Consider the following 57671-nt stretch of genomic DNA (forward strand, 5'->3'; position numbering starts at 1 on the left):
TACTCTCGGTAGGTTACCAATCGGTAACCTACGCCACGCACTTGTTTCGTGGCGCAGCTGCAGGCCGAATCTCCTGTTAGCTGCGTCACATGGGGGGATCCTCGGCAGCAGCGCCGCTGTCGGGAAGTCATCGAGAGGAATTGCCCATGACACCGAACCCTGCGATTGCCACCAGAACACGAAGCCGTGCCCAGATAATCGCTATTGCCGTGCTCGCACTCCTGCTCATCGCGCTCCTTGGCTTCTATACCTTGGTCATTGGGAAGATCGCGGCCGGGTCGGCGCAGCTCAATGACGGCGCCGGCCAGGCGTCTGCCGGTGCCGGCCAACTGAAGGACGGCGCCGCAAGGCTCGCGGGTGGAGCTGCGGAAGCCGGGACAGGTGCGGCCAAGCTGGCGGATGGCGCGTCGAAAGTCCAGAACGGAATCCAGGCCAAGCTGGCTCCGGGAGCCCAGCAGTTGAAGGATGGAGCCGACAAACTCGCCACGGGGGCCGTGAAGATCCAGAATGACGTCAACGCCAAGCTTGCACCGGGAGTCTACAAGGTGGACGACGGCGCACAGCAGCTCGCGGCCGGTGCCGTACAGCTTTCCGCGGCGCTGACCCCGACGCCGGGCGGCAACGCTGAAAACAATCTCGGCGACGGCGCCACTCAACTAAACACCGGCGCGAACCAGCTCAACAACGGAGCCGCCCAGCTCAACGCCGGTGCTGCCCAACTCGACGCGGGCGCTTCGAGGCTCGCGGCGGGCACCGATCAGCTCAAAGGTTACCCGGGGGCAGGAGACGATCCCACCAAGGGAACGGGCTCCGCTGCGTTGGCCCAAGGACTCCAGCAGCTCGCCGATGCGGCCAACGGCATCCAGGGCGTGGTGCCCCTGGCAACGCTGAAGGCGCAGATCAACGCGCTCAACGACGGCGCGCATCGCCTCGATGCCGGAGCCTCGCAATTGCAGGCCGGAGCGGGACAGCTTTCGGCTGGGGCGGCGCAACTGCACGATGGCACCGGACGGCTCGCAGACGGCACCGGGAAGCTCGCGGCAGGGACCGGAAAGCTGACGGCCGGTTTCGCCACGCTCGCCCAGAAGCTCAACAGCCAGGATCCCGCGTCCCCCGGCGTGGTTCTGGGAACCCAGATGCTCGCCGATGGAACCGCAAAGATCCGCGTGGGCATGGACGGCGTACCTGGAGACCCTGAGCACCCGGGACTCCTCAAGGCCACCGCCAGCATGACGGACGGAACATCCCGCTTGGCTGCAGGCACGGACTCGTTGATGACGGGCATCAAGGGCAGCCCTGCAGATCCCTCCTCCCCCGGTCTCCTGGACGGTTCCACCGCATTGGCGGCCGGCGCCTCCAAGTTGTCCGATGGAAATGCCAAACTGGCCGCGGGCTCAGCCCAGTTGTCCACCGGTGCCGAAAAACTCGCGGACGGAAATGCGCGAATCGCGGCGGGCACAGCGGAACTGCATCAGGGAGCTGCGGCGGTATCGCCGTCGAGCATGTCCGAAAAGTCGGATACCGGCACCGCGCTCGGACTTGTGGGCGTCCTGGGGGCGGGTTCCGTCGGAACGTTCGTTTTCCTGCGGAAGTTCCGGCTGGGCGCGTAGCTGCAGAAGCCTCAGGCGAGCAGTCGCGTCAAGGCGTCTATTTCCCGGCCGGAAAAGTCGGACGCGAGCTCACCTGTGCGGTTCAACCAGATGCCCAGCAATCCGGCGGAAGTGGCGCCTTCGGCGTCGAGAAGGCGGTTGTCGCCCACAAAGAGGGTCTCACCCGGGTTGGTGCCCAAGCGCCGGACCCCTTCCAGGTAAATGGCGGGGTCCGGCTTGGGCACACCTACGGTGTCCGTTCCGACAAGGACCGAGACCCGGGCAAGCCCCGCACTGTCGAGCTTGACCCGCTGGTAGTCGTGGACGTTGTTGCTCACTGCGCCATAGGGGATGCCCGCGGCGTCGAGGGCGTCGAGGACGGGCAGGACATCGCTGAAGGCCCTGACATAACTGGGCTGCAGGCGGGAATAGTCATTGAGCCACGTATGGGAGTCCTCGCCGCCGAGTTCCACCCCGAAATGCCCCAGGGCCGCACGGCCCCGCAGGAGGCGCTGCTCGTTGAACGTCAACTCGCCGGCGAGGTACCGGTCATAGAAGTGCGTGGTTTCGTGCGTGAAGATCCGTCCGAACTTCTCCCACCCGGCCTGGTCCAGGCCGGGCAGGAGGTGTTCGCTCACGTCACGTAGGGCCGTGGTCATGGCGTACTCAAGGTCCACCAAGGTGTCGTCGATGTCGAACAGGACACCCCGGACCGTGCCGAATGACTCATGAAGTGCGCTGATCACGGAGTGCCTGAACTAGCCGCGGAACGCGCGCAAGCGGGTGAGCGAGGAATCCTTGCCCAGGATGACCATCGATTCGAACAGCGGCGGCGAGATGCGGCGGCCGGAGATTGCCGTGCGCACCGGGCCGAACGCGAGGCGCGGCTTGATCCCAAGATCCTCCACCAAGGCTTGCTTGAGTGCTGCCTGGATGCTTTCTGCTGTCCAGTCGGCGAGGGGTTCGAGCGCAGCCAACGCGGCGTCGAGCACCTCGCCCAGGTTCTCGGGGAGTCCCTTGCGGGCGTCGTCGGCGACGTCGATCGCGTCGTCGTTCTTGAACAGGAAGGCAAGCATCTCGGGAGCCTCGCCCAGCAGGGTGATCCGCTCCTGGATCAGCGGCGCGGACTCGGCAAGAATCTCTTCCTGGCGCGGAGTCAGGATCTCCCCCACGAAGCCTGCGGCACGCAGGTACGGAACGAGCCGCTGACGGAAGTCCTCCGGAGTGAGCATGCGCACGTGCGTTCCGTTGATGGCTTCGGCCTTCTTGATGTCGAAGCGCGCCGGGTTGCCAAGGACGTCGTGGATGTCGAAGTTGGCCACGAGCTGCTCCACGGTGAAGATATCCTCGTCGGCGCTCAAGGACCAGCCCAGGAGGGACAAGTAGTTGAGCAGTCCTTCGCGGATGAAGCCACGTTCACGGTGCAGGAAGAGGCTGGATTCCGGATCGCGTTTGGAAAGCTTCTTGTTGCCCTGGCCCATGACGTAGGGAAGGTGGCCGAACTCGGGCATGTACTCGGCCACACCGATGGCGTAGAGGGCCCGGTAGAGGGCGATCTGCCGCGGAGTGGAGCTGAGCAGGTCTTCGCCGCGGAGGACGTGCGTGATACCCATGAGTGCGTCGTCAACGGGGTTCACGAGCGTGTACAGCGGGGCGCCGTTGGCGCGCACCACGGCGAAGTCGGGCACGGATCCGGCCTTGAACGTGATCTCCCCGCGCACAAGGTCGTTGAAGGTCAGGTCTTCGTCCGGCATGCGCAGGCGCAACACAGCATTGCGGCCCTCGGCCTTGTACTGGGCGAGCTGTTCCTCGGTGACGTGGCGGTCAAAGCCGTCGTACCCGAGCTTCGGATCCCGGCCCGCAGCCCGGTGCCGTGCCTCGATCTCCTCGGGAGTGGAGTACGACTCATAGATGTGACCGCCGGCTTTGAGCTTGGCGATGACGTCCTGGTACATGTCGCTGCGCTGCGACTGCCGGTACGGTTCGTGCGGGCCGCCAACCTCGACGCCCTCGTCCCAGTCGATGCCGAGCCACTTCAACGCGTCAAGCAGTTGGTGGTAGCTCTCCTCGCTGTCGCGGGCCGAGTCCGTGTCCTCGATCCGGAAAACCAGTTTGCCACCGGTGTGCCGTGCGTAGGCCCAGTTGAAGAGGGCCGTACGGATCAACCCAACGTGCGGAGTTCCCGTGGGTGAGGGGCAGAACCGGACGCGGACCGGGGTTTCAGCGTTCACGGCAGGAATGGCGGCAGAGTTCGACGCAGCAACAGTAGTCATAATGGTTCCAACTTTACCCCGTGCCGCAGGACGGAAAGCCCAGTGCCCGTGGGTGCAAAGCGGTTGACGCGGCGGACCGCCAAACCTCTACCGGCGGACCACCGGATTGGACAAGCGGCCTATGCCTTCGATCTCGATCTCATAGCGGTCGCCCTCCTGGACCAGGCCGACGCCGGCCGGAGTCCCGGTCATGATGACATCACCCGGAAGCAGGGTGAAAGCCTGCGAAACGATGGACACCAGCTCCCGAACGCTGCGAATCATCTGGTTCGTGCTGCCGTCCTGGCGGAGCTCACCATTGAGCCACCCCTTGATGGCCAGGTCCTCGGGGTCGAGTTCCGTCTCGATCCACGGGCCGAGCGGCGCGGAGGTATCAAAGCCCTTGGCACGCGCCCACTGCAGGTCCGTCTTCTGGACGTCGCGGGCCGTGAGGTCGTTTCCGCAGGTGTAACCGAAAATGACATCGTCCACGCGATCTTCGGGCACATCCTTGCAGATGCGGCCGATGACAACGCAGAGTTCAGCCTCAAAGGAGACTTCCTCCGAGAACTCAGGCAACACGATCGGATCGTTAGGGCCAACGACGGCGGTATTCGGCTTCAGGAACAACAAGGGGTGCTGCGGAACTTCGTTACCGAGTTCCCGGGCGTGCTCTGCGAAGTTCCGTCCGACGCCAATGACCTTGCTGCGCGGAATGATCGGTGCCAGCAGGCGCACGTCCTCCAGCTTGTGGCGGACCGAGGTCCGCTCAACGCCGTTGAAGAAGGGGTCGCCGTGGATGACAGTGATGACTTCACTGCCGGGCTCACCTTCGACGACGCCGTAGACGGGATCAGAATCAACAACAAACCGGGCGATACGCATGGTTTCTAGCGTACCGCCCGCCGGCGGCCACCACGCGCGCACTGTGGTGGACGCCCGCTAGCCTCGCAGATAGTCCAGTTGCGCCGCCACCGACGTTTCAGCGGCCCACCGCACGGAAGGATCGACGTCGGGATACACCGCGTCGGTGACGGCCTGGACCCCGGCTTGGGGCCCGAGCCGCGCGAGTGCTTCGCGGATCTGGTCCAGTCGCATCTCCCTGTGAGCCCGGTACTCGCGGCATACGACGTCGACGGCCGGCAGCACGGGACCGTGAGCGGGCAACAGTGTTGCGGGGCCGAGGCTTTCGAGTATGTCGAGGCTGGGGAGGTAATCCCCCAGCCGTCCATCGGGATAGTCCAGGACCGTGGTTCCGCGTCCCAGGATGGTGTCGCCCGTGAGCACAGAGCCATCGGGTCCGTCGCCGGGAAGGTGGAAGCAGACTGAGTCCGAAGTATGGCCCGGCGTGGCAAGCACGCGGATCTCGACACCTGCAGCCTCGATGACCTCGCCACCCCGCAACGGTTCGCCTCCGTGGCAGTGCGCCGGATCCGCCGCGCGGACAGGTGCGCCGGTGATTTCGTGGAAGCGCGCAGAGGCCTCGGTATGGTCCTTGTGGCGATGGGTGATGAGAACGAGCTCCACGGATCCCGCGGCGGCCAGGGCCGCTAGGTGCGATTCGTCGAGCGGCCCGGGATCGACGACGACGACTCCGGGAGCGTCCGGCGCGGCAATGACGTACGAGTTGGTGCCGTCGAGGCTCATCGGACCCGGATTGGGAGCGAGCAACGATCGGGTGAGGGGACTGCTGTTCTGGAAAGTGGCGTCATTGACCGGATTCACTTCTCCATCTTGGCACACGCCAATGAGCCGGACCCGGCAACGGGAAACCCGGTTCCAAGAGGCAGGAACGGCACACGACGTAGCATGGTGCCAAGGAACCGGGACGGATACATGTGGACAGTTGCGGAGGAGGAGTCGGTTTGTTGCGGAATCACACCCGACGAAATCCTCTCTTGACGACGATGGCGATCGCCGCCGTCTGCCTCTCCGTCCTCGCGGTCCTCAGCGCCTGTTTCTCCGCCACCGGACCCCGATCCGCCGTGGGCCCGCCCACCATAGTGATCATCGGAGACTCCCTCAGCACGGGTCGCGGCACTTCCCCTGACGAGGCCTGGCCCAACCTGGTGAGGAACGATCCCGGTTTCCAACGGTTCCAGGCGACCATCGTCAATGCCGCGCATGATGGCAGCGGCTATGTCAGCGTTGGCGAAGACGGATCGACCTTCGGTTCCCAAGTGGACGCGGCGGTAACCGACGGGACCCGCGTGGTGCTGTTCTTTGGGTCCGAAAATGACATGGGCACCTCCCCCGGAGAAACCGAGGCTGCGGCTGCACGGGCGTTCGCCTCAGTCAAGGCCCGCGCTCCGCAAGCCGACATCCTGGTGATAGGGCCGCCTTCGTATACGCGCACCCCCGAGGCGGAAAGGCTCGACATCCGCGACCAGGACAAAGCCGCTGCCCTGAAAGCCGGGGCCGATTTCATCGATCCGATCGACCTCGGCTGGATCATGGACGATGCCTCGGACCTCATTGGTCCCGACGGCGATCACCCGTCCGTGGCCGGCCAGCAGTATCTGCAGGCCAAAATGGAAGCGCTCATCGGACCGAGGATCCAGCAAGCCAGCCCCGGGAGCACCCCGGTCGCTGGTTAAACGGCGACGGCGACCCGCCCACCAAAGTGGGAGGCCGCCGTCGGGCATTTTCCAAGACAGGGCCCACGCCGGCGAGGGACCCGAGCCGAGCTTGGGAGGCTTGGGAGCCGGTAGGGCCCACGCCGGCGAGGGACCCGAGCCGAGCTTGCGAGGCTTGGGAGCCGGTGGGGACTTAGGCCAGGCGGGTGAGCCAGCCGTGCTTGTCCTCGACCGTTCCGGTCTGAATGCCGAGCAACTGCTCGCGGATGGCCATGGTGGTTTCGCCCGCCTTGGCATCCTCGGAGCCGATGAACTCGGTCTTGTCCTTGAGCACGCCGATGGGCGTGATGACGGCCGCGGTTCCGCAAGCGAAGACCTCGGCGATTTCGCCGGAGGCCACACCGTCGCGCCATTCAGCGAGGGTGATCTTGCGCTCGGAAACCTCGCGGCCCATGTCCTTCGCCACCTGGATGACGGAAGAACGGGTCACACCTTCGAGGATGGTTCCGGTGAGTGCCGGGGTGACGAGTGAGCCGTCCTTCATGACGAAGAAGACGTTCATGCCCCCGAGTTCCTCGACGGCGTCGTCGTTGAAGTGGTCCAGGAAGAGGACCTGCTTGCAGCCGTTCTCCTCGGCTTCCATCTGGGCAATCAGGGATGCGGCGTAGTTTCCACCACACTTGGCTGCACCGGTTCCGCCACGGCCGGCACGCGCGTATTCACGGGAGATCCAGATGGATACCGGCTTGAGCTCGCCGCCGAAGTAGTTGCCGGCCGGAGACGCGATGACCCGGAAGGACACCTCGCGGGCGGCGCGGACACCGAGGAACGCTTCCGTCGCGATCATGAACGGGCGCAAGTACAGGGCTTCGCCGTCGCCGGACGGAACCCATTCCTTGTCCGCTTGCACGAGTTCGCGGATGGCACCGAGGAAGTATTCCTCGGGCAGTTCCGGGAGGGCCAAGCGACGGGCCGACTTGTTCAACCGGGCGGCATTGGCCTCGGGACGGAACGTCCAAACGGAACCGTCTGCATGGCGGTATGCCTTCAGCCCTTCAAAGATCTCCTGGCCGTAGTGCAGCACTGCCGCCGAAGGATCAAGCGAAATCGGTCCGTAGGCCTCGACGCGGGCACTGTGCCAGCCGCCCTTGCCCTCGGTGTCAACGCTGTAGTCGACAATGACGGTGTTGTCGGTGAAGTAGTCGCCAAATCCCGGGTTTGCCAGGATAGCTGCACGCTCCTCAGCAGACTTCGGGGTCTCCGAGAGCTGCTGGCTGAATTCGACGCCGTGGGCAGTCTGAGTCATGTTTCCTCCAGTCGGCTACCAGGCAGAGCGAACCATCTCTTGGAGGATATGGTTCAGCGACGGACCACGGCAGCAGTAAATAATTCAAGTAAAGCTTACGCCCGGGTACAGACCCTAAAGTGCCAGTACAGACCCTAAAGTGCGGCGGTGATGGCGTCGCCGATGGCCGCGGTACTGCGGCTCTCGCCATTGCGGCTTTCGATGTCAGCGACGACGGCGGCCTCGATCCTGCGGGCGGCGGTCGTGTAGCCGAGGTGGTCCAGCAACAGGGCCGCGGACAAGATGGCGGCGGTCGGATCCGCTTTTTGCTGTCCGGCGATATCCGGCGCGGAGCCGTGGACGGGTTCGAACATGGAGGGCGCGGTGCGGTCCATGTTGATGTTGCCCGAGGCTGCCAGACCGATGCCGCCGGTGATGGCCGCGGCGAGGTCAGTGATGATGTCGCCGAAGAGGTTGTCGGTGACGATCACGTCGAAACGAGAGGGGTCGGTGACCATGAAGATCGTCGCGGCGTCGATGTGCAGGTAGTCGTGGGTGACCTCGGGGAATTCCTTGGCCACGGCCTCGACGGTGCGCTTCCACAAGTGGCCTGCGAAGACCAGGACATTGTGCTTGTGCACGAGGGTGACGTGCTTGCGGGGACGCTCACTGGCGCGGCGGAAGGCGTCCCGGACGACGCGCTCGACGCCGTGGGCCGTGTTGAGCGACACTTCGGTGGCAACCTCGTGGGGGGTGCCACCGCGCAACGTACCGCCGTTGCCGACGTACGGACCCTCGGTGCCTTCGCGGACAACGATGAAATCGATGTTGCCAGGGTTGGCCAGCGGGCTGCCCACCGTGCCGTAGAGCCGCGAGGGGCGCAGGTTCACAAAGTGGTCCAGACTGAAGCGGAGCTTCAGCAGCATCTCGCGTTCAATGATCCCGGAAGGAATGCGGGTGTCCCCCGGGGCCGCACCGACAGCGCCGAAGAGGATGGCATCGCGGGTGCGCAGATCGGCCAGGACCTCATCCGGGAGCGTTTCGCCGGTCTCAAGCCAGTGCTGGGCTCCGAGCTTGTATTCAGTCTGTTCCAAGGTGACGCCTTCTTCGGCGACGACTTTTTCCAGGACCTTGAGGGCTTCGGCAATAACTTCGGGGCCAATGCCGTCGCCGGGAATGACAGCCAGGTTGATCGTTGCGGCGGGTTGCGTTGCGCTCATGTTTTCAGACTGCCAACGCATCCACATATTGGTCAAAATCGTCTCACCATTTGAACGCTCTCCCCTCCGACGCTCGCTCACATATATGGCATTTTCGTCGATCCCCGCTCACATATGAGCGGGCAAAACAATCGCTCCTTTAGATCTGCCCGGCTGACGGGTCAGATCTAAAGGAGCGTTTGCGTCCCGCACCATATATGTGAGCGGGCGTCTATGACTCGGCGGGCTCCTCGTAACGCGGGAACACCGGGGCCGGGGCCGGGAGTTCCGTGCCGGGGACGATCGGCGTCGCGATGGCCGCGAACTGGCGGGCCTCCCCTTCCGGCTGTCCCAGGACCTCAAGCAGCTTGGCCGCCGACGTCGGCATGACCGGCTGGACGAGGATCGCCACGATGCGGACAACCTCCAGGGTGACGTACAGGACGGTGTTCATGCGCTCGACGTCGGTCTTGCGCAGAACCCACGGGGCCTGCTCGGCGAAGTACGCGTTGGTGTCACCCAGCACGGCCCAGATTGCCTCGAGGGCACGGCTGAACTCTTGCTTCTCGAAAGCGGTGCGGGCCACGTCCAGCAGTCCGGTGGCCTGGGCCAGCAGCGCGGTGTCCTCCGCCGAGAAATCGCCCGGAACCGGAACCTTGCCTTCGCAGTTCTTCGCCACCATGGACAGCGAACGCTGTGCCAGGTTGCCGAAGTTGTTGGCGAGGTCTGCGTTCATGCGGCCCACGATCGCCTCGTGGTTGTAGCTGCCGTCGGCACCGAAGGGCACTTCGCGGAGGAAGAAGAAGCGCACCTGGTCCAGGCCGTACTGCTCCACGAAGTCCTTAGGGGCCACCACGTTGCCGAGGGACTTGGACATCTTGACGCCATTGTTGGTCAGGAAGCCATGGATCATGACGCGCTTCGGCAGTTCCAGGCCGGCGCTCATCAGGAAGGCCGGCCAGAAGATCGCATGGAACCGTGAGATGTCCTTGCCGATGACGTGGACGTCCGCGGGCCAGAACTTCCGGAACGCCTCCGATTCGGCGTCCGGGTAGCCGACCCCCGTCAAGTAATTGGTCAGGGCATCGACCCACACGTACATGACGTGTTTGTCGTTCCCCGGGACCGGGACGCCCCAGTCGAAAGTCGTGCGGCTGATGGACAAGTCCTGAAGGCCCTGCTTGACGAAGCTGATGACCTCGTTGAAGCGGTACTGGGGAGCGCCGAATTCCGGTTGCCCCTCGTACAAGGCCAGCAACTTGTCCTGGTAGGAGGACAAGCGGAAGAAGTAGCTCTCCTCCGCGGTCCACGTCACTTCGGTGTCAGTACCGCGCGAGTAGCGGACGCCGTCGTCCTTCAGGACGGTCTCGTCCTCGGTGTAGTAAGCCTCGTCGCGGACGGAGTACCAGCCCTCGTACTTGGACAGGTAAATGTCCCCCTTGGCTTCCATCTTCTTCCAGATGGCTTGCGAAGCGGCGTAGTGATCGGCGTCCGTCGTGCGGATGAAGCGGTCGTAGGAGATGCCCAAGGCAGCGTGGGCGGCCTTGTAGATTTCGGCATTCCGGTCCACGAGTTCCTTGGGCGAGATGCCTTCCTTCTCCGCCGCCTGGGCAATCTTCATGCCGTGCTCGTCCGTACCGGTCAGGAACATCACGTCATAGCCGTCGAGGCGCTTGAACCGGGCCATCGCATCGGTGGCAATGTACTCGTAGGCATGCCCGATATGCGGCTCGCCGTTCGGGTACGTAATGGCGGTGGTGATGTAGAACGGGGGTTTATGTGGAGACGTCACTCTACGAAGTTACCTTCTCTTGGAGATGGAAAGACCGGACCGGCGGCATGTGACGGCCGGTCCGGAAGCACCGGGGGGCCCACGCCGCCAGGGTTCCCTGGCCGTGGGCCCACAGCCGCCGGGTTCCCTGGCTGAGCTTGCGAAGCTAGGGGGCGGCTGGGGACTTGCGAGGCGAGGGTGGCGGTGGGGACTAGTTCAATTCAGTCAGCGTATCGCTGAGCCTGACAAGCTCGTGGTCGTGCGACGCCACCAGCACGGCGATGCCGTCGCTGGTGGTGTCCTTCAGGATGCTGATGATGCGGTTTGCCGAAGTGCGGTCCAGGCTGGCCGTTGGCTCGTCCACCACCAGGACACGGGTTCCCAGGATCAGGGCCCGCGCAATCGCGACACGCTGGCGCTCACCGCCAGACAGCTGCGCCGGACGGTGGCGCATGCGCCGGCCCAGCCCCACCAGGTCCAGCAGGTCCTTGGCCATTTCGGTGCGCTGCTCCACTTCGCCGTCGGGAACGGCCGGCAACAGCACGTTCTCCAAAGCACTCATGCCGTCGATCAAGGCGCCGCCCTGATCCACGTACCCGATCAGGGCGCGGCGACGGTCGGCGATTTCGTCGTCGCCCATCTTCTCGAGGGAATCGCCCTCCCAGAGGACACGGCCCGACGTCGGAAGCGTGAGTCCCGCTCCCACCGTCAGGATGCTGGTCTTGCCTGAGCCGCTTCGCCCGGCGACGCAGTGCATCTCACCGGCGTGCAGCGTCAGGTTGAAGTCCTCGACGACGGTGACTGGCTCCGCGCCACCCTTGTCACCGCCGTAGCGGATGGTGATGTTGCTCAACTGCAGCGGCATACCATGGTCAGCGGCCCGCACGATGGTGTTGGCGCGGGTCTGGAACGACTCGTCGGTGGATTCCGTGGTCGCGGTCAGATCGGGTTCGAGGTTGTCAGTCATTTGACCACTTTCGTTGCAATGGGAATCCAGCAAATTACGGCCACCACTCCGGCCAAAGCGGCCCAAAGTGCGGCATAAGGAGCGAGCAACAGGCCCAGACCCAGCGCCCCCACGACGCCCAGGATCAGTGCCACTGCTCCGACCAAGGCATTTTCGAAGAACCGGACCTGCCCCAGCATGTCCGGGTTCCAGCCCATGGCCCGGAGAGTGCCGAGCTGCTCCCGCCTGGCCTGGAGTTCGAACCGACCCGTGACCAAGGTCAGTACGAGGCCCACGAGCACTCCGCAGACTGCCAGGATGACGCTCGGCAGGGCTACGGTAGCTGAGGCGAGCCCGCTGAGGGCGCTGGCTCCAGCTGCGCGCGGGATGTCAATGAGCAAGGCGATCAGGGCACCGACGGCCGCCCCGAACACTCCCACAGCCACAGCCAGCGCTACTGAGCTGAAGCGGTGTGTGACCAGTTGGCGGTACGCAAACGTCAGCGGCGAATCCACCGGGATCAGGCGTTCATCGTGTTGGGGTTCCTGGTCAACGATGTCGCGGTGCCGCAATTGCTGGGCCGCGATGTATGCGGCGGCGCAGTAAATGAGCAACACGGACGCGGAAACAATGACCGTGGCCAGGTTCCAGCTCAGAAGGCTGAGCGCAATGCCTGCCACAGCGACGATCCCCGCACCGATGCCGAACTCCTCGAGGACCCAACTTCGGATTTTCCTCTGGGTCCAGCCCATGGCGCGGAGGATCCCCGCCTCGCTGCGTCGCTGGCGGATATAGCTGACTGTGGAAGCGCCGGTCAGGAGAGTGGCCCCGCACAGCGTCAGGAAGAGAAGGGTGATGTTGGTGCCCGTCAGGGAACCGGACACGGCGTCGGCGGCATCCTGCCGAACCCACGATTGCTGGACGGTGCCCAGGGCGGATTCCTTGCCGGCGTCGTCCTTGGAATACCCCGGGACGAAGATGTTGGCGTCTTCACGCGCGGAGCCGGCCACCACTGTGGCTTGTAGACCCATGTCGCGGATCTGGGCTGCGAGCTTGTCGACCTCCGGTTGGGCCTGCTTCCAGTTGCCCGGTGCGCTGGCGCGGACCCGGACGGCATCGATAACGTTGGCGTTGGAATCGTAACCGCGCGCTGCGGCAAGGCCGTAGTAGTCGGTAATGGCACCGGCAGACTGGCTGACGAGGCCAGTATCGCTCAGCGAGGGTTTGAGGCCCTTGGCGGCGGTGTCATTGCCCGAAGCGTCCTTCTGGAGCGTCATCGGGGCCGGGTCGTAGCCACCCAAGGGCAGCTTGTTGACGTCGCCGGCCGCTTTCTGGATCTGGGCAGGATCAAACGTCCCGTAGACCATCGGCAGCGGGGTAGCGGGCTTCGATCCCGTGGCAAGGTTCTCCCGGTAGGAGCGCTCGTCGACCGGCTTGCGTTGGCTCTGGTCCACGATCGCGCCGAAGGCCGACTTCTCAGGCAGCTTGTTGACGGTAACCCAGTCCCCCGGTGTGGCGGACTTGGCGACGGCTCCATTCGCAGAGGTTTCGCCGTCCTTGTACTTGGGTGCGGCTGCGAAGTCCGTGCTCCACTGGGCCGGCTGGTACAGGCCTTGGCTGAAGTTGCCCATGTTACCGAGCAACTGACTGTGGTCGGTGGACCCGGGCCATGACAGGGCGAACGGCGACTTTGACACGAACGGCAGGTAGTCCTTGTCCAAGGAACGTGAGACAGTGCCGACGTCGTTGACGACCTTGCCCGAATCATCGATTTCCTGGATTTTGACCGAGTACTTCAGGTCCAGCGAGGTTCCCTGCCGGACGATCAAAGGAATGGCCTGCGAGGCATCTGTGATCTGGCCGGACAGTTTTGCCTGCTGGTACTGGGTCATGAGGGGCGCCCAGTATTTGAGCTTGACGCCCATGAAATCCGGGCCCTGTTCGAGTTCCTGCTGCGTGGGGCTCTTGGCGAAGAGTTGTTCGAAGTAGCGGCCGATGGCTCCCGCGTTGCGGGTGTCGGCCGGGGGCGCCTTTTGCAGCGGGGCGAGGAAGTCTCCGGCCGAGCCCAGGAGGGCGCGTTCAGCTGTCGGATCGACGGCGACGACAGACTCGGTGACCTGTGGAGCCATGGGCAGCGCCACCGACAGGTTGAAGAGGTTGTGCTCCGAGCCACCGGCAGGAGCGGGGAACTTGATGCCGGTCTCTCCCGCGGGACCGGCGATGCGGATGCTCTTGCCTCCGGCAGTCTGCTGCTCCTTGACCTGCCCCTTGCCGAGCGTGCCTTCAGCGCTGGTCTGGAAGAGGGTTTGCTGGGACACTCCGTCGGAGCTCACGGCAGTGGCGGTGAGGCGGTACTTCTTCGGCTGCGCGGGGAGGACGGACTCCGGCGCGGGCCAGCTCTTGGAGTCCGTTCCGGTTGGATCTCCCGCGGTGGCTCCACCAGCCAGCCCCGCGTTGTAGCCAAGGTAATCCATAGCATCAAGCCGCGGAGTTTCCAGGTTCTGCGTCACCCGGGACACGAGGCTGATGGGTGCCGCTACCGACGCACCGCTCAGCCCGCGGATCTTCTCGAGTTGCGGGAAGCTGATGCCGCCCTGGCCGTTCGCGATGTCCGGCTGGAGGAGTGCCCCGCCGTCCTTGGTATTCGCGGACTTGGCCTGGACCAGGATGTCGTACAGGCCGCGTGAGTTCTCATCCACTGTCCGGTTCAGCGCGGCCTGCGACTGGCTCTGGATGAATACGGACAAACACATGGCGACGATCAAAATGGCCGCGGTCAACAGAAGCACACGGCTTCTGATGAACCTCTGGACGGCGTTCATAGGGCTCCCTGAGTCCTGGATTGCGGGTGTGCACACTGCTGTCCCTGGAACCATGCCGAGGCAATAGGAATCCACCGGGTGCGTGCAAAAGTTATTGGCCGGCCTGCCGCCGGTTCCGAATTTCGGACCAAGCCATTGTAGGCAGACCGGCCAATGATATGTGGCCGATGTGAAGTGCGGCACACTATTCTAGCTCAAACGGTGAGGATGCTAGTCCTCCAGATCCACTTCGCGAACCATGTCGGCGCCGATGCCGGCCTTGATTGCTTCAAGGACCTGCTGCGGCACCGAAGTGTCGATCGTCAGCAGCGCCAAGACCTGGCCGCCTTCGCTCTGGCGTGCCACCTGCATGCCACCGATATTGATGTTGTTCATGCCCAGGATGTGGCCGATGGTGCCGATGACACCGGGACGGTCCGCGTAGGAAACAACCACCAAGTGTTCGCTGATCGGGATTTCGACGTCGTAGCCATTGACGCCCACGAGCTTCTGGACCTGCTTGGGTCCGGTGAGCGTGCCGGCCACGGAAATCTGTGAGCCGTCACTGAGTGCCCCGCGGATGGTCAGGACGTTGCGATAGTCCTCGGCTTCCGGCGTCGTGATCAGGCGAGTGTTGATGCCGCGCTGCTCTGCGATGACGGGCGCGTTGACGTAGGAGACCTGCTCGGTCACGACGTCGGCGAACACGCCCTTGAGCGCCGCCAGTTCGAGGACCTTCACGTCCAGGCTCGCGATTTCGCCCGCGACCTCGACGTCGATCTGCGTCAGGGATGCGTGGGTCAGGGCCGTGAAGATCCGGCCGAGCTTTTCGATCAGCGGGATTCCGGGGCGGACGTCGGAAGCGATCACGCCACCAGCAACGTTGACGGCATCCGGCACGAGTTCGCCGGCGAGGGCGAGGCGCACGGACTTCGCCACGGACACGCCGGCCTTTTCCTGGGCTTCGTCAGTGGAGGCACCCAAGTGGGGCGTCACGATGACGTTGTCCATGCCGAAGAAGGGAAGGTCGGTGCTCGGCTCCTTGACGAAGACGTCGATGCCTGCGCCCGCGATCTGTCCGTCTTCCAAGGCCTCGTGGAGGGCCTCTTCGTCGATCAGGCCGCCACGGGCGACATTGACAACGTAGGCCGTTTCCTTCATCTTCTTGAAGGCGTCGGCGCCCAGCATGCCCACTGTTTCCGGGGTTTTGGGCATGTGGATGGTGATGAAGTCCGACTTCTCGAGCAGCTCGTCGAGGGTGACGAGCTTGACACCGAGCTGGGCCGCACGGGCCGAGGTGATGTAGGGGTCGTAGGCGAGGATCTCGGTCTCGAAGCCTTGCAGCCGGGCAGCGACGAGCGCTCCGATGCGTCCGAGGCCGATGATGCCGATCTTCTTCTCGAAGAGTTCGATGCCTGTGTACTTGGAGCGCTTCCACTCGCCGCCCTTCAAGGCGGAGCTGGCCTGCGGGATGTGGCGGGCGAGGCTGAGGATGTGGCCGACCGTCAGCTCGGCAGCGGACACAATGTTCGACGTCGGGGCGTTGACGACCATGACGCCTGCCTGGGTGGCGGCCTTGATGTCCACGTTGTCCAGGCCGACACCGGCACGCGCGATGATCTTGAGGTTCTTGGCTGCGGCAATTGCCTCGGCGTCCACCTGGGTGGCTGAACGCACGAGGATGGCGTCGACGTCGACGATTGCGGAGAGCAGCTGGGAGCGGTCCGCGCCGTCGGTTTGGCGGATCTCGAAGTCCGGACCAAGGGCCTCGATCGTGGCGGGCGAAAGTTCCTCAGCGAGGAGTACTACTGGCTTGGTGCTAGTCACCGGTGACCTCTTTAGCTCTCTTTTTCAGGTGGGGTTTTGGTGAAACGATTCTTTGACGACGAAGGCCGGACCCGGTATACCGGGTCCGGCCTCCATGCCGGGCGGCTTCATTTCGAGCCTATCCCGAACGGCGTTCTGTGTTGAATTGCTACGGCTCCTGCCGCGGCTTCAACGTGTGCCTTGACTAGCGGGCTGCGGAGCCTTCGACGTAGTCCTCGTCCTGCTGCTGCCAGGAGAACAGGGAACGCAGCTCGCGGCCGACACCCTCGATGGGGTGCTGCTCAGCCTTGGCACGCAGTTCCTTGAACTCGACGGCGCCGTTGTCCTGGTCGTCGATGAAACGCTTGGCAAAGGCACCGGACTGGATGTCGGCGAGGACGCCGGCCATGTTTTCCTTGACCCGGGGGTCGATGACGCGCGGGCCGGAGACGTAGTCGCCGTACTCTGCGGTGTCGGAAACGCTCCAGCGCTGCTTGGCGATGCCGCCCTCCCACATGAGGTCAACGATGAGCTTGAGCTCGTGAAGAACCTCGAAGTAGGCGATCTGCGGCTGGTAGCCGGCTTCGGTCAGGGTCTCGAAGCCGTACTGGATCAGCTGGGAGACACCGCCGCACAGGACAGCCTGCTCGCCGAAGAGGTCGGTTTCGGTCTCTTCGGTGAAGGTGGTCTTGATGACGCCGGCGCGCGTGCCGCCGATTGCCTTCGCGTAGGACTTGGCCAGTTCCCAAGCGGAACCGGAAGCGTCCTGCTCGACGGCGATGATGTCCGGGATACCGCGGCCGGCTTCGAACTCGCGGCGGACGGTGTGTCCGGGAGCCTTCGGGGCGATCAGGATAACGTCAACGCCCTCGGGCGCCTCGATGTATCCGAAGCGGATGTTGAAGCCGTGGGCGAAGGCAAGGGCCTTGCCGGCGGTCAGCTTGTCCTTGATGGAGTCGTTGTAGATCGCGCGCTGGTGCTGGTCCGGTGCCAGGATCATGATGACGTCGGCCCATTCGGCGGCGTCGGCAACGTTCTTGACCGTGAAGCCCGCGTCTTCGGCCTTGGCGATCGACTTCGAGCCTTCCTTGAGCGCGATGACAACCTCGACGCCCGAGTCGCGCAGGTTCAGCGCGTGGGCGTGGCCCTGGGAACCGTAGCCGACAATGGCAACCTTGCGACCCTGGATGATCGACAGGTCTGCGTCGTCGTCGTAGAACATTTCAGTCACTTGCGTAACTCCTCTTGAGTGGTTTTGTAGATATTGTCTGTGGTTCGGTATCGGGCTACTACGCAGTACATAGGACAATGCCTAAGCGCTGCGCAACGCCCTGTCACTCATGGAGCGGGATCCCCGCCCAACGGCCAAGGTGCCGGACTGCACTATTTCGCGGATGCCGAACGGCTCGAGCACTGAAAGCAGCGCTGCGAGCTTTTCCGGGGTACCGGTTGCCTCAATGACCACCGAGTCTGTGGAAACGTCAACCACTGAGGCACGGAACAAGTCTGCAGCTTGGGTGACCTGCAGGCGTGTCGCGGCATCCGCACGTACCTTGACCAGGATGTGGTCACGCTGCACGGAAGATTCTGGAGTCAGCTCGACAATCTTGATCACGTTGATCAGTTTGTTGAGCTGTTTGGTGACCTGCTCGATGAGGTCGCCATCGGCGTCGACGACGACGGTCATCCGGGAAATCCCGGAGACCTCGGTGGGGCCGACGGCCAGGGAGTTGATGTTGAAGGCCCGCCGGGCGAAGAGGCTGGCCACGCGGGTCAGCACACCGGGCTTGTCTTCGACCAGAACGGACAGTGTGTGGCGGCTCATGGCTAGTCCTCCTCTTCCCATTCCGGGGTCATGTTGCGGGCAACCTGGATCTGGTCATTCGAGACTCCGGAGGGGACCATCGGCCACACCATGGAGTTCGGGCTGACCACGAAGTCGATGACCACGGGACGGTCATTGATTTCCAGGGCCTTCTGGATGGTTGCGTCGATATCCTCGTCCCGCTCGCAGCGGAAGGCTGCGCAGCCGTAGGCGTCTGCCAGCTTGACGAAGTCGGGAATACGGACGGTGTCGTGGCCGGTGTTCAGGTCCGTGTTGGAGTAGCGGCCTTCATAGAAGAGGGTCTGCCACTGGCGCACCATGCCCAGCGAGGAGTTGTTGATGATGGCCACCTTGATGGGAATCTTGTTGATGGCGCAGGTGGCCAGTTCCTGGTTGGTCATCTGGAAGCAGCCGTCGCCGTCGATCGCCCAGACCACGCGGTCGGGTTCGCCGACCTTGGCGCCCATGGCTGCCGGCACGGCATAACCCATGGTGCCGGCACCGCCGGAGTTCAGCCAGGCGTGGGGACGCTCGTACTTGATGAACTGCGCGGCCCACATCTGGTGCTGGCCAACGCCTGCAACGTAGATGCCTTCCGGGCCCGTGAGCGCACCAATGCGTTCGATGACCCGCTGGGGGGCACTGAGTCCGTCTTCCGGCTCGGTCCAACCCAGAGGGTAGGTATCGCGGAGGTTGTTGAGGAACGCCCACCATCCGTCGAGGTCCGGAGTGCCGGATTGCTCGAACGCGTTGCGGACAGCCTCGCTCAGTTCCGGAATGATCTCCTTGACGGAGCCCACGATCGGAACGTCGGCCGTGCGGTTCTTGGAGATCTCCGCGGGGTCGATGTCCGCGTGGATGATCTTTGCGTGCGGAGCGAAGGTGCTGAGGACACCCGTCACGCGGTCATCGAAGCGCGCACCGAGGGTGATCAACAGATCGGACTGCTGCAGTGCGGTAACCGCAGAAACCGTGCCGTGCATGCCGGGCATGCCGACGTGCTGGGGGTGGGAATCCGGGAATGCGCCACGGGCCATGAGTGTGGTCACCACGGGAGCGCCGGTGAGTTCCGCGAGCTCGCGCAGTTCGGCCGATGCGTGGGCCTTGACCACACCGCCGCCGACATACAGGACGGGCTTGCTCGCCGCAGCGATCAGCCGGGCAGCCTCGCGCACCTGCTTGTTGTGGCCGCGGACCACCGGACGATAGCCCGGCAAATCGATCTTGGGCGGCCAGGAGAAGGTCATGGTGCCCTGCTGGGCGTTCTTGGCGATGTCCACCAATACGGGACCGGGACGCCCCGTGCTCGCAAGGTAGAAAGCCTCGGCCATGACATGCGGAATGTCGTTGGGATCCGTCACCAGGAAGGAATGCTTGGTGATCGGCATCGTGATGCCGACGATGTCTGCTTCCTGGAAGGCATCAGTGCCGATGACAGAAGCCGATACCTGGCCGGTAATCGCAACGAGGGGCACGGAGTCCATATGGGCATCCATGATGGCGGTAACGAGGTTGGTGGCACCGGGGCCCGAGGTGGCGATGCAGACGCCAACCCGTCCGGTAACCATGGCGTAGCCTTGCGCTGCGTGGCCGGCTCCCTGTTCGTGACGGACCAGGACGTGATTCATCTTGGAGGCCATCAAAGGGTCGTAGGTGGGGAGGATCGCGCCACCGGGCAAACCAAAAATATCGTCCACGCCGAGTTCTTCGAGCGAGCGGACAATAGCTTCCGAGCCGGTCATCACCGTTGGGGGTACAACGTTGTTCGGCCCGAGTACAGGAGAGAGAGTTGCAGCATTGTCGACGACGGCGTCAGCCGTACGGTCGACCTTTTCCGGAGCCTTGGGGGCTCCAGCGGACTTTGCAGCCATCAGCGAGGGGCTGATCGGCGATCCTTTGCTCATCGGACTCTTCCTTTGGGGATCTTCAATTAGTGAAAGTTACTACTTGGGTACTGCGTTCATGCGGGTTCTTGCTCAATGCGCCGTCCCCTGCGGGAAATAAAAAAACCCCTCAGCCTTGCGGCTCTTCGAGGGGTTGCGCGTGACGGTTCGTTACCAGTCGGGCTAGGAGGCCACGCGCTTGGTAAGTACGACAGTGCCCACGGTGGCGCCGACAGTAACGAATGCGATCATGCGTTCAGTGTTCCCTCTTAGTGAGATAGGTGTCAAACGATAAAGATGTCATCTCACTATGTGGACCCCATTGTCCACGGGTTGGTCCTACCCCGGCCACCCAACTGACTAGCAGTTGTTGTCGTTATGAGGCGTCAAAACGACAACAACTGCGAGTCAGTTGGGCCGGAACCGGGAACTAGCCGCAGTAGGCTCCCGTGGAGGCGCTGTGCACCAGCTTGGCGTACTTCGCGAGGACGCCCTTGGTGAACTTGGCCGGGAGGGGCTCCCAGCCGACCTTGCGGGACTCGAGTTCGGCTTCTTCCACCAGGAGGTCGAACGAACGGGCAGCAATATCCACGCGGATCTTGTCGCCGTCCTTGACGAAGGCGATAGGACCGCCGTCGACGGCTTCAGGCGCAACGTGCCCGATGCAGAGACCCGTGGTTCCGCCCGAGAAGCGGCCGTCGGTCAGCAGGAGCACGTCCTTGCCGAGGCCCGCGCCCTTGATGGCGCCGGTGATGGCGAGCATCTCACGCATGCCCGGGCCGCCCTTGGGTCCTTCGTAACGGATCACGACGACGTCCCCGGCCTTGATCTCGCCCTTGTCCAAGGCGTCAAGGGCACCCTGCTCGCGTTCGAACACGCGGGCGGTTCCTTCGAAGACATCGGCATCGAAGCCGGCGCTCTTCACGACGGCACCTTCCGGGGCCATCGAACCGTGCAGGATGGTGATGCCGCCGGTCTTGTGGATCGGGTTGTCCAGGGCACGCAGGATCTTGCCGTCGAGGTCCGGCGGGTTGATGGAAGCCAGGTTCTCGGCAAGGGTCTTGCCCGTGACCGTCAGGCAGTCGCCGTGCAGCAGGCCGGCGTCGAGCAGCGCCTTCATGATGACCGGCACGCCGCCGATCTTGTCGACGTCGGTCATGACGTAGCGGCCGAAGGGCTTGAGGTCGCCCAGGTGCGGAATCTTGTCGCCGATGCGGTTGAAGTCGTCCAGGGTCAGTTCGACCTCGGCTTCCCGGGCGATTGCGAGCAGGTGCAGGACGGCGTTGGTGGAACCGCCGAACGCCATGGTGACGGCGATGGCGTTCTCGAACGCCTTCTTGGTCATGATGTCCCGGGCGGTGATGCCGAGGCGCAGCAGGTTGACCACTGCCTCGCCGGACTTGCGGGCAAAGTCATCACGACGGCGGTCTGCCGAGGGAGGGGCAGCCGAGCCCGGCAGGGACATGCCGAGGGCTTCGCCGATGCAGGCCATGGTGTTGGCCGTGTACATACCGCCGCAGGCACCTTCACCGGGACAGATCGCACGTTCGATGCGGTCCAGGTCGCCCCTGCTCATCTTTCCGGCAGCACACGCGCCCACGGCTTCGAAGGCGTCAATGAGGGTGACTTCCTTCTCCGAGCCATCTTCGAGCTTGACCCAGCCCGGCATGATGGAGCCGGCGTAAAGGAAGACGCTGGCGAGATCCAGGCGGGCGGCCGCCATCAGCATGCCCGGGAGGGACTTGTCGCAACCGGCCAGCAAGACGGAGCCGTCAATGCGCTCGGCCTGCATGACGGTTTCAACGGAGTCTGCAATGACTTCGCGCGAAACAAGCGAAAAGTGCATGCCCTCGTGGCCCATGGAAATACCGTCCGAAACGGAAATGGTGCCGAACTGCATGGGGAAACCACCGCCGGCGTGAACGCCTTCCTTGGCACCCTGGGCGAGTCGGTTCAGCGAAAGGTTGCACGGCGTAATTTCGTTCCACGAGCTCGCGACGCCGATTTGGGGCTTGGCGAAGTCGTCATCGCCCATGCCTACGGCCCGGAACATGCCTCGCGCGGGGGCGGCATGGATGCCGTCCGTTACGACCCGGCTGCGTGGCTTGATGTCCGGCTGGTTGTCTGTCGCAATTGGGGTGTGGTCACTCATGGGCACGAGTCTATGACTTTTGGGCTGTGGCCAACGAACATGTTTGGCGGGTTAAGGCGAATTTAGCGCTATTTCATTCAATATTTCATTCAAATAATGGACAGTCGTCTCGATATGTGAGACATCAGTCTCATCGTCGACCGCAGTTCCATCCGACAGGACCACGGGAGCGCTGAAGGGCGCGAATCGATTGACTAACCTAGACAGCCCCGTGACACGGACGTAACGTCAAATCACGACCACTGCGCCACTCGAACAGACCTGCGCCACTTGAACAGACAGAAGGGCTCCTCCCATGGAATGGTTGATCGCTGTCATCGTCATCGTGTTGATCGTCGCGATTGTTTGGTGGCTCCTGAGCCGCAATAGCGCGAAGTCTTCCCCGGGCGCCATGGCCCCGGCATCACCGTCGCCGACCGCCTCGTCCCCACAGATGGACGTCACAGCCGCCGCCCTGACAGGCTCCGCCCCTTTGGTCGCCGCAACTGCGACCGCCCATCAAGACGTGGCCGGGTCGCAGGCGGCCGCACCCGAAGCCGAGCCGGAGCCGGAAACGGAACCTGAGGCGGGGGGCCTCGACGTCGACGATTGGGAGCGACCTTCCCCTCCCCTCGACACCGGAATGGCCGCCCCGGAAGAGCCGCCCTCGGCCGGAACCTCGGCGCAGGAGCCCATGTTCGAGGAGCCCACGCTCTCAGAACCCGTACTGTCCGCGGATGCGCTTTCAGAGGATGCGCTTTCAGAGGCCACCGGGCCGGTTGCTGCCGAGCCCGAATTTGAAGAGGGCGTGACGGCCGACGACGTTACGGCGGCCGACGCCGGACCCTCCGTTCCCGCGGCTGCCGGCGTTCCGGCCTCGTCGACTACGGAACCAGCAACCCCCGAACAATTGGCCGACAGCGCCGAGTGGGAAGCTACCTGGAGCGAAGGCGGCGCACCCGTAACCCCCGCTCCGATCCACCACCGCGAATACACGGACGCCCACGCACCGACGCTTCCCGGTGCGGAATCCGCCGCGGCGGAGGCAGTCGACCCTGCTGCGGAAATGCAAGAAGACCGGGCCGAGGCTCCCGACGCGGCTCCGGCGCCTTTTGAGTCAACCACCCAGGCCGGGGATTCCACCGGCGCGCCGCCGCTTGGCGGGCATCTTGCCGCTGACCAGCCTTACGGTGAAGGATCGGCTGCGGCCGGCGCCGACGGGAGCGGCCCCGCTGGCTACACGGTCAAAGGCAACGCGGACACCATGACCTACCACGATGAAGACAGCCCGTCGTACGACGAGGTCAAGGCCGAGGTCTGGTTTATTTCGAGCGCCCACGCCGAGGCAGCCGGTTTCCGTCCGCCTCGCAGGAACCGCCGCTGAGGGCCCCACGGACCTGAGGATCCACGGCGGCAAGGGGCCCTGCAACCAGGACGAGCAATGAACCACGCAAAGGCGGGATCGGGGAGCGTTTTCCGGTCCCGCCTTGCGCTTGCCCGGGCCCTGATAGCGGTGGCCTGCCTCGTGGCTTTGCTGGTAGGCGCCTGCACAGGGAGTACTCCCGGTCCGGTGCCCACCCAAGGCAACGGACCGGAGCTGCTTCGGAAGCTTGACCTGAATCTGACACTCCCGTGGTCCATCGTTTTCCTCAGCGACGGAACTGCCATCATCTCCGAACGCGACAGCAAGCTGATCAAATCGGTCCGGAACGACCGGTCCACGACGGTTGGCGAGTTTCCCGGCGTCGTACCCGGCGGCGAAGGCGGACTGCTGGGGCTGGCCCTATCCCCCGCGTTCGCCAGCGACCGCCTGCTTTACGCCTATTTCACCGCCGAATCGGACAACAGAATTTCGCGCACCCGCCTGGAGCAGGCCGCGGACGGGCGGCTGAGCCTCGGCACACCGGAAGTCATCTTCTCAGGCATCCCCAAAGCCTCGACCCACAACGGCGGCCGCATCCGCTTCGGCCCCGACGGGTTCCTCTACGTCGGCACGGGAGATGCGCAGCACCCCGAGCGGGCGCAGGACCGCAATGCGCTCGGCGGGAAGATCCTGCGGCTTACCCCCGAGGGCAAAGCCGCGCCGGGCAACCCGTTTGGCAACCCCGTTTACAGCTACGGGCACCGCAATGTGCAAGGGCTCGCCTGGGACAGCTCCGGCAGGCTGTGGGCGAGCGAATTCGGCCCTGACGTCAACGACGAACTCAACCTCATCGAGGCGGGCGGCAACTACGGCTGGCCGGTAGTGACCGGGGCGCCCGGCCGCGCCGGCTACATCGACGCCAAAGTGGTCTGGCCGTCGACGGCGGATGCCTCGCCGAGCGGGCTGGAGATCGTGAACGGAACGGCGTTCACGTGCGCGCTGCGCGGGCAGCGTTTGTGGACGGTACCGCTCAACGGAGAAACGGCGGGGAATCCCGTGGCATACCTCACTGCGGACTACGGGCGACTCAGGGACATTTCGCTTGCGCCGGACGGCACGCTTTGGGTCCTTAGCAACAACCAAAACCCTGACTTTGCGCTGGTCCTGAAGCCTTCCCGCCAGTGACGCGCAGGAGGGCCGGGCCGATTTCACACTTCGGCAACTGTCGTGTAGAGTTACATGTCGTTGCGGAGATCAACGAGGGAAGAAAAGCCCTCCGTTGATCGAAATCGACAAATGCACCTCTAGCTCAATTGGCAGAGCAATTGACTCTTAATCAATGGGTTCCGGGTTCAAGTCCCGGGGGGTGCACCAAAGGGAAGGACCCTTGAGCGGCAGCAGCCGCTCAAGGGTTATTTCTTTGCGTTGCGAGCAACAAACAATTGCACCTCTAGCTCAATTGGCAGAGCAATTGACTCTTAATCAATGGGTTCCGGGTTCAAGTCCCGGGGGGTGCACCAAAGGGAAGATCCCTGGATGGCTGAATGGCCGTCCAGGGATCTTTTTGCTTTTCCGCCGGCTCCGCCGCGGGCCGGACTTTACCGGACCAGCTTCACCGGACCAGGCCCCAGAAGCTTAGTTGGAGGCTTCGCCCGGCGCCGCGCCTGAATCCGCTGCGGCCACAATGTCGTTTACGACTGCCGAGGAATGATTGTTCGCCAGTTCGCGTACCAGCGACTGGAGCTCCCGCCGCAGTTTGGCAGTGTCCACGGGCACAGGTGCAAGCACTTCGCGTTCCAATTGCGTGGCGAGCCCGAGGGTGTGCTCCCCCGCCTCGGTCAAACTGACTACTTGGCTCCGGCGGTCGGACACGCTGCGCGCGCGGCTGACGTGGCCGTGGGCTTCCAGCCTGGTGAGCGTCTTCCCCATTGTCTGAGCCTGAACCCGGACGATCTGTGCGAGCGTCGACTGCGTGGTCGGTCCGTTGACGGCAAGTACTTCCATGACAATGACCCCGGCATGGGTCAGGTCCATACCGCGCAGTTTCTCGTTCCAGGCATGCTCCACGAGTCGCGCGGCCGTGGAGAGCAGGCGCCCGGTGGGCCACCGTTCCATATCAGGCATAAGGGCCAGTATATAGACCGCAGCGCGCAGATCAGGACCGACGTTCAATTCGTGAAGCGGCCAGCCCGTCACTAAGCTAAGTGATCGCGAACGCTAGCAAGGAGCACAAATGGCCGAACGACTCATTCCAGGCGGCACTGCCCCGGACTTCACCCTCAAGGATCACACGGGTCGCGAGGTCAGCCTGGCCTCGTACCGCGGCCGCAATACCGTTATTTATTTCTACCCCGCGGCTTCCACGCCGGCATGTGCCAAGCAAGCCTGCGACTTCCGCGATTCCCTCGCAACCCTTCAGGCTGCCGGTTACGAGGTCCTTGGCATCTCTCCGGACACGGTGAAGGACCTGGAAAAGTTTGTGGCCGAAGAAGCACTGACTTTCCCCCTGCTGTCCGACGAAGGGCACCACGTGGCTGAGGCCTATGCGACTTGGGGCGAAAAGAAGAACTACGGGCGCACCTACCAAGGGCTCATCCGCTCGACGATCGTGGTGGACCCCGACGGCAAGGTGGCCGTGGCACAGTACAACGTGCGGGCCACCGGCCATGTCGCCAAACTCCGCAGGGACCTCAAACTCGACAAGTAGCCACGGCATCGCCGCATAGGCGCGGCTGGAATAGGTGGCGCGAAACCGCGGGTACAATGGAGGCCGGTATATGACCGGAGCGGGAATCCCTGGATCCCGGTCCGGATACCAACACCAGCGCGAGTGGTGAAATTGGCAGACACGCAGGATTTAGGTTCCTGTGCCTTCGGGCGTGGGGGTTCAAGTCCCCCCTTGCGCACATTCAGGAAGTGCCCCGGTCCTTGGCCGGGGCACTTCCGGTTTCCAGCCGGGACTCAGGGCCCTGAACTAGACTGGACTGCGGTCCGGCTGCCGCGGGCCTCAGCCCGTCCAACTGCCTTGAGGGGACAAGAGTGGTAAGCAGCAAGCTTCGCCGAGTCACGCTACAAATCGGCGCAGGCCTTCTGGCCGTGGCCTTGACCTCGTGCACTGTAAGTCCCGGACCGGCACCGTCGACATCGGCCGCGGGCGGCGCCTCGGCAGAGCCGAGCAAGACCTTCAACTTTGGCACCCCGTCGATGCCGCTTGGGCTCGATCCCGCCGTGACGAACGACTCCGAGTCGTATCGCGTCACCCGGCAAGTGATGGAAGGCCTCGTAGGGGTCGACGCGTCCACCGGCCAGCCAACTCCCCTGCTGGCCACCTCTTGGTCGCAAGGGAATGACGGACTTAGCTACGACTTCAAGTTGCGGTCAAAGGTGACCTTCCACGATGGAACCGTCTTTGACGCCGCAGCCGTCTGCAGCAATTTCAACCGTTGGTTCAACTTCCCGGTGGCCGTGCGTCAGCAGGCACCGGGCATCGCATTCAAGAGCGTCTTCAAATCCTTCTCGGACGAACCTTCCCTTTCGCTCTTCAAGAACTGCAAGGTTGTCTCTCCCGACCACGTCCAAATCAATCTGGCCAAGCCTTTCACGGGCTTCCTTCAGGCCTTGACGCTGCCGGCGTTCGCGATGTCGTCCCCGAAAGCGATGACGGACGGCAAGGCCGACGCCCTGGACAAGAAACTGTCCGGTCAGCCGGCATCGGCCTACGCCTCCCACCCCGTGGGCACGGGCCCGTACGTTTTCTCCTCATGGACCCAGAACCGCATCACGCTCAACAGCTACAAGGGCTACTGGGGCGACCGCGGAGAGATAGCCACAGTCAACTTCATTCCGTTTGACTATCCGCAGGCCCGGCTCTCGGCCTTGCTCGCAGGAACCATCGACGGATATGACCTTGTCACCGCCGGCACCTTCGACCAATTGGTCAAGAAGGGCATGCAAATCGTCCAACGGGATCCGTTTTCCGTGATGTACCTGGGGATGAACGAGTCCGTGGCGCCCCTCCAGAACCTTGGCGTGCGCCAGGCAATCGAGATGGCCATCGACAAAGACACCCTCATCCACAAGTTCTTCATCGACAACACCTCGCCGGCGACCCAGTTCGTTCCCCCCAAGCTGAGCGGCTTCAACAACAACGCACCGTCCCTGGGATACGACCCGGACAAAGCCAAGCAACTGCTCGCCAAGTCCGGCTACAAAGGCGAGGAACTCAAGTTCTACTACCCGCTCAATGTCACGCGCGCCTACCTTCCCACTCCGGAGAAGATCTACGCGGAGATCAGTGCGGAGCTCACCGCCATCGGGCTGAACATCAAGCCGGTACCCGTGAACTGGGACGACGGCTACCTCCAGAAGGTCCAGTCCCCCGGTGACCATGCGCTCCATTTGCTCGGCTGGAATGGCGCCTACTCAGACCCGGACAACTTCGTGGGCACGCTGTTCGGCGAAAACAACGGCGAGTTCGGCTACAGCGATCCACAGGTGTTCTCAAAGATCGACCGGGCCCGGGGTCTGCCCGACGGCGCTGACCGCAACTCCCAGTACCAGACCATCAATGCCCAGATCGCTGCCACGGTCCCTGCGGTACCCATCGCCTTCCCGATCTCGGCGTTGGCCCTTTCCGACCGCGTCGAGAAGTACCCGGCGTCGCCTGTCTTAAACGAAGTTTTTACAAACGTTCGCCTGAAGTCTTGACGTCCCGCCGCAATTTCAGTTATGCGCCTACGCGGGGATATTCTGTGACAGCCAGTGCCGCCGCTATCGGAGATTGATCGTGACCTTCATTTCCAAGACAAACCACGCTGACGTCGTCCTTATTGGGGGCGGGATCATGAGCGCAACCTTGGGTGCGTTCATCAAGCAACTCGAACCCAGCTGGACCATCTCCCTCTTTGAGCGACTCGACGAAGCCGGCCTGGAAAGCTCCGGACCGTGGAACAACGCGGGAACCGGGCACGCAGCGCTGTGTGAGCTTAATTACTCACCTGCAGCGAAGGACGGCTCCGTTGACCCGTCCAAGGCCCTCCACATCAACGAGCAATTCCAGCTCTCCCGGCAGTTCTGGTCCCACCTCGTGGACAACAAGTTGATCGGCTCCCCCAAGGGCTTCATCAACACCGTCCCGCATATGAGCTTCGTCATCGGAGACAAGCACGCAGACTTCCTCAAGACCCGCTACGAGGCACTCAAGCCCAACACGCTCTTCCGCAGCATGGAATACACGGAAGACCAGGCACAGATCGCCAAGTGGGCTCCGCTCATCGTCAGGGGCCGCGACGCCAAGCAGCGCGTTGCCGCCACCCGCGCGGCGGAAGGCACCGACGTCGACTTCGGCGCCTTGACCCGCGAACTGACCGGCTACCTCGCTGCCAACGGCGTTGAAGTCAACTACGGCCACGACGTCACCAATGTGAGCAAAGCCTCCGACGGCGGCTGGGACCTTTCGCTCAAGCACCCCGCTTCCGGCGAACACGGCCAGATCCACGCCAAGTTCGTCTTTGTCGGCGCCGGCGGCGGAGCGCTCCACTTGCTCCAGGCATCAGGCATCCCGGAAAGCAAGGGCTACGGCGGTTTCCCGGTTTCCGGGCAGTTCTTCCGCTGCACTGACGAGGCTATCGCCGGCCAGCACAGCGCCAAGGTATACGGCCAGGCCTCCGTGGGTGCCCCGCCCATGTCCGTGCCGCACCTGGATACTCGCTACGTTGGCGGCAAGCGTTCCCTGCTTTTCGGCCCGTACGCCGGCTTCTCCACCAACTTCCTCAAGACGAGCAGCTACCTTGACCTGCCGCTGTCCATCCGCCCGAGCAACATCATCCCGATGCTGGCCGTGGCCAAGGACAACATGGACCTGACTGCGTACCTCATCAAGGAAGTCGCCAAGCGCCACGACGCCAAGGTGGAGTCCCTCCGCGAGTACTACCCCCAGGCCGACGGCGGCAATTGGGAGCTCATCACCGCGGGCCAGCGGGTGCAGATCATCAAGAAGGACTCCAAGAAGGGCGGCGTGCTGCAGTTCGGCACCGAAGTCATCACGGCTCGTGACGGCTCCATCGGGGCACTGCTCGGCGCCTCCCCCGGAGCCTCAACCGCGGTCCCGATCATGATCGAGATGCTCCAGCGGTCCTTCCCGAAGAACTTCAAGGGCTGGCAGTCCAAGCTCAAGGAAATGATGCCAGGCTACGGCGTCAAACTGAACGACAATCCGGACCTTGCCGCCGAGCTGGAATCGAGCACTGCCCGTTCGCTCCAGCTTGAGCCCGCCGACGCCGTTCAGCACTAGCAACCGTCCGGGCTGCGGCCGGTTCGAGACAAGAAACAGACCGTAGATCCCAGGAGACAGTGCAATGTTCCGTCTGGCAAAGCTTTCACTGGCGAACAGGGCATTGATTGCGCTGATCACCGTCTTCGCGGCGGTGTTCGGCGTGATCACCATGTCTTCCCTCAAGCAGGAGCTCATCCCCTCGATCGAGTTCCCGCAGATCTCGGTGATCACGGCGATGCCGGGCGCGTCCCCGGAAGTTGTCGACAAGCAACTCAGCCGTCCCCTCGAAGCGGCACTGAACAGCGTCGAGGGCCTGGAATCGACCACGTCGACGTCGCGGAACGGTGTTTCGCAGATCTCCATGGTGTTTACCTACGGTTCGAACCTGGACCGCGCACGCAACCAGATCGATCGCGCCATCTCCAACGCCAAGCGCGTTCTGCCTGCCGACGTCGAGCCCCGGTCTTTTGCCGGCAGCATCAGCGACTTCCCGATCGTGTACCTGGCGGTCTCTTCGGACAAGTCCCTCAGCGAGCTGAACACGGACCTGCAGCGCTTGAGCGTCCCCCGGCTCCAGAAACTGGACGGGGTCCGGAGCGCCGACGTGACGGGCGGGGCTACCCAGCACATCCTGATCCAACCCAAAGCCCAGGCCATGGCCGCCAGCGGCGCCACGGTTCAGTCCCTTACGAACGCCCTCAAGAACAACGGGACTCTCGTCCCGGCCGGAACCATCGAGGATCAGGGCAAGACCCTCTCCCTGCAGATCGGCAGCCCGGTGGACTCCCTCGACGTCATCAAGGGCTTGCCGCTCACCGGAGCGAAGGCCGGAACCACGATCGGCTCGGTTGCCGACGTTGGCATCAAGGACGACGCCGCAACCTCGATTACCCGGACTAACGGGAAACCCACGCTGGCCCTGTCCATCACGAAGAAGCCCGACGGCGATACCGTCGCCATTTCGCACGCTGTCAAGGATTCCATTCCCCAGATGGAAGCCGAACTCGGCTCCAATGCGCACTTCACGCCAGTGTTCGACCAGGCCCCGTACATCGAAAAGTCCATCAAGGACCTCACCACGGAAGGCCTTCTTGGACTTAGCTTCGCGGTGGCAATCATCCTCGTGTTCCTGATGTCCGTACGCTCCACGCTCGTGACGGCGGTATCCATTCCGCTGTCGCTCCTAATCACGTTCATCGGCATATCGGCAACCCACTACTCGCTCAACATCCTCACGCTTGGCGCACTGACCATCGCAATCGGCCGTGTTGTGGACGACTCGATCGTGGTGATCGAGAACATCAAACGGCACCTCAGCTACGGCGAGCACAAGCTCGCGGCCATCCTCAATTCGATCCGGGAAGTCGCCGGCGCCATCACGGCGTCCACCCTCACCACGGTTGCCGTCTTCCTGCCGATCGCCTTTGTGGGCAACCTGGCGGGCGAACTATTCCGGCCGTTCGCCCTGACGGTGACCATCGCCCTGTTGTCCTCGTTGCTCGTGTCCCTCACCATCGTTCCGGTGCTGGCGTACTGGTTCCTCAAATCGCCGTCGCCGGCCACGGCCGCGGAGGACGTCCGTGCCGCGGAGGATGCCCGAACCAAGGCGCACGAGGCAGAGCAACGCAGCCGGCTGCAGCGCGGCTATTTGCCCATCCTGTCCAAGACCCAGAAGCACCCGGTCATGACGATCGTCGCCGCGGTCCTGGTATTGGGTGGAACAGCTGCCATGTCCCCTCTGCTCGCCACGGACCTGCTCGGCAACTCCGGCCAGAACAGCACGACCGTGCGCCAGGTCCTTCCTGCCGGCACCAGCCTGGAGCAGACCGGCGCCGCCGCCGCGCAGCTGGAATCGGTCCTCCGCGGGATCGACGGAATCAAGGACGTCCAGGTCACCTCGGGCAACGCCCAAACGGGATTCGCCGCCCTCACCTCAAGTGGCGCTTCCAACTCGACTTTCACGGTGGTGACGGACGATAAGGCTGACCAGCAGAAACTGCAGGACACAGTCCGGTCCCGCCTCGCCAGCGCCTCGGCTCCCGGGAAGGTCACTGTTGGTGCGCAGCAAGGCGGCCTCGGCACGTCCTCCAGCGTCGACATCACCATCAACGCTGCCAACTCGGCGGATCTCAAGACGGCAAGCGACGCGGTGGCCAAGGCCATGGACGGCGTGCCCGGGAGTGCCGAGGTAGCCACAAACCTGGATGCCAGCCAGTCGGTAGTGCAGGTGAAGGTTGATCGCGCCAAGGCCGTCGCCGCCGGGCTGAACGAAGAACAAGTTGCCGGCGTCCTGGCGTCCACCGTCAGTCCCGTCCCCGCAGGCACTGTCCGTATCGACACCACGGACTTCCCGGTACAGATCGGCGAAGGCACGCACTTCAGCAGCATCGCCGATGTCAGGGCCATCAATCTCCCGACGCCGGCGGGGCCGGTTCCGCTCTCGAGCATCGCGTCCGTAGACCAAGTGGACACTCCGGTCTCCATCACCAGCAGCAACGGCCAGCGGAGCGCGAAGGTGACCGTGACGCCGTCGGGCTCCAATCTTGGCGCCGTCAGCACGGCCGTCAGCGACCGGCTGGCCTCGGTGCAGCTGCCTGCGGGCGTTACCGCCACCATCGGCGGCGCCACGACTCAGCAGGCGGACTCCTTCCGCCAGCTCGGCCTCGCGCTCCTGGCCGCCGTCGCCATTGTCTATGTCATCATGGTGGCCGCGTTCAAGTCCCTCATCCAGCCCCTCATCCTGTTGGTCTCCGTGCCTTTCGCGGCGACCGGCGCCATCGCTTTGCTCCTGGTCACGGGTGTTCCTCTCGGACTGCCTTCCCTGATCGGCATGCTGATGTTGGTGGGAATCGTCGTGACCAATGCGATCGTGCTGATCGACCTCATCAACCAGTACCGCAAACCACACGATGGCAGCCCCGGAATGACCGTGGCGGATGCCATCACGCACGGCGCCAGGCAGCGGCTACGTCCTATCCTCATGACGGCGCTTGCTACAGTATTCGCCCTGACGCCCATGGCTTTGGGCCTCACGGGAGGCGGCGGGTTCATTTCCCGGCCGCTCGCGATCGTGGTTATCGGCGGCCTTGTTTCGTCCACGGCTTTGACGCTCGTCCTTGTGCCCGTCCTCTACAAACTGGTCGAAGGCCGGCGGGAGAAGAAGGCGCTGCTCAAGGCACTCATGCAACGCCCCGACGTCGCGAAGGACGGTATCGCCGGACACGGCGAGGACGAACACGCGGACTGGACTACCGGAATGATTCCGAAACTCACCGGCCGCCGGTCTGCCTCCAGTCCCGCCGAGTAGGGCGATACACCGGGAACAAAATGATGCCGTACCCTGTTGCAGGCAGTGATACATGCAAATGCATCTATTTTGGGATAGACTGTTGGCAGAGCCCGCACACCAATCGGGCAGGCAGAAAGGCACATCATGGAGATCGGCGTATTCAGCGTCAGCGACATCACCACTGACCCCACCACGGGCCACACCCCCACGGAGAACGAACGCATCAAGGCCGCCGTGGCGATCGCAAAGAAGGTCGAAGAGATCGGCATGGACGTCTATGCGATCGGCGAGCACCACAACCGCCCCTTCTTCTCTTCCTCCCCCACCACCACACTGGCGTACATCGCAGCGCAGACTGAACGCATCACGCTGTCAACGTCCACCACGCTGATCACCACGAACGATCCCGTCAAGATCGCCGAAGATTTCGCGATGCTCCAGCACCTCGCGGATGGCCGCGTGGACCTCATCATGGGCCGCGGCAACACCGCCCCCGTCTACCCCTGGTTCGGCAAGAACATCCAGGACGGGATCGAACTCGCTGTGGAGAACTATTCCCTGCTCCGCCGGCTCTGGGATGAGGACACCGTCAATTGGAGCGGCAAGTACCGCACGCCGCTGCAGAACTTCACCTCCACGCCCCGCCCGCTTGACGGCGTCGCGCCCTTCGTCTGGCACGGCTCCATCCGCAGCCCGCAGATCGCGGAACTCGCCGCGTACTACGGCGACGGCTTCTTCGCCAATAACATCTTCTGGCCCAAAGAGCACTACCAGCAGCTGATCGGACTCTACCGCGAACGCTATGAGCACTACGGGCACGGCAACGCTGACCAAGCCATTGTGGGACTCGGCGGGCAGTTCTTCATGCGCAAGAACTCCCAGGACGCCGTGAAGGAATTCCGCCCCTACTTCGACAATGCACCGGTGTACGGCCACGGACCCTCGCTCGAGGACTTCACGTCCCAGACGCCCCTGACCGTTGGCAGTCCGCAGGAAGTCATCGAAAAGACCCTGACTTTCCGCGAATACTTTGGCGACTACCAGCGCCAACTGTTCCTTGTGGACCACGCGGGCCTACCGCTCAAGACCGTCCTGGAGCAACTGGACCTCTTTGGCGAAGAAGTCCTGCCGGTCCTGCGCAAGGAATTCGAGGACCGCAAGCCGGCCCACGTACCTGATGCACCCACCCATGCATCCCGGGTGGCAGCGTCCGTGATCGCCTCGGCCAGCGAGGCGGTTTCCAATTCCGCCGGGCGGACCCCATGACCACCGCAGCACCCACCTCGTCCGCCGTGCGCCTCGCCGCCGAAACCTGGGAGTCCTTGTTCCGCTCCCAGGTGGCGGTGATGCGCCGGCTCCAGGCCGGGCAGGCGTTCAAGAAGCTGCCCATCAAGGAGTATGACGTCCTGTTCACTCTTTCCCGTTGCCCCACGGGCAAGCTGCGGCTGAACGAGATCAACGATCACGTCCTGCTCAGCCAATCCAGCCTGAGCAGGCTGGTTGACAGGTTGGAGAAGCGCGGTCTCGTGGAGCGCAGCATCGCTCCCGACGACGGACGCGGGATCCTGCTGGGGCTTACGGCGGCCGGGCAGGAACTACAGAAGGAGATCGGCCGCGAGCACATCCGCGACATCGCCGAACTTGTGGCCCCGGCCCTGACAGCCGAAGAGCAGCGTGAGCTGCTTCGCCTGACGGAAAAGCTGCAAGTGTTCGTCGCACACAAGCAGCCGCGCGAAGGCTAGCGAAAACTAGCGGAGGACGACCAGCTTTGCCGGATCCTCATCCGGCAAAGCGTCGGCCACTATCGCGGTGACCTTCAAGCTCTTCAACGACAAGCTGCCGCCCACCGTGGACAGGAACGCCGTGTCCGAGGAATCGCGTCCGGCCGTAATACGCAGCATGGACTCGCGCGGAGCCAGGCCGGTGGGATCGATCACGTACCAGGTTCCGTCGATGTGGGCCTCAGCCACGGCATGGAAGTCCATGGGGCTCAACCCGGGCGCATACACCGCGGCGAGACGGGCGGGGATGTCCTTGGAGCGCAGGAGGGCAATGGCAAGGTGGGCGAAGTCCCGGCAAACACCTTTGCGGTGCAGGAGCGTTTCCACTGCGCCGTCCGTCCCCCGCGAGGAACCACTGACGTAACGGAGCTCGTTGTGGACCCAGTTCCGGACTGCCTGCAACAGCTCCTCGCCGTGCAGCCCGCCGAACTCGGCGTACGACGTCGGAAGAAGCCGATCGGACTCGGCATAGCGGCTGGGACGGACATAGCGGATGAGCTCCATCCGGGAGGACTCATCGGGGACACCCAAGCCCTCCACCGAGGCGCGGTAATCAACAGTTACCTCGCTGGGTTCCTCGAACTCCATGTACTGGAAACGTCCACCGTGATGGTCCGTCAGCTCGGTGAGCGGAACAGCTTCGCCTTCCACCGTGACTGACAGCTCTTCGGTCAACGATTCATAGCCAGGATTGCTGGCCACGGCTATTGCCATGGCCACCTTGGTGTTGGCTACGGTCTTGAAAACGAGCTGGGCAGCAACGTTGCGTTCCATGGATCTCCGGAGTGTTGCGGCTGGACAACCCACAAATTATGCAGGGTTGGCGCCGACGAGTTTCTGTCAATCCCGGGTTCTACAGATTGACCTTCAGAGACAATAGCATCCGCTGGACGTTGGCGAATTCCGAACTCTGGTCGACGTACTTGGCCGCTTGGTCCAAGGTGTCAAAGGACTTCGCGGGAGCAACAACTTCGTCCGTGGCGAAGGCATGCACGGCTTGCATGTCCCCGAAGTAGTAGTTGCCCTTTCCGGCGGGTCCCACCACAAGGTTCCGCAACTGGCAGGCCTGGCCATCAGTGCCGGCCACCAAGTTGGTGATTCCGTATGAGCCGAAGAATTTGTAGCCTTGGATGACCCGGAACACCACGTGCGGGGGGATCATGGAATCACCGTCGGCTTGGGGCAGGTCTATGGGCACGCTGCTGACCACCGTGTAGGGGCGCTTGGCGGCCGGATTGCAGTCTGCCGGACTCGCCGAGGGCAGTCCCGTGTGCAGGGTCGCAAGATAGCCGCCCTTGGCGTCTTTGACCTCGATCTTCAGTGCGCCCGGCATGGAACCGGCGTCGGGCGTCACCGATTGCGCAATCCAGTCACTCGGAAGATCAAAGCTGACCTTCTTGGCCGGATCCGAGTATGTCTTCCACGCCGAGGCGGTCGCCCCCGCCGTCGCGGTACTGGCGGCAGAGGGGCTCCCAGTGGAACTGCCCGACGGCGGTGCCGTACCCGAGCCCGACGGCGTCGCGCTCCCTGGTGCCGCACTGTTGGACCCGGCCGTCCATACAGGCCCGCCCTTGCCCTCGGAACTACAGCCAGCCGTGGCGACCACGATGAGGGCACCGAGGACGGCGACTGAAAACTTCAACGGGATCCGCTTTGCTCTCATGCGCACCAGCCTAGCGGCGCCGAGCCACCGCCTGCCTGTCTCGATCGGCGTTTCGCACGTGAAACCCAACCGATGCACTTGCGGCGCCGCTTCGGCCCGCATCGTAGGGCTAGGCTGGACGCATGGCCCCCGATCAGCTTGATGAGGACGAAAACAATGTGGCGGACATCTCCGCGATGGACATCGCGGACTGGCGTTTGCGGACGTTTGCCCTGTATGACGACGTGCGTAAAATCGCGATGGACGACCCCTTCCAAGCCCATGTCTACTGGCGCCAGGAACGGGACCGCATGTTCGGAACCCACCCGGCCTCGGCACTGACTCCCGCCAGCAAGCGGTCTTTCTCGGGCCTGCGCACGGCGGACTACGATTCCCGGTTTCGCCGTTACGCTTCCCTTTCTCCGGAAGGCGCGGGCCAGGAGATGAACGTCCAGACCGGAACCGACGGCGTGGTGCCGTTTGTCCGCCTCGGCACCTTCGACCTCGACGAGCTCGGCTCGCTGGCCGTGTGGCGCCTGCGCAGCTACGGCGGCGGCATCTTCGTGCCCTTCCGCGACGCCACGGCCGGCAAACCCGGAGGAAGTTACGGCGCCGGCCGCTACTTGCTGGACACCATCAAGGGAGCCTTCCACGGTCTTCGCGGATCCGGGCAACAAGAGTTCGTGCTCGACTTCAATTTCGCCTACAACCCGTCCTGCGCATACAACGAGGCCTGGGCCTGCCCCTTGGCCGGTCCGGCGAATCGCCTGGCCGCGGACATCCCCGTGGGGGAACTCTACCTTCCCGTCTAATGAGGCCGAAGGACGTAGGATGTCTTCATGACTTCCACACGTGCTCACCGGATCGCCCGGGTCCGCCCGCTCTCCCCCGCCTCGCCGGACGAACACTTCTTCGTCGCGAACGACGCCGACGACTTCGCCTCCGCACAAGGCCGGAACTGGACTGTAGTGGACAGCCCGTTCCCCGGCTCGTCGGCAAACAGCAGCAGTGCCGGGCGACCGGGATGGATGAGGGGCACCGAGGTTTCCGAGGAAGCGTTCACGTTCCTTGCGCCGTCTGTGCCCGCCAATGTGTTCGGTATGGCACACAACACCGGGCAGCCGGGCCGGGATCTGCCCGCGCAGGCGTTCCACAAAGCCGCCACAAGTGTCATCGGACCGGGCGACGCCATCGAACTGGCCTCGGATGTCGGTTACGTGGACCCCGAAGCGGAACTGACCGTCGTCGTCGGGCGAAAGGTCCGCGGGCTCACGCTCGACAATGCGCGCGACGCGATCCTCGGTTTCACGATCGGCAACGACGTCTCGGCGCGGGACCTGCAAAAGACCGACGAACTATGGATCAGCGCGAAAAGCCAGGACACCTTCACTCCTGCGGGACCGTGGATCGTCACCGACCTCGCTGAGGGCGACCTTTCAATCGGTATCGTGCACAACGGCAAGGAATTGCGGACGGCCAGCACGGCCGACCTCGGATGGAAAGTGGACGAGATCCTCGTCTACCTCACTTCGTTCATGACATTGCACCCCGGAGACCTGGTCCTCACAGGCTTCCCGGCTGAGTGCGCCAGGATCGAGCCCGGAGACCTTGTGACCTGCCGGGTTGAGGGCATTGGAGAGCTCAGCAACCCCGTCGTCGCAGCATCTTGGGAGAAATTTCCCAGCTAGATATGAAAGGCTTGAGCCATGGAGCCTCCTGCCGTGCCGGCAATTGAGACGCGGCAGACGTCCCCTTCCAGGCCAAATACAAGCAAGCGCCGCAAAGGCGTGCTGCGCTATCCGGCGGTCAGGCAACTCATCCGTTTCACCGGCGTCGGGATCATCTGCACCGTCACGTCGCTGGCGCTGTACGCTCTGTTCCGGCCGTGGATGGGACCCCAACCTGCCAACGCCGCAGCGCTGATCATCACCTCGCTCATGAACACGGCCCTGAACCGGCGGCTGACCTTCAAGATCAGCGGCAACCGGAAGAGAGCCCAGGACCACCTCAACGGGCTGATCGTGATCGCTGTGGCACTGGTCATCACCGGCGGGAGCCTGGGCGTGCTGCACGCGTTGCGGCCCGAAGCCACCCTCGAGGAGGACCTCTGGACCACCACGCTGTCCGGATTCGTCGCGACGGCGGTGCGGTTCACGATGCTGCGGCACTGGATTTTCCGCCGGGCCCGCCACGTTTGATTCCCTGTCGGATTCCCAACTGGCTAGCAGTAGATGTCGTTTTGAGCCCTCAAAACGACATTAAATGCGAGTCAGTTGGGTCGGGGACGTCAGCGGCGACCGAGCCCCTGAACGCTCCCGACGGCGGCGGCCACTGCTTCCGCGGCTTGCTCCAGTTCCGCTGGCGTCACCGTGGAGTCGAAGCTGAAACGGACAGCAGTGTGGGCCACCTCGGCCTCGATTCCCAAGGCCAGCAGGACCGGCGAGGGAGCGTCGGATCCCGCAGCGCAGGCCGATCCGCTCGAGCACACCACGCCAAGCCGCTCAAGCTCAAGCAAGACCGACTCGCCGCTCGTCCCCGGGAAGCAGAAGGACGCGACAGATGGCAAGCGCTGCGAGGGGTGGCCGGTCAGCACAGCAACGGGCACGGCGTCAAGGACAGCGCGGATGAAGGCATCCCGCAATTCCGAGACACGCCCCGCCAGTTCCGACTGCCCTGCATGGGCAAGAGTCAGTGCCGTGGCTAGCGCAACGGCACCCGCAACGTTTTCGGTCCCGGAGCGCCTGCCGCGCTCCTGGCCGCCGCCATGGACCAGCGGTTCAATGCGCAGCCTTCCCTTGGCGTAGAGCACGCCGCTGCCCTTCGGCGCGCCAAGCTTGTGGCCCGAGATACTCAGCGCGTCTACTCCCAGTTCCTTGACGCCAATCGGTAGCCAGCCGGCAGCCTGGACGGCGTCCGTGTGGAACGGCACGCCATGTTCCGCAGCCACCTCCGCGAGTTGCCGCACGGGCTGCACTGTCCCGATCTCGTTATTCGCATACATGATGCTGACGAGGGCTGTCTCCGGACCCAGCACAGCCCGGAGCGCCTCGGGCGTCACCACGCCGTGCCGGTCCACGGGGACCACGTCCACCTCGAACCCATGGACGCGTTGCAGGTAGAGCGCGGATTCTTCGACGGCGGGGTGCTCGATGGCGCTGATGACAACGCGGTTCAGCGCAGCGTCCGCCGCACGTCTCGCGAGGGCGATTCCTTTCACTGCCAGGTTGTCCGCCTCGGTGCCGCCGGAAGTGAAGGTGATCTCGCCGGGCCGGCAACCCAAGGCTTTCGCTACCGACGCCCGTGCACCCGACAACGCGTTCGCAGCAGCTTCGCCGAGGCTGTGATGGCTTGAGGGATTGCCGAACTCCCCCGTCAGGTACGGCCACATCGCTTCGAGGACTTCCCTGCGGACGGGTGTGGTCGCCGCGGCGTCGAGGAAGATCATGGCCTCAGCCGAAAGCCAGGGATGGGTCCGGTGTCACGTCGAGCGTCACGTCCAGGCCGAGGTCCAGCGCGTTGACGCTGTGCGTGAGTCCGCCGATGGAAATGACATCGACTCCCGCGGCGGCGATGTCCGCCACAGTGTTCACGTTGACGTTGCCGCTCGCCTCGACGACGGCGCGGCCGGCCACCTGCTTCACACCGGCACGGAGCTCCTCAAGGGAAAAGTTGTCCAGCATGATCGTGTCGACACCGGCCGCTAGCACAGGTTCGATCTGCTCGGCATTGTCCACTTCCACTTCGAAGTGCGTGGTGTGGCCCAGCTGGGCTTTGGCGGCCTTGAGCAGCGCGGTGAGCTTGGCGGAGTCCCCACCGGTCATCACGGCCAGGTGGTTGTCCTTGGCCAGAACGGCATCGGACAGACTGTAGCGGTGGTTGGCTCCCCCGCCGCAGCGTACGGCGTAGCGTTCCAATACCCGCAGCCCGGGGGTTGTCTTCCTCGTGTCTGTAATACGGGCTTTGGTGCCGTCGACCAGCTTGACGAACTCGGCGGTCTTGGTGGCAATGGCACTCATGCGCTGGGCAAGGTTGAGCCCGACGCGTTCGGCGAGCAGCACCGAGCGGGCGCGGCCGCTGACCCGCGCTAGGTGGGTTCCGGCGTCGAATGCTTCACCGTCCGCGAGCAGCAGCTCCACTTCGGTGTCCGGGTCGACGAGCAGCATGGCGTCGCGGAACACCGTGCCGCCGCTGAAGACCCCCGGAACCCGGGCATTGAGCACGGCAGTGGCCCGGGCTTCTGCGGGAATGAGCAACTGCGAGGTGATGTCGCCACTCGGCGCGTCCTCCGCGAAAGCCCGCTCCAAAATGTCCCGGACGGGTGCTGCGGGGAGGGTCAGGCTAGTCATTGACGAGGCTCGCTTTCCGGCCGATCGTGTATCTCTGAACAATTTCGTCGCGATGGGTTTCGGCGGCGTCACTCCGATAATGCGCCCCGAGGGACCCCCGCCGCGCCCCCGCCGCCTGCACCAACAACTGCGCGGCAAGGAGCAAATTAGCATCCTCGTGCACGCTCGGATCCGCAGAATCCGGCACATTCTCAGGAAGCACGACGTCGGCCCAAGCGTCGAGCGACTCTGCGGCCTCCCGCAGCAACCCCCCGGTCCGAAGCACCCCCGCCTTGGCAGTCATCAACCGCCGAAGGGCGGCACGGGAGAAGGGCTCGGGGACCAGCTCAGGCTGCCACGCGGTGAGGCGACTTTCGTCTGACGGTGTCCCGGCAGCGTTGGTGCGCCGAGCGCCGTCGTGCGGTATCCCGGAAGCGTGCGTAAAAGCGAGGCCGCCCGCGGCCGCGGGCCCACGCGATCCGGGTTCCCTGGCCGAGCTTGCGAAGTTAGGGAGATCGTGGGGAGCACGCGGAGGGGTGCCGTTCGGCGGCGCCCACCCAGGGAACACCTCGCCAAGGAACCCTTCAACAGCCCGCCGCCCGAACACCAGCCCTTCGAGCAAGGAGTTGCTGGCCAAACGGTTCGCGCCCTGGACTCCGGTACACGCTACTTCGCCCGCCGCGAGCAACCCGGGAACGGAAGTACGGCCGAACAGGTCTGTGACTACGCCACCCATCCAGTAGTGGGCCGCAGGGGCAACCGGAACGGGTTCGATGGTCCAGTCGATGCCGGCTTCGCGGGTCCGGGCGCTAAGCGTGGGGAAGCGCTTCTCAAGGAAGCCGTCCCCCTTGTTCGCTTCCACGACCCGGGCGTCAAGGAAGACGTGGCCATTCGGATCACCAAGCGAAGCCAGGTGGAGGGCGATGCTGCGGGAGACGACGTCGCGCGGCGCCAGTTCGGCGTCCGGGTGGTAGCCCGGCATGAATCGCTGGCCATTCGTGTCCAGCAGGATGGCGCCTTCGCCGCGGACCGCTTCGGAAATGAGGAGCGGATCGGCGCCGAGGGGAGCTGGTCCATCGGCAGCTGCGAGGACCATGCTCGTGGGGTGGAATTGGAAGAACTCCAGGTCTGCGAGCTCGGCGCCTGCCCGCCATGCGAGCGCGAGCCCGTCAGCCGTTGCCACCGAAGGATTGGTGGTCTGGGCAAACAGTTGCCCAGCCCCACCGGTGGCCAGCAGTACGGCATCGCCGATTACGTTCTCAAGGCGGCCGTTGCGCAGGAATTCAACGCCTGTCACACGCCCCTCGGACTGGAGCAGGGAAGTCGCCTGGGCATGTCCCAGCACCTGGATCTTCCCGGCATCCTGCGCGTCAAGGACGGCCAGGATGAGCGCGTTCGCGACCCCGGCACCGGTGGCGTCTCCGCCGGTGTGCAGGATCCTTGGCGCGGAGTGGGCGGCTTCGAGCCCCAAGGCGGGATCGCCGTCGTCGTCCGCGTCGAACCGGACGCCAAAACGCTCGAGCCCCATGATGTCGAGGCGCGCTTCGGTGCACAGCACCCGCACGGCCTCCACATTGCAGTGGCCCGCGCCGGCGTTGAGGGTGTCCGCGATGTGCGCGGCGACGGTATCCCCGGGGGCGGGCTCGTCCAGCACTGCCGAAATCCCGCCCTGGGCGAAGAAGGTGTTGCTGTCCGCCAGCGCGCCTTTGCTGAGCATGACGACCTCCGCACCGGCATCGGCGGCCAGAAGCGCGGAGTAGAGGCCGGCGATGCCGCTTCCGACGACGACGAGCCGCCGCCGCGCCGGAGCACCGGGAATGCGTTCTGCAGTCATGTGAGGCTCGATTCGACTGGTTGGTACAGGGTGTGGCCTAGAGCGGCCGTGCTGCGAGCATGCGTTCGAGGGCGATCTTGGCGTTGTCCTTGACCGAGTCGTCCACCGTGATGCGGTTGACCACGCGGCCTTCCACCAGTTCCTCGAGTACCCAGGCGAGGTAGCCGGGGTGGATGCGGTACATCGTGGAGCAAGGGCAGATCACCGGGTCGAGGCAGAAGATGGTGTGCTGAGGGTTCTCGGCGGCCAAGCGGTTGACCATGTTGATCTCGGTGCCGATCGCGAAAGTGGTGGGCTCGGTTGCGGCGGCGATGGCCTTCTTGATGAAGTCGGTGGAACCCGCGCCGTCCGCCGCGTCAACGACTTCCATGGGGCACTCGGGGTGCACGATGACGTTCACGCCAGGGAATTCGGCGCGCGCCTTCTCGATCTGGCCTACGTTGAAGCGCTTGTGCACGGAGCAGAAGCCGTGCCAGAGGATGACGCGGGAATCCAGCAGGGTCTGTTCGTCGCTTCCGCCGAGTTCCTTGCGCGGGTTCCACATGGGCATCTGCTCCAGCGGCACGCCGAGGGCCTTGGCTGTGTTGCGGCCCAGGTGCTGGTCAGGGAAGAAGAGAACCCGCTGGCCACGTTCGAAGGCCCACTCGAGCACCGTCTTGGCGTTGGAGGACGTGCAGACGATGCCGCCGTTGCGTCCGCAGAAGGCCTTTAGTGCCGCCGAGGAATTCATGTAGGTCACCGGGATCACCGGGGCGCGGCCTTCAGAATCGGGGGCGGTCCCGAAGAGCTCTTCGAGCTGCTCCCAGCATTCCTCCACCGAGTCCTCGTCCGCCATGTCCGCCATGGAGCAGCCGGCGGCGAGGTTCGGCAGGATCACGGCCTGGCCCTCGCTGGACAGGATGTCGGCAGTCTCTGCCATGAAGTGCACGCCGCAGAAGATGATGGCCTCGGCGTCGGGCTTGGTCAGGGCAGCGTTGGCGAGCTGGAAGGAGTCACCGACGAAATCCGCGTACTGGACAACCTCGTCGCGCTGGTAGAAGTGGCCCAGGATGACGGCCCGGTCCCCCAGCGTCTCCTTGGCGGCGCGGATCCGGGCGTCGAGCTCGGCGTCGCTGGCCAACTTGTACTCTTCGGGCAACTGGCCTTGGCGGGGGGTCGCCTTGGGGGCGTCGTCGGAGCTGGACGCGCCGGGACCGTAAGCCGGTATGCCGGCGAGGGCTTCAGCAAGGTCGTACTCCCACGGGCCCTTGGCCAGAGCGGGACTGCACGTTGAGCCGGCCGCGGAACGGCCGCTTTCGGCTTCTTCCCGCGTGATCAGCTGGATAGCCGTGTTGACGCTGCTCATGGTGTACTCCTGTTGTCTGGCCCGAGTCCGGGCGTGCCGGTGAAGCGGTAGAGGCGGGGCGGGCGGTGTTTTCCGCCCTGGAGGTATTCACCGGTTTCCTCGATTTCCGGTGTTCCCTTGATTTGCCGGCGGAAGTTCGCCGGATCCAGCTGACGGTCCAGGACAGCTTCGTAGACTTCGCGGACCTGTGCCAGGGTGAAGAACTCTCCCAGCAGGTGATAGGCGATGGATCCGTAAGCCATCTTGTTGCGCAGCCGCCACAAGGCGTAGTCCACAATCGCGTTGTGGTCGAAGGCCAATTCCGCGAGCCGGTCTGCCCGAAACCAACGGACATTCTCGGATTCATCGGCCAAGGCGGCTTCCGTGGGCTGCACCAACGCCCAGTAGACAATCGAGACAACCCGCTGGGCAGGCGAGCGGTGCAGGCCGCCGAAGGCATAGAGCTGCTCGAGGTATTGGGGAGCCAGCCCCGTGGTCTCGCGGAGGTTCCGGGATGCGGCGTCCTGGAGGGATTCGTCGTGCTGCAGCGGGCCGCCGGGCAGTGCCCACATGCCCTTGAAAGGTTCGCGGATGCGGCGCACGAGCGGCAACCACAGCGTGGGGCGGCCGGAGCTTTCACTCGGGCGGAGGGCGAAGATCACCGTGGATATGGCCAACGACGGCGGCGCGAGCCTGCGCTCTGCGACATTGGCGGAGGTGGCGTACACGGTATTCACCCCGCTTCTTTGCCGTAGGGACGAGAAAGTTAGTTATAGTCAAAATGACTAGAACTAATGGTACGACTGTCAGCGCGCAGTGTCCAAATGTTTCAGCCCGCGCTCTCCTTGGCCGCAGCTTCCAGGAGGGGCAAAGTGCGGCCTTGGAAATGCGTATTCAGCACGATCACCGAGGACGAACGAAGCACGGTCTTGGTGCCGATGAGCTTGTCCAGCACGCGCTGCAGGTCAGAGTTCGATTTGCCCACCACCCGCACCATGAGATCCGAACTGCCGGAAACGGTGTGAACCTCAATGAGCTCGGGAATGGCGGCCAGGGCTTCGACGACGGCGTCGTGACCCAGGTCCTGGTTGATGGTCAGGGAGCAGAAGGCGACCACAGGATAGCCGAAGCCAGCAGGATCGGGCTGCGGAACCCAGGGAGCCACAACCCCGCGCTCGGCCATCCGGTCCAGCCGCGACTGGACCGTGGCGCGGGCGACCTTCAGGACCCTGGATGCCTCGAGAACAGAGGCCCGCGGGGAGTCGGTGAAAAATCGGACAATCTTGGCATCCAACTCGTCCACAACCATCAGTTTTTCCTACTTCCGCCCAGGAGCTGTACAAATCGGTACTCGATGCCGAGATGTCATACCAGCTTGTAACCATCCTCTCACGAGTGTTTTTCGCCACTTTCCCTCGGAAGCGGTAAATTCGATAAGTCCTACGAGGACCAGCTGACAAACCATCCACAAGAAGGCAAACACGAATGACAACGAAGTCCACCGCTGTTCGACCCGCCATTCCTTCGCAAGGCCTCGGCCATTCGATGAAGCCGCGCCAGCTCACCATGATGGGACTGGGCAGCGCGATCGGAGCGGGACTCTTCCTGGGATCGGGTGCCGGAATCCACGCGGCCGGCCCCGCAGTACTCATCTCCTACCTTGTGGCAGGCACCCTGATCATCGTGGTGATGTGGGCGCTCGGCGAGATGGCAGCCGCCAACCCCAACAGCGGCGCCTTCTCGGTCTACGCGGAAAAGGCCATGGGCAAGACGGCCGGATCCACGGTCGGCTGGCTGTGGTGGTTGCAGCTGGTAGTGGTCATCGCCGCGGAGGCACTCGGCGCAGCAGGGCTGCTGTTCTCCGTCTGGCCGGTCATCCCGGTGTGGGCGCTGGCGCTGGTGTTCATGGTGGCCTTTACGGCGATCAACCTCGCCGGGGTCCGGAACTTCGGTGAGTTCGAATTCTGGTTCGCCATCCTGAAGGTTGCAGCCATTGTCGCCTTCCTCGTCATCGGGGCGGCCTTGCTGTTCGGCTGGTTGCCCGGAGTGGCTTCCCCTGGCCTCGGAAACCTGACCGGCAACTTTGCACCGTCCGGCTGGTCTGGAATTGCAGCGGCGCTTTTCGTCGTCATTTTTGCCTTCGGCGGCACCGAAATCGTGAGCGTGGCCGCTGCGGAGACGCAGAACCCTGCACACAGCGTGGGCAAAGCCATCCGCACAGTGGTGTGGCGCATCCTGGTTTTCTACATCGGTTCCGTCTTCGTCATTGCAGCAGTGCTGCCCTCCGACTCCGAAGGATTGAAGTCCCCGTTCGCCGGTGTCCTGAACCTTGCCGGCATCCCGGGAGCCGGCACGGCCATCACCCTCGTTGCCGTCGTGGCCCTGCTTTCCGCGCTCAACGCCAACCTCTACGGCGCCTCGCGCATGGTCTTCTCCCTGTCTGAGCGCGGCGAAGCACCGGCCTTCCTGTCGCGGCTGCGCGGCGCCCAGGTGCCCATGGCCGCCGTCGGGGTTTCCGTTGCTTTCGGCTTCATCGCCACTGTCTTGGAACTCCTCTTCCCCGACCATGTGCTCCCGGCTTTGCTCAACCTCGTAGGCTCCACTTGCCTCGTGGTCTGGGGAACGGCGCTCGTGTCACAGTTCATCCTGCGCCGCCGCGCCGACCGCGAAGGAACTGAACTGCCGCTTCGCATGAAGGGATTCCCGTTCCTCACGGTATTCGGCCTGGTGCTGCTCGCCCTGATCTTCGTGGTGGGCTTCTCGAATGCCGAGAGCGCGGGCCAGCTCAGCGGCACGTTCCTGTTGATCGCGTGCATCGCCGTGGCCTGCAGGATCGGCGCCAAGGTCAAGTCCGCACGAAGCGCCTAAACAAACCCAACTAGCTCGCAGTTGTTGTCGTTTTGAGCCCTCATAACGACATTAACTGCGAGTCAGTTGGGTGGGCAGAGCGGTGCACAAACTGCTATGTGTTCCCACGGGAAAGCTGGCAGTCCATGGCAGTTTGACTAGCGCCGAATAGGCGGATTGCCTACGATCCAAACAGTGACTACGGTCACGTCCATGGACTCATTTCTTCCCGTCGTGGCCGCAGCCGACGCCGCGCCCCTGTCTCCCGGACAGCTCAGGGAGCTGTATTCCCTGATGGCTGCCGTTCGGTACCTCGATACCTCGGCCGTCGCCTGGCAGCGCCAGGGAATCATCCCCGGCTACGCTCCGGAACTCGGCCAGGAAGCCGCCCAGGTCGGCAGCGCCTACGCCCTCGACACTGCCCGCGACTTCGCTTTCCCGACGTACCGCGAAATGGGCGTCGCGAGGACCATGGGTGTGGACATGGTGGCATACATGTCCACCCACAAGGCAACGTGGCACGGCGGAATGTACGATCCACTGGCAAGCCGCCTCGCGCCCATCCAGGCCGTGGTGGCAGGCTCGGTGCTTCACGCCGTCGGCTGGGCCCACGGCCAGACGCTGAGCGGCGACCACGGAGTGGCCCTCAGCTACTTCGGCGACGGTGCTTCCTCCCAAGGCGACGTCCACGAAGCCATGAACTTCGCCGCCGTGATGAATGCACCTGTTGTCTTTTTCATCCAGAACAACGGCTGGGCGATTTCTGTGCCCACCGAACGGCAGGTGGCCGGCGGCTCGGTAGCTGCACGCGCCGCGGGCTACGGAATCCCGGGCATTCAGGTTGACGGCAACGATGTGGTCGCCGTCTACGAGGCCACCCGCAACGCCTTCGCCCACTGCCGCGCAGGAAACGGTCCGGTCGTGGTCGAGGCCATGACCTACCGCCGCGGGCCGCATTCCACCGCCGACGATCCCGGTCGCTACAGGAGCCTCGACGACGAGCGCATCGACGCCGGCGAGGACCCGCTGGAACGCCTCCGCAAGCGTTTGCTGGCCGAAGGCGTAGCCGACGAGGCATTCTTCACCGCCGCCAACCAAGCAGCCCGGGCGGAAGAAGAAGCGATCTGCACCGGAATCGAAGCCCTCGGCCCCCGGCCCGGCAACGAAATGTTCGATTTCGTCTTCCAGGAAACCACCCCCGCACTTGAAAACCAGGCCGCCCGTTGGCGCGAGGAGTCCGAACATGTCTGAGAGCACCACCGCCATCCTTGAAGCCGAGGCAGCGGCCCGGACCCAGTCCGTAAAGCTTTCCATGCAGCAGGCACTCAACCGCGCGTTGGACGAGACCCTCTCCACCGATCCAAAAACGGTGGTCTTCGGCGAGGACTGCGGCCAATTGGGCGGAGTCTTCCGTATCACCGACGGACTGCAGGCCAAGCACGGAGAATCCCGGGTCTTTGACACGCCGCTCGCAGAATCGGGCATCCTGGGCATGTCCGTAGGGCTGGCCATGGCCGGCTTCCACCCGATTCCGGAAGTACAGTTCGATGGCTTCGCGTATCCCGCCATCAACCAAATCGTGTGCCAGATTGCCCGGATGAACTACCGCAGCCGAGGCACTTTGCCGATGCCGATCACGCTCCGGGTCCCCAGCTTCGGCGGGATCCGCGCCCCCGAACACCATGGCGAAAGCCTCGAGGCCCTCTTCGCGCACGTTCCAGGGCTCAAGGTTGTCTCACCGTCGGACCCGCACGATGCCTACCACCTGCTCAAGTACGCGGCTTCGCGGCCTGACCCGGTGATCTTCATGGAACCGAAGTCCCGGTACTGGCAAAAGGGCGACGTCGACACAGCCGACGGCGGTACCCTCACCGGCGCCCGCATTGTCCGGCCTGGTCGCCACCTGACCCTCGTGGCCTGGGGTGCCATGGTGGCCCGGTGCCTGCAGGTTGCCGAACTCGCAGCGGAAGACGGAATCGACGTCGAGGTCCTTGATCTGCGCTGGCTCAAGCCGATCGACGCCGAAGCGCTGGCGACTTCCGTCGGAAAGACGCGGCGCGCCGTCGTTGTGCATGAAGCTCCGCTGACCTCCGGGCTGGGGGCCGAAGTGGCCCAACTCATCACGCAAAGCTGCTTCGACACGCTCAAGGCGCCCGTCGAACGGGTCACGGGCTTCGACGTGCCGTATCCCTCCGGCGACCTCGAGGACGAATACATTCCGAACATTGACCGCATCCTCCTGGGGATCCAACGAGTACTGGAGTATCGACGTGGCTGAAATCAGCTTCCCCCTGCCCGATCTTGGCGAAGGCCTCATCGAGGCGACCGTCCTGGACTGGCTCGTCTCTCCGGGCGACCAGGTGGAACGGAACCAGCCGCTCGTGGAACTGGAAACGAGTAAATCCGCCCTCGAGTTGCCGAGCCCGCAGGCGGGTAAAGTGATCCGTATCCACGGCGCGCCGGGCGAGACCATCAATGTCGGTGAGCCGCTGGTGGTGTTCGAGGTGCCGGACAATACAGCCGGCATCGTGGGCACCGTTCCCAAAGATGACGCACCGAAGCGCCGGGTCCGCCTGAGCGCTGTACTTGATGAGGACTGACACCATGAGCGGCAGGCACACGGAAGCGCACATCCACACGGTGGAGGGCACAGACCCGCATCTGTTCGTGGAAGTCCATGAGCCCGCCGAAGGCACCGACGCCGGGTTGCGCCCTGTCCTGCTGCTGCACGGTTTCTCCTCGTCCACCAAACTCAATTGGGGCGACACCGGCTGGATTTCCACCCTCAAAGCCGCCGGCCGGCGTGTCATCACGGTGGACCTTCCAGGGCATGGCCAGAGCAGTTCACCCGAGGACCTGGACTCCTACTCCCCGAGCCGGATCCGCGCGGACCTTCTCCAGATAGTCGCCGACGCCGGTGCGCGCCCCGTGCGCGCCGGTGACCCTACCAGCGGGCTCGACGTCATCGGCTATTCTTTGGGCTCCCGGCTCGCCTGGGAATTCGGGGCAACCCAGCCCGAACTGGTGCACCGGCTGGTGTTGGGCGGCCCGAACAAGGAAGACCCGCTGGCGTCCTTCGATCTCCCGGCAGCCCAGCGCTACCTCGCGGACGGCACGCCGATTGAAGACGAGTCCACCGCAGGGTTGCTCAAGATGGCACAGCTCTTGCCGAGCAACGATCTCTTTGCGCTCTTGTCCCTCATCGAGGCCATCAAGGGGGAACCATTCGATCCTGCCGAAGCCGTGCCCCATATGCCGATGCTCCTGGTGGCCGGCGAAAAGGACGAGCGCGCCGTCACGATGCCGGAGCTCGCTTCGATCGCGGCCCACGCCGGCGGCATGGTTGAACAGCTTTTGGTCCCGGGGCGGAACCACAGCAACGCCGTGACCAGCCGGGTTTTCAAGGATGCAGCGGTGGCGTTCCTCGGCGTCTAGAGTGCTGGCGGAACGGCGGGGTTAGCCGGCCAGCCGCTCCGCATTGAGCGTCATACGCTCCAGCACGCTGACTGCCATGGCGTATTCGTCGATACCGATCCCCATCGAGAGGTCCCGGCGGGAGTCTTCAACGAGCCGCAGGGCTTCAGTGTGTTTTGCGTGGCCCAGTTCGCTGAGGCTGAGGCGATCGTCCACCATGATGATCATGCCGCGGCCTACGAGCGCGGCGAGTTCGCTTTCGCGACGTCGCGTGTCTCCGCCCCAAAACGGGTTGAGTATTCCGTCAAGATCCTCGGGGCCAAGGGGTGTCTCAGCGAGGACATTGAGGGTCTGCCACTGCCTCCGGCTGAGTTTCAACCTCGCCAAGGTGCTGTCCAGGTGCGCCTCCAATGCGGCGTCCAGGCGTTTGGTCCAGTAACCGATCGGCTTGTTCACATGGCCCATCGTGGCAGCGCAGAGCGGTCCCGGCAACAAAGGTAGGCTTGATTCAGCGCTGGATGACGTGGAAGTGAGACGAATGGGCATGCGCTTCAAGGACCGTGCGGACGCCGGACGCCGTGTGGCAGCAGGGCTTCCGCAGCTCCGGCAACGGCCGGACACCATCTTGCTGGGCCTCGCCCGCGGTGGGGTCCCCGTGGCGGCCGCTGCCGCCGTCGAACTCCACCAGCCATACGGCGCCATTCTGGTACGGAAACTCGGCATTCCGGGGCGTGAAGAAACAGCGTTCGGCGCCTTGGCCTGGTCCAACGGCAGGATCGTCCGCATACTCAACCGGCCCCTCGGCGAACGCATGCTGCGGCACGGAATCACCCAGGCTTCCCTTGAAGCGGTGGAGGTACGCGAGCGGGGAGAACTCCTGCGGCGTGTGAAGACCTACCCTGGCATCATCTTTGACCTCACGGGCAAGACCGTGGTTCTTGTCGACGACGGACTCGCCACGGGCGCAACGATGCGCGCCGCCGTCGAGGCCGTCCGCGCAGGCGGGGCGGCGACTGTGGTGGCCGCCGTCCCCGTGTCATCCCTCGAAGCCCAAGCGTCCATCAGCCGCGTGTGCGATTTCATGATGTGCCTGCACACGCCCGGCAAGTTCCACGCCGTTGGCGCGTTCTACGAGCACTTCGAACAACTGACCGACGACGACGCGGTGCGGCTTTTAGAGCAGGCGGTGTAGTTAGTGAGCCGCAGGAGCGTTGCCGGTTTCCGCGTCATACGTGAGCGAGCGTTGGAGAATTTCGCGTCATACGTGAGCGAGCGTCTGACTGCGAAGGGGAGGGACAGCACAAAGCGACGTCGTCGGCGATAGCTCGCCGCCGTCGTCGTACATGCCGCGGCGGGTTCAGTCCTTCCGCTCGAGGAACTCCCGCACGCGGGCGCGGGCCGGCTCGCGGTCGTAGCTGTTCACGAGGGCGGCTGCCATGCGGACAGGGTCACCGAAGAAGAAGTACTCATACAGGGCCTGGCGCCCGGCGAACGCTGAAATGCTGGCATCGAAAGCGAGCTTGAAGAGGCGCACGCGCTCCGGGCCGGTCAGCGTCTTCGCCTGCAGGTACAGTTCGATGTCCGGCAACGCCTCACTCGCCACGTCCGCTTCGCCCGGCAGGGCCATGAGGCCGGAGGCCGAGAACTTCCGGATGATGGCGGGGAAACGCTGGGCAACCTTGGGGTACCAGTTGCGTGCCGCATTCAGGGTGGGCCAATGCGGCAAGAACACGCCATCCGGGCTTGGAGCCGCCTGGGCTTCAGCGGCAACCATGAGGGCCTTGCCGATTTCGACGGTTTCGATCAGCTCCGCCAGGTCCTCCTGGATGTGCTGGAAACCGTCAACCCCGATCGATGCCGCGATCTCCGAGGCAAGGCCAAGGAAGAACTCGCTCTTCGCGATGGTCCGCGTGACCACCTGATGGGTCATGAGGGCACCGGCGCCGGTCTCGGAGTAAAAGGCATTGCACAGTTCGGGATGGCCGAGCATGAAGATGCGCTCGTTGGGAACGAATACATGGTCGAAAACGACGACGGCGTCCATCTCCTCGAAGCGGCTGGCGAGCGGCTCGTCGTGGGTGCCTCCGCCGTTGTAGAGCGAGGTCCGGCACAGATAGCGCATGCCCGGCGCATCGTTCGGGAGGGCGAACGCGTAAGAATACGGAGCATCTTCCGGCGTCGAGCGCAGGAGCGTCGAAGGGAACACGAGAAGCTCGTCGGCGATCGGCGCGATCGTCGCGAGCATACGCGCGCCGTGGACCACGATTCCGTCTTCGCGTTCTTCCACGACCCTCGCCGAGAGCTGCCCTCCGAGCTGCTCGGAACCTGACACCGAACGGTTGACCTGTGGCGGGATCAGCGTGTGCGTGGCCAGGAGATCGTTCTCGCGGCAATGCTCGTAGTATTTGCGGATGTTTTCGCCGAACATCGGATCGGCCTGGGCAAACCATTTTTCTGCGGCCGCGAGCGCCGTGAGGGCGCCGTTCATGTAGTCACCCGTCCGGCCCAGGAACCCAAGGGAGTACTCAGCCCAGGTGCGGATGGCCGCATGCCTGTGTTCGAGGTCTTCTTTGCTGCGCGGCACCAGGAAGGAGGCATTCACCCGGTCACCCGTCGTCGGGGATTCGTAGGTGAGCGCGTCGGCATACTTCGGGTCATGTTGCATGTCGAAGAGCTTCGCGTACGTGCGGGCCACGTTCCTGAAGGACGGGTGGTCGGCGATCTTCTCGGTGACCATTTCGCCGTCGATCAGGACGTGGGGGTTCATCGAGTTGAGCTTGTCCAGGTACTGCTGTCCGGTCCGGATTCCCATGGTTGTCTCCAATGATGGTTGAGCTGAAACGGCATATGGATGCGGCGTCGACGGGCGCCGGCAACTACAGAAGATCCTCCATTCCCAATTGGCTTTCCGGGACGGTGGTGAAGGAGCTGTTGGCGAAGGCAAGCGCATCGCCGCTGCGGTAGTTGAAGTCCACCACTTCACCCAGGTAGAGGGTGTGGTCGCCGCCGTCGTAGGCCGCCCATGGAGTGCATTCGAAATAGGCGAGGACGTTGGATAGCCGCGGCGCGGTCCCGCCTTCGACCCAGCGGGGCTCGGGCCCGGGTCGGCCCGCGAAATGCAGGGCGAGCTGCTTCTGTTCGGCGCCCAGGATATTGACGCTGAAGGGGCGCCCGGCGAGTTCGTCGTGCGCTTTGGTGTTGCGGGCGATGCTGACCAGGACCAGAGGCGGTTCCATGGACACAGAGGTGAAGGAATTGACGGTGATGCCATGCCGCTTGGTGGCGCCGTCGAACGTCACGATGGCAACGCCTGTGGCAAAGCGGCCCAGGCTGCCGCGGAAGTGATGTGCCCGCGGCCGAGAAGTGCGGCCCAGGGGTCCGGGCTCCGCGTTCTGGCTGGACTTGGCAATCATCGTAGATTCCTGGTTGGAGATTGTTCTGTATGTGAATTTGTTCTATATTTGAACAACAAATTCTCATACAGAACCATAGTCTTTTGCGTGCTACAGCACAAGACGGCGGGCCGGCCGCGTCAGGCCCCAACATAGGATGGAGCGCATGATGTCTCCCAGCGCCGCGAAGAGTCTGCAGGAAACGACGGCGACGGTCTCGCCGTCGCAGACCCTCTCCCGCGGAATCCAAGCCTTGGAAATCCTCGCGGCTGCCGAGCGCCCCCTGACCATCGCAGAACTCGCCGGCGCCTTGGGCGTCCATCGTTCAGTGGCCTACCGGATCCTCCGCACGTTGGAGGATCACTCCCTGCTGGTGCGCGACGCCGCCGGACGCGTCCAGCCAGGTCCGGGCCTTGCGGTGCTGGCCAGGGGCGTCTCCCGCGACCTCCAGACGGCCGCCCTGCCGGAGCTGACCCAGCTTGCCAACACCCTGAACATGACGGCCTTCGTAGCGGTCTGGGACCATCAGGATTGCGTCACACTGGTCACGGTCGAGCCTCGCCACTCGGCCGCGACCCTGGCTCAACATCCCGGCACGCGCCACCCCGTGAACACCGGGGCACCTGGAATCGCGATCCAGTCCACCATGAGCGAAGAAGAATGGTCCGCCCGCGCTCCGGGCCTGCCGTATCGACCGGAAGCGGCAGAAGCGCGCCGGCTCGGCTATGCGGCAAGCCACGACGAAGTCATTGCCGGGTTGTCTTCCTTGGCCGCCCCCGTCCAGGTGCCGGGCGGCCGGCCCGCGGCGATCGCCGTCGTCTACATCCGCCGCGAACAGGACCAGGCCGCCGTCGGCGAAGCACTGGCAGCGAGCGCGGCCCGCATAGAGTCCCAGCTGGCGTAGGGATCCCGCACGTCGCCGTTTGATGCCTCTTGTTTTCCAACGCTCGCTCCCTTACAAGGCCAAAACCGGGCACCCATGTGCAGATGATGTGAGCGAGGGTTGCCAAAAAGCGGCCCATAAGTGAGCGAGCGTTGTTATTGCTGCGTGCTTGGCCGGCGCCGGAGGACGAGTCCGGCAACGATGCCGAGCACCAGAAGTGCGCCCGAAGCGGCCGTGGACACCACAAAAGCGGCGCCAGGACCTTGGGTTTGGGCCAACTGGCCGGCAAGGTAGGCGCCCAACGCCGTACCCGCCACGATGCCGCTCGCCAGCGCGGTCATGACGGTTGCCATACGGCCGGCCGGGGCCACGACTCCCCCGATGCTGAAGACCGTCACCATAACGGGTCCCACGGGAATTCCGAGCACCAAAAGAACAATGACCATCGGCCAGATCCCGACTGGAAGGAACAAGAGAAGAGAGAACGCCGTCATCGCGGCAGCGGCGAGCGCCCAACGGATCGCCAGCCCGAAGCGCCGCGGCCAATAGGCAACGGACAGCGCAGCGACGGCGGAGCTCAGGCCCATCACGGAATACATCAGCCCCGCAATTTCCGCCGTGGCGAACTGGGCGGAGAAAGCGCTCAACGCATTCTGCGTCGCACCAAAGAATGTTCCCATGCAGACCATGGCCAGCACCGGCACCGCGACCTTCAGCCAGGCCAAGGAACGGACACTTGACTGCTGCTCCGTAGGAACACTCCCGACGCCGGTGCTTCCCTTGCGCTTTGCCGGCACCACAGCCAATTGTGAAGGATGCACCGCGAAAGCCGGCACGAGCGTGGCAGTAAGGACTGCCGCCAGTGCGAGGGGAAGCCAAGGCGCTACGAGGCTCGCGAGAATACCGACCAGCGCGGGACCCAGGACGAAAGTGACCTCGTCCGCGGTTCCCTCGTAGGACAAGGCGGTGTCCAGGTCTGCACGACTGGACGCCACGCTTCCGGGACCGGTGGCATTGGCCCCGGCCCCGGGGACCGAATTCCGGGTGTTCAGGTTTCGGGTAGTCAGGGCCATCCAACGCACACGGGCCATGGGCCCCACCTGCGGGCAACTTGCCCCGGCGAGGAAAGCCGTCACCAAAATGGCAATCGCGTCCGTGGGGGCGTTGAAATCGGGCGTCAAGTACGCGGCAACGAGCAAGGCGATGACGGTGACGGCGTTGACAGCCGCGGCTACGAGAAGGACAGGGCGCTGGCCTGAGCGGTCAGCGAGCGAGCCGAGTATCGGCGCGCCCAAGGCCGATCCGATGCCGACGGCTCCGGCAGCCAGGCCGCCGATGGCGTAAGAATGGCTGACGGCCGTTACAAGGGTGAGGGTGCCGACTGTCAGCATGGCGAGGGGCAGCCTCGCGAAGAGTCCCAGCGGCAGGAAGTTGCGGCCTGCGAGTTCGGGCAAGCGGGCGAAGCGCCCAGGCAGGCGCGAGCGGCGGGGCGCGGCCGATGGGGACTCGGCCAAAGGGGGCGCAGAAGGAAATGAAGGGGCGGCCTGGAGTGCGGTGTTCGCCGCGGAGTTCTGTGGGTAGGAGTTCATGATTCCGGGTTCGCTGAATGGTGCGCATCGTCCCTCCTCCCGATGCGCGCGACCCGGTGTAACCCTCCAAGTCTACCGGACGGCCCAACGCAGGCCGTTGTGTCGGGGCGTCCGCCGTTTTTAGGCTGCCGCGGCGTCGACGATTCGCACGGTGGAGCCGTTCCGGTTCTTAATCACTTGCAGCTGGCTGCTGATTCTCTGCTTCATCTCCGCAACGTGGCTGACCAGCCCCACTACCCTGCCCCCGTCGCGCAGTCCCTCCAGCGCATCCATGACCTGTTCAAGGGATTGCTCGTCGAGGCTTCCGAAGCCCTCATCCACGAACAAGGTTTCGATGTCCACACCGCCGGCCTCTTGCTGGACTACATCCGCGAGCCCCAGGGCCAACGCGAGCGAAGCCATGAACGACTCCCCTCCGGACAGCGTGGCGGTGTCCCGCCGCTGGCCAGTCCACTCATCCACGACTTCCAGGCCCAGCCCGGATTTCGCGCCACGGGCTGCCTTCGCGTCGGTGTGCTGCAGGGTGTAACGGCCATCGCTCATGGCGATCAGCCGCTCTGACGCCGCTGCGGCGACTTGTTCTAGGCGAGCGGCCAGCACATAGCTGTTGAGGCTCATTTTGTAGCCGTTATCGCCTGCACCCCTGGCGGTTTCGGCAAGCTCGTTGAGTACCCGGGCGCGTTCACGGGGGCCGCGCCCGGAGGCCGCGGCTCCTTCGTACTGCGAGCGGATCGCAGCCAGGCTCGTCACGGTTCGGACAGCGAGTCCCGCAGCAAGATCCAGGCGGCGGGCCGTTTCTCCAGCCTGTACGGCCTCCTGTTCGAGGGCGGCGAGCTCGACGGCGGTCAGGGGCGCCTCTCCGATCTGCACTTCCTTGGCAGCGAGCACAAGTTCCTCGGACTCGAAGAGCTCCGCGAGCCGGGCGCTTTCGGTATCGGCTGCCCTGATGGTTTCGTCAAGCCTCGCGGCGTGCTGCTCCTCGAGGATTTCAAGCCGCGCGGCTTCGGCGGTGTCGAATCCGTTCGCGGAAAGGGCGCTTTCCAAGGCAGTGGATGCATCGCCAAAAGCCTCCCGGGCACGTTCCAACTGCACGCCTGCAGCCACAGCGGAATGCAGTAGCTCGCGGTGCCTGGCCAGGGCCTCAATCCGCTCGCGCAGCGTGTCGAAGCCATCACGAAGCCCGCGAAGCAAGGTGTCCAGGGACTCGCGTTGTTCCCCCAGCAGGACCATGGTGGACCCGGCCTGCGCCGCAGCTGTGTCCTCCCGGAGTTGCTCTTCCTCCAAGCCGGCAATGCGCTCCGTCATGCGGGCGAGGTCTGCCTGTCCCCGTTTGAGCCCGTCAACGGCGGAACGAGCCGAGGCCAGGGCGTCTTTGGCCAAGGCCTCCGCCGAAGCGGCTTCCTGAGGATCGATGTCTCCGCCCTGGGCGGCGAGCACGGCAACTTCCTGCTCGGCGGACGCCAGCTCGCCTGCCGCCTGGAGAAGTTCGTGCTCACTAGCGTCATAGCGTTCGTGGGCGGACTGCTCTTCCTCGGCAAGGGCCAGTGCGGTTAGCCCGGCTGGCGCAAGCGAAGGGTGCTCGGCGCTTCCGCAGACAGGGCATGCTTCGCCGTCATGCAGCTTGGCGGCGAGTTCCGCTGCCGCATTGGT

The 57671-nt window shown here is 64.1% G+C and carries 48 protein-coding genes and 3 tRNA genes (1 of these 51 running past the window's edge); 23 read left to right on the forward strand and 28 right to left on the reverse strand.

Annotation, left to right across the window (positions count from 1 at the left end; genetic code table 11):
• Window positions 1-146: 146 nt before the first annotated feature.
• Window positions 147-1610 carry a hypothetical protein gene (locus ACSKT0_RS16150; protein ID WP_437770696.1) on the forward strand — a complete coding sequence of 488 codons (1464 nt, stop codon included), beginning with the start codon at window positions 147-149 and terminating at the stop codon, window positions 1608-1610.
• 11 nt (window positions 1611-1621) lie between these two features.
• Here the strand turns inward: ACSKT0_RS16150 and ACSKT0_RS16155 are convergent, their stop codons facing one another.
• The 4 genes from ACSKT0_RS16155 to ACSKT0_RS16170 all read right to left on the reverse strand — a co-directional run bounded on the left by ACSKT0_RS16155 (window position 1622) and on the right by ACSKT0_RS16170 (window position 5566).
• Window positions 1622-2335: an HAD family hydrolase gene (locus ACSKT0_RS16155; protein ID WP_437770697.1), complete on the reverse strand. Its 714-nt coding sequence runs from the start codon at window positions 2333-2335 to the stop codon at window positions 1622-1624.
• 12 nt (window positions 2336-2347) lie between these two features.
• Window positions 2348-3862, reverse strand: coding sequence for a glutamate--tRNA ligase (gltX, locus tag ACSKT0_RS16160; protein WP_437770698.1), 1515 nt, complete (start codon window positions 3860-3862; stop codon window positions 2348-2350).
• Window positions 3863-3949: 87 nt separating this feature from the next.
• Window positions 3950-4726: a fumarylacetoacetate hydrolase family protein gene (locus ACSKT0_RS16165; protein ID WP_241707477.1), complete on the reverse strand. Its 777-nt coding sequence runs from the start codon at window positions 4724-4726 to the stop codon at window positions 3950-3952.
• A 57-nt stretch (window positions 4727-4783) separates the two neighbouring features.
• The gene (locus tag ACSKT0_RS16170) at window positions 4784-5566 is read right to left on the reverse strand and encodes an MBL fold metallo-hydrolase (protein ID WP_437770699.1); all 783 of its coding nucleotides are present in this window, start codon (window positions 5564-5566) and stop codon (window positions 4784-4786) included.
• Between the two features lie 182 nt (window positions 5567-5748).
• Here ACSKT0_RS16170 and ACSKT0_RS16175 point away from each other — a divergent pair, with 182 nt between their 5' ends.
• Window positions 5749-6438: an SGNH/GDSL hydrolase family protein gene (locus ACSKT0_RS16175; protein ID WP_437774051.1), complete on the forward strand. Its 690-nt coding sequence runs from the start codon at window positions 5749-5751 to the stop codon at window positions 6436-6438.
• Window positions 6439-6610: 172 nt separating this feature from the next.
• Here ACSKT0_RS16175 and ACSKT0_RS16180 read toward each other — a convergent pair whose 3' ends face one another.
• The 10 genes from ACSKT0_RS16180 to ilvD form a co-directional block, all read right to left on the reverse strand.
• A complete protein-coding gene (locus ACSKT0_RS16180; protein ID WP_437770700.1) occupies window positions 6611-7723 on the reverse strand; it encodes a branched-chain amino acid aminotransferase in 1113 nt (370 codons plus the stop codon).
• A 134-nt stretch (window positions 7724-7857) separates the two neighbouring features.
• Window positions 7858-8922, reverse strand: coding sequence for a 3-isopropylmalate dehydrogenase (locus ACSKT0_RS16185; protein WP_437770701.1), 1065 nt, complete (start codon window positions 8920-8922; stop codon window positions 7858-7860).
• A gap of 211 nt (window positions 8923-9133) precedes the next feature.
• Complete coding sequence (metG, locus tag ACSKT0_RS16190; RefSeq protein WP_437770702.1) at window positions 9134-10693, reverse strand: methionine--tRNA ligase; 1560 nt, start codon at window positions 10691-10693, stop codon at window positions 9134-9136.
• A 190-nt stretch (window positions 10694-10883) separates the two neighbouring features.
• Complete coding sequence (locus ACSKT0_RS16195) at window positions 10884-11639, reverse strand: ABC transporter ATP-binding protein (protein ID WP_078108578.1); 756 nt, start codon at window positions 11637-11639, stop codon at window positions 10884-10886.
• Window positions 11636-14440 carry an ABC transporter permease gene (locus ACSKT0_RS16200; RefSeq protein ID WP_437770703.1) on the reverse strand — a complete coding sequence of 935 codons (2805 nt, stop codon included), beginning with the start codon at window positions 14438-14440 and terminating at the stop codon, window positions 11636-11638. The genes ACSKT0_RS16195 and ACSKT0_RS16200 overlap by 4 nt, the downstream gene beginning before the upstream one ends.
• A gap of 210 nt (window positions 14441-14650) precedes the next feature.
• Window positions 14651-16246 (reverse strand): phosphoglycerate dehydrogenase, encoded by a 1596-nt coding sequence (gene serA / locus ACSKT0_RS16205; RefSeq protein ID WP_236811602.1) that lies wholly within the window; start codon window positions 16244-16246, stop codon window positions 14651-14653.
• A gap of 184 nt (window positions 16247-16430) precedes the next feature.
• On the reverse strand, window positions 16431-17456 hold the full coding sequence (gene ilvC, locus ACSKT0_RS16210; RefSeq protein WP_078108575.1) for a ketol-acid reductoisomerase: 1026 nt from the start codon (window positions 17454-17456) through the stop codon (window positions 16431-16433).
• A gap of 81 nt (window positions 17457-17537) precedes the next feature.
• Window positions 17538-18050 carry an acetolactate synthase small subunit gene (ilvN, locus tag ACSKT0_RS16215; protein WP_236811607.1) on the reverse strand — a complete coding sequence of 171 codons (513 nt, stop codon included), beginning with the start codon at window positions 18048-18050 and terminating at the stop codon, window positions 17538-17540.
• Window positions 18051-18052: 2 nt separating this feature from the next.
• Window positions 18053-19954, reverse strand: coding sequence for an acetolactate synthase large subunit (locus ACSKT0_RS16220; protein WP_437770704.1), 1902 nt, complete (start codon window positions 19952-19954; stop codon window positions 18053-18055).
• A 409-nt stretch (window positions 19955-20363) separates the two neighbouring features.
• A complete protein-coding gene (gene ilvD, locus ACSKT0_RS16225; RefSeq protein ID WP_437770705.1) occupies window positions 20364-22085 on the reverse strand; it encodes a dihydroxy-acid dehydratase in 1722 nt (573 codons plus the stop codon).
• A gap of 295 nt (window positions 22086-22380) precedes the next feature.
• Here ilvD and ACSKT0_RS16230 point away from each other — a divergent pair, with 295 nt between their 5' ends.
• The 4 genes from ACSKT0_RS16230 to ACSKT0_RS16245 all read left to right on the forward strand — a co-directional run bounded on the left by ACSKT0_RS16230 (window position 22381) and on the right by ACSKT0_RS16245 (window position 24947).
• A complete protein-coding gene (locus ACSKT0_RS16230) occupies window positions 22381-23448 on the forward strand; it encodes a sunset domain-containing protein (RefSeq protein ID WP_437770706.1) in 1068 nt (355 codons plus the stop codon).
• 57 nt (window positions 23449-23505) lie between these two features.
• A complete protein-coding gene (locus tag ACSKT0_RS16235; RefSeq protein WP_437770707.1) occupies window positions 23506-24612 on the forward strand; it encodes a PQQ-dependent sugar dehydrogenase in 1107 nt (368 codons plus the stop codon).
• 113 nt (window positions 24613-24725) lie between these two features.
• Window positions 24726-24801, forward strand: a tRNA-Lys gene (locus ACSKT0_RS16240).
• A 70-nt stretch (window positions 24802-24871) separates the two neighbouring features.
• Window positions 24872-24947 (forward strand) — tRNA-Lys (locus ACSKT0_RS16245).
• A 115-nt stretch (window positions 24948-25062) separates the two neighbouring features.
• On the opposite strand, the gene ACSKT0_RS16250 is transcribed toward ACSKT0_RS16245, so the two are convergent.
• On the reverse strand, window positions 25063-25551 hold the full coding sequence (locus ACSKT0_RS16250; RefSeq protein ID WP_437770708.1) for a MarR family winged helix-turn-helix transcriptional regulator: 489 nt from the start codon (window positions 25549-25551) through the stop codon (window positions 25063-25065).
• A gap of 109 nt (window positions 25552-25660) precedes the next feature.
• Between ACSKT0_RS16250 and bcp the strand changes: the two genes are divergently transcribed.
• From bcp to ACSKT0_RS16285, 7 genes are all read left to right on the forward strand, one after another.
• Entirely contained in the window at window positions 25661-26134 is a 474-nt protein-coding gene (gene bcp, locus ACSKT0_RS16255; RefSeq protein WP_437770709.1) for a thioredoxin-dependent thiol peroxidase, read from the forward strand.
• A 117-nt stretch (window positions 26135-26251) separates the two neighbouring features.
• Window positions 26252-26333: transfer RNA gene (locus tag ACSKT0_RS16260), tRNA-Leu, on the forward strand.
• A gap of 133 nt (window positions 26334-26466) precedes the next feature.
• Window positions 26467-28134: an ABC transporter substrate-binding protein gene (locus tag ACSKT0_RS16265; RefSeq protein WP_437770710.1), complete on the forward strand. Its 1668-nt coding sequence runs from the start codon at window positions 26467-26469 to the stop codon at window positions 28132-28134.
• A gap of 79 nt (window positions 28135-28213) precedes the next feature.
• On the forward strand, window positions 28214-29719 hold the full coding sequence (locus tag ACSKT0_RS16270) for a malate:quinone oxidoreductase (protein WP_437770711.1): 1506 nt from the start codon (window positions 28214-28216) through the stop codon (window positions 29717-29719).
• 64 nt (window positions 29720-29783) lie between these two features.
• Window positions 29784-33008 carry an efflux RND transporter permease subunit gene (locus ACSKT0_RS16275; protein WP_437770712.1) on the forward strand — a complete coding sequence of 1075 codons (3225 nt, stop codon included), beginning with the start codon at window positions 29784-29786 and terminating at the stop codon, window positions 33006-33008.
• A gap of 126 nt (window positions 33009-33134) precedes the next feature.
• Window positions 33135-34256 (forward strand): LLM class flavin-dependent oxidoreductase, encoded by a 1122-nt coding sequence (locus ACSKT0_RS16280; RefSeq protein ID WP_437770713.1) that lies wholly within the window; start codon window positions 33135-33137, stop codon window positions 34254-34256.
• Window positions 34253-34732 (forward strand): MarR family winged helix-turn-helix transcriptional regulator, encoded by a 480-nt coding sequence (locus ACSKT0_RS16285; RefSeq protein WP_437770714.1) that lies wholly within the window; start codon window positions 34253-34255, stop codon window positions 34730-34732. The genes ACSKT0_RS16280 and ACSKT0_RS16285 overlap by 4 nt, the downstream gene beginning before the upstream one ends.
• A gap of 6 nt (window positions 34733-34738) precedes the next feature.
• On the opposite strand, the gene ACSKT0_RS16290 is transcribed toward ACSKT0_RS16285, so the two are convergent.
• Window positions 34739-35545, reverse strand: a complete 807-nt coding sequence (locus ACSKT0_RS16290; RefSeq protein ID WP_437770715.1) for a transglutaminase-like domain-containing protein — start codon at window positions 35543-35545, stop codon at window positions 34739-34741.
• Window positions 35546-35624: 79 nt separating this feature from the next.
• The gene (locus ACSKT0_RS16295) at window positions 35625-36434 is read right to left on the reverse strand and encodes a hypothetical protein (RefSeq protein ID WP_437770716.1); all 810 of its coding nucleotides are present in this window, start codon (window positions 36432-36434) and stop codon (window positions 35625-35627) included.
• 122 nt (window positions 36435-36556) lie between these two features.
• Between ACSKT0_RS16295 and ACSKT0_RS16300 the strand changes: the two genes are divergently transcribed.
• Genes ACSKT0_RS16300 through ACSKT0_RS16310 form a run of 3 tightly spaced genes read left to right on the forward strand, consistent with a single transcriptional unit; the run spans window position 36557 to window position 38611 of the window.
• Complete coding sequence (locus ACSKT0_RS16300) at window positions 36557-37225, forward strand: DUF1684 domain-containing protein (protein WP_437770717.1); 669 nt, start codon at window positions 36557-36559, stop codon at window positions 37223-37225.
• Between the two features lie 27 nt (window positions 37226-37252).
• On the forward strand, window positions 37253-38101 hold the full coding sequence (locus ACSKT0_RS16305; protein ID WP_437770718.1) for a fumarylacetoacetate hydrolase family protein: 849 nt from the start codon (window positions 37253-37255) through the stop codon (window positions 38099-38101).
• An 18-nt stretch (window positions 38102-38119) separates the two neighbouring features.
• A complete protein-coding gene (locus tag ACSKT0_RS16310; RefSeq protein WP_437770719.1) occupies window positions 38120-38611 on the forward strand; it encodes a GtrA family protein in 492 nt (163 codons plus the stop codon).
• A gap of 89 nt (window positions 38612-38700) precedes the next feature.
• On the opposite strand, the gene ACSKT0_RS16315 is transcribed toward ACSKT0_RS16310, so the two are convergent.
• From ACSKT0_RS16315 to ACSKT0_RS16340, 6 genes are all read right to left on the reverse strand, one after another.
• Complete coding sequence (locus ACSKT0_RS16315; protein WP_437770720.1) at window positions 38701-39858, reverse strand: cysteine desulfurase family protein; 1158 nt, start codon at window positions 39856-39858, stop codon at window positions 38701-38703.
• 4 nt (window positions 39859-39862) lie between these two features.
• A complete protein-coding gene (nadC, locus tag ACSKT0_RS16320) occupies window positions 39863-40759 on the reverse strand; it encodes a carboxylating nicotinate-nucleotide diphosphorylase (protein WP_437770721.1) in 897 nt (298 codons plus the stop codon).
• The gene (locus ACSKT0_RS16325; RefSeq protein WP_437770722.1) at window positions 40752-42572 is read right to left on the reverse strand and encodes an L-aspartate oxidase; all 1821 of its coding nucleotides are present in this window, start codon (window positions 42570-42572) and stop codon (window positions 40752-40754) included. Before ACSKT0_RS16325 ends, nadC begins: the two co-directional genes overlap by 8 nt.
• Before the next feature lie 37 nt (window positions 42573-42609).
• Window positions 42610-43917 carry a quinolinate synthase NadA gene (nadA, locus tag ACSKT0_RS16330; RefSeq protein WP_437770723.1) on the reverse strand — a complete coding sequence of 436 codons (1308 nt, stop codon included), beginning with the start codon at window positions 43915-43917 and terminating at the stop codon, window positions 42610-42612.
• Window positions 43914-44624, reverse strand: coding sequence for an NUDIX hydrolase (locus ACSKT0_RS16335; RefSeq protein ID WP_437774052.1), 711 nt, complete (start codon window positions 44622-44624; stop codon window positions 43914-43916). The genes nadA and ACSKT0_RS16335 overlap by 4 nt, the downstream gene beginning before the upstream one ends.
• Before the next feature lie 101 nt (window positions 44625-44725).
• Complete coding sequence (locus ACSKT0_RS16340; protein WP_437770724.1) at window positions 44726-45205, reverse strand: Lrp/AsnC family transcriptional regulator; 480 nt, start codon at window positions 45203-45205, stop codon at window positions 44726-44728.
• Between the two features lie 176 nt (window positions 45206-45381).
• Here ACSKT0_RS16340 and ACSKT0_RS16345 point away from each other — a divergent pair, with 176 nt between their 5' ends.
• The 5 genes from ACSKT0_RS16345 (at window position 45382) to ACSKT0_RS16365 (ending at window position 50178) form a co-directional block, all read left to right on the forward strand.
• The gene (locus ACSKT0_RS16345) at window positions 45382-46764 is read left to right on the forward strand and encodes an amino acid permease (RefSeq protein ID WP_437770725.1); all 1383 of its coding nucleotides are present in this window, start codon (window positions 45382-45384) and stop codon (window positions 46762-46764) included.
• Window positions 46765-46956: 192 nt separating this feature from the next.
• Window positions 46957-47994 carry a thiamine pyrophosphate-dependent dehydrogenase E1 component subunit alpha gene (locus ACSKT0_RS16350; protein ID WP_437774053.1) on the forward strand — a complete coding sequence of 346 codons (1038 nt, stop codon included), beginning with the start codon at window positions 46957-46959 and terminating at the stop codon, window positions 47992-47994.
• On the forward strand, window positions 47987-49021 hold the full coding sequence (locus ACSKT0_RS16355) for an alpha-ketoacid dehydrogenase subunit beta (protein ID WP_437770726.1): 1035 nt from the start codon (window positions 47987-47989) through the stop codon (window positions 49019-49021). The genes ACSKT0_RS16350 and ACSKT0_RS16355 overlap by 8 nt, the downstream gene beginning before the upstream one ends.
• Window positions 49014-49343: a biotin/lipoyl-containing protein gene (locus ACSKT0_RS16360; protein ID WP_234747729.1), complete on the forward strand. Its 330-nt coding sequence runs from the start codon at window positions 49014-49016 to the stop codon at window positions 49341-49343. Before ACSKT0_RS16355 ends, ACSKT0_RS16360 begins: the two co-directional genes overlap by 8 nt.
• A 4-nt stretch (window positions 49344-49347) precedes the next feature.
• Window positions 49348-50178: an alpha/beta fold hydrolase gene (locus tag ACSKT0_RS16365; RefSeq protein WP_437770727.1), complete on the forward strand. Its 831-nt coding sequence runs from the start codon at window positions 49348-49350 to the stop codon at window positions 50176-50178.
• Window positions 50179-50199: 21 nt separating this feature from the next.
• Here the strand turns inward: ACSKT0_RS16365 and ACSKT0_RS16370 are convergent, their stop codons facing one another.
• Entirely contained in the window at window positions 50200-50613 is a 414-nt protein-coding gene (locus ACSKT0_RS16370; protein ID WP_437770728.1) for a MarR family transcriptional regulator, read from the reverse strand.
• Window positions 50614-50695: 82 nt separating this feature from the next.
• On the opposite strand from ACSKT0_RS16370, the gene ACSKT0_RS16375 reads away from it, so the two are divergent.
• Window positions 50696-51349 carry a phosphoribosyltransferase gene (locus tag ACSKT0_RS16375; protein ID WP_437774054.1) on the forward strand — a complete coding sequence of 218 codons (654 nt, stop codon included), beginning with the start codon at window positions 50696-50698 and terminating at the stop codon, window positions 51347-51349.
• Window positions 51350-51514: 165 nt separating this feature from the next.
• Here ACSKT0_RS16375 and hpaB read toward each other — a convergent pair whose 3' ends face one another.
• The gene (gene hpaB / locus ACSKT0_RS16380; protein WP_437770729.1) at window positions 51515-52969 is read right to left on the reverse strand and encodes a 4-hydroxyphenylacetate 3-monooxygenase, oxygenase component; all 1455 of its coding nucleotides are present in this window, start codon (window positions 52967-52969) and stop codon (window positions 51515-51517) included.
• Between the two features lie 64 nt (window positions 52970-53033).
• Complete coding sequence (locus ACSKT0_RS16385; RefSeq protein WP_437770730.1) at window positions 53034-53570, reverse strand: flavin reductase family protein; 537 nt, start codon at window positions 53568-53570, stop codon at window positions 53034-53036.
• A 148-nt stretch (window positions 53571-53718) separates the two neighbouring features.
• Here ACSKT0_RS16385 and ACSKT0_RS16390 point away from each other — a divergent pair, with 148 nt between their 5' ends.
• Complete coding sequence (locus ACSKT0_RS16390; protein ID WP_437774055.1) at window positions 53719-54453, forward strand: IclR family transcriptional regulator; 735 nt, start codon at window positions 53719-53721, stop codon at window positions 54451-54453.
• 134 nt (window positions 54454-54587) lie between these two features.
• Here the strand turns inward: ACSKT0_RS16390 and ACSKT0_RS16395 are convergent, their stop codons facing one another.
• A complete protein-coding gene (locus tag ACSKT0_RS16395) occupies window positions 54588-56021 on the reverse strand; it encodes an MFS transporter (RefSeq protein WP_437770731.1) in 1434 nt (477 codons plus the stop codon).
• A gap of 120 nt (window positions 56022-56141) precedes the next feature.
• Window positions 56142-57671, reverse strand: the 3' portion of a protein-coding gene (locus ACSKT0_RS16400) for an AAA family ATPase (protein WP_437770732.1). Its footprint extends 1491 nt past the window's final position; the window shows 1530 of its 3021 coding nt (coding positions 1492-3021); its start codon lies beyond the right edge, outside the window; it ends in the stop codon at window positions 56142-56144.

Source organism: Arthrobacter sp. KNU40 (assembly GCF_051515115.1).
GTDB lineage: Bacteria > Actinomycetota > Actinomycetes > Actinomycetales > Micrococcaceae > Arthrobacter.

Excerpts from the sequence above, each read along its gene's own strand:
- ACSKT0_RS16150 (WP_437770696.1), top strand. The coding sequence starts at position 147 with ATGACACCGAACCCTGCGATTGCCACCAGAACACGAAGCCGTGCCCAG.
- gltX (WP_437770698.1), bottom strand. The coding sequence starts at position 3,862 with ATGACTACTGTTGCTGCGTCGAACTCTGCCGCCATTCCTGCCGTGAAC.
- ACSKT0_RS16165 (WP_241707477.1), bottom strand. The coding sequence starts at position 4,726 with ATGCGTATCGCCCGGTTTGTTGTTGATTCTGATCCCGTCTACGGCGTC.
- ACSKT0_RS16175 (WP_437774051.1), top strand. The coding sequence starts at position 5,749 with ATGGCGATCGCCGCCGTCTGCCTCTCCGTCCTCGCGGTCCTCAGCGCC.
- ACSKT0_RS16180 (WP_437770700.1), bottom strand. The coding sequence starts at position 7,723 with ATGACTCAGACTGCCCACGGCGTCGAATTCAGCCAGCAGCTCTCGGAG.
- ACSKT0_RS16185 (WP_437770701.1), bottom strand. The coding sequence starts at position 8,922 with ATGAGCGCAACGCAACCCGCCGCAACGATCAACCTGGCTGTCATTCCC.
- ACSKT0_RS16195 (WP_078108578.1), bottom strand. The coding sequence starts at position 11,639 with ATGACTGACAACCTCGAACCCGATCTGACCGCGACCACGGAATCCACC.
- ACSKT0_RS16200 (WP_437770703.1), bottom strand. The coding sequence starts at position 14,440 with ATGAACGCCGTCCAGAGGTTCATCAGAAGCCGTGTGCTTCTGTTGACC.
- ilvN (WP_236811607.1), bottom strand. The coding sequence starts at position 18,050 with ATGAGCCGCCACACACTGTCCGTTCTGGTCGAAGACAAGCCCGGTGTG.
- ACSKT0_RS16220 (WP_437770704.1), bottom strand. The coding sequence starts at position 19,954 with ATGAGCAAAGGATCGCCGATCAGCCCCTCGCTGATGGCTGCAAAGTCC.
- ilvD (WP_437770705.1), bottom strand. The coding sequence starts at position 22,085 with ATGAGTGACCACACCCCAATTGCGACAGACAACCAGCCGGACATCAAG.
- ACSKT0_RS16230 (WP_437770706.1), top strand. The coding sequence starts at position 22,381 with ATGGAATGGTTGATCGCTGTCATCGTCATCGTGTTGATCGTCGCGATT.
- ACSKT0_RS16235 (WP_437770707.1), top strand. The coding sequence starts at position 23,506 with ATGAACCACGCAAAGGCGGGATCGGGGAGCGTTTTCCGGTCCCGCCTT.
- ACSKT0_RS16250 (WP_437770708.1), bottom strand. The coding sequence starts at position 25,551 with ATGCCTGATATGGAACGGTGGCCCACCGGGCGCCTGCTCTCCACGGCC.
- bcp (WP_437770709.1), top strand. The coding sequence starts at position 25,661 with ATGGCCGAACGACTCATTCCAGGCGGCACTGCCCCGGACTTCACCCTC.
- ACSKT0_RS16275 (WP_437770712.1), top strand. The coding sequence starts at position 29,784 with ATGTTCCGTCTGGCAAAGCTTTCACTGGCGAACAGGGCATTGATTGCG.
- ACSKT0_RS16280 (WP_437770713.1), top strand. The coding sequence starts at position 33,135 with ATGGAGATCGGCGTATTCAGCGTCAGCGACATCACCACTGACCCCACC.
- ACSKT0_RS16285 (WP_437770714.1), top strand. The coding sequence starts at position 34,253 with ATGACCACCGCAGCACCCACCTCGTCCGCCGTGCGCCTCGCCGCCGAA.
- ACSKT0_RS16290 (WP_437770715.1), bottom strand. The coding sequence starts at position 35,545 with ATGGAACGCAACGTTGCTGCCCAGCTCGTTTTCAAGACCGTAGCCAAC.
- ACSKT0_RS16295 (WP_437770716.1), bottom strand. The coding sequence starts at position 36,434 with ATGAGAGCAAAGCGGATCCCGTTGAAGTTTTCAGTCGCCGTCCTCGGT.
- ACSKT0_RS16300 (WP_437770717.1), top strand. The coding sequence starts at position 36,557 with ATGGCCCCCGATCAGCTTGATGAGGACGAAAACAATGTGGCGGACATC.
- ACSKT0_RS16305 (WP_437770718.1), top strand. The coding sequence starts at position 37,253 with ATGACTTCCACACGTGCTCACCGGATCGCCCGGGTCCGCCCGCTCTCC.
- ACSKT0_RS16310 (WP_437770719.1), top strand. The coding sequence starts at position 38,120 with ATGGAGCCTCCTGCCGTGCCGGCAATTGAGACGCGGCAGACGTCCCCT.
- ACSKT0_RS16315 (WP_437770720.1), bottom strand. The coding sequence starts at position 39,858 with ATGATCTTCCTCGACGCCGCGGCGACCACACCCGTCCGCAGGGAAGTC.
- nadC (WP_437770721.1), bottom strand. The coding sequence starts at position 40,759 with ATGACTAGCCTGACCCTCCCCGCAGCACCCGTCCGGGACATTTTGGAG.
- ACSKT0_RS16325 (WP_437770722.1), bottom strand. The coding sequence starts at position 42,572 with ATGACTGCAGAACGCATTCCCGGTGCTCCGGCGCGGCGGCGGCTCGTC.
- nadA (WP_437770723.1), bottom strand. The coding sequence starts at position 43,917 with ATGAGCAGCGTCAACACGGCTATCCAGCTGATCACGCGGGAAGAAGCC.
- ACSKT0_RS16340 (WP_437770724.1), bottom strand. The coding sequence starts at position 45,205 with ATGGTTGTGGACGAGTTGGATGCCAAGATTGTCCGATTTTTCACCGAC.
- ACSKT0_RS16345 (WP_437770725.1), top strand. The coding sequence starts at position 45,382 with ATGACAACGAAGTCCACCGCTGTTCGACCCGCCATTCCTTCGCAAGGC.
- ACSKT0_RS16350 (WP_437774053.1), top strand. The coding sequence starts at position 46,957 with ATGGACTCATTTCTTCCCGTCGTGGCCGCAGCCGACGCCGCGCCCCTG.
- ACSKT0_RS16355 (WP_437770726.1), top strand. The coding sequence starts at position 47,987 with ATGTCTGAGAGCACCACCGCCATCCTTGAAGCCGAGGCAGCGGCCCGG.
- ACSKT0_RS16365 (WP_437770727.1), top strand. The coding sequence starts at position 49,348 with ATGAGCGGCAGGCACACGGAAGCGCACATCCACACGGTGGAGGGCACA.
- ACSKT0_RS16375 (WP_437774054.1), top strand. The coding sequence starts at position 50,696 with ATGGGCATGCGCTTCAAGGACCGTGCGGACGCCGGACGCCGTGTGGCA.
- hpaB (WP_437770729.1), bottom strand. The coding sequence starts at position 52,969 with ATGGGAATCCGGACCGGACAGCAGTACCTGGACAAGCTCAACTCGATG.
- ACSKT0_RS16385 (WP_437770730.1), bottom strand. The coding sequence starts at position 53,570 with ATGATTGCCAAGTCCAGCCAGAACGCGGAGCCCGGACCCCTGGGCCGC.
- ACSKT0_RS16390 (WP_437774055.1), top strand. The coding sequence starts at position 53,719 with ATGTCTCCCAGCGCCGCGAAGAGTCTGCAGGAAACGACGGCGACGGTC.
- ACSKT0_RS16395 (WP_437770731.1), bottom strand. The coding sequence starts at position 56,021 with ATGAACTCCTACCCACAGAACTCCGCGGCGAACACCGCACTCCAGGCC.